We start from the raw sequence: 57,671 nt of genomic DNA, 5'->3' as shown, positions 1-57,671 counted from the left end.
GATCAGCGTTGTTGGCAAAGCGAAGGTTATTCAGGCGCCTTATATGTTTGAAGATTCAGGGATACATAAATATAATAATAGTTACTACTTTACGTATTGTTCCAATTTTATTGAGGGTGATCGGCCAGATGGCTGCCCACCACCTGGTGAGATTGCATATATGACCAGTGTTCAGCCAATGGGGCCATGGACATATCAGGGTACGTTACTCCAGAATCCTGGACACTTTTTTAATATTGGCGGCAACAATCACCATGCTATATTTCAACTATCGGATCAGTGGTACATTGCCTATCATGCCCAGACATTATGCCAAGCCATGAATATCCCAGAAGGTTACCGGTCAACACATCTTAATCGAGTCGAACATGATGAGGCCACTGGTAAGATCAAGAAGGTACATGCCGATTATCAGGGCGTAGATCAAATCAAGTGCTTCGATCCCTATGGGCGGGTAAGCGGTTCGACGATTGGATGGAGTAGCGGAGTATCAACAGAGCAATATTTTGACTCTGGTGAGATGTCTGCATCAGATTCGAATATGATCTCCGCTAAGATGCATAATGACAGCTGGATAGCTATATCCAAGGTCGACTTTGAAAGTGAAGGACCTACAAGCTTCACAGCCACGATTGCGAATCAAGGAACCGAAGGTACGTTAGAACTTCGACTTGATCGTACAGACGGACTGTTAATTGGAGAAATCATTGTTCCACCTGCAACCGAATATCTTCAATGGATGGAACTAACAACGAATGTTACGGGTGCGAAAGGTGTGCAAGACTTGTATATTAAGCTTAAAAGTTCAACAGACAGCCCAACCATCCTTTTAAGAGAATGGAAGTTTAATAGACAAAATGAGGTGTAATTAAAGCATGTATCCGAATCCGATTATTTGGGCCGATTACCCGGATCTTGATGTTATTCGTGTAGATGACACATATTATATGGTCAGTACAACCATGCATATGATGCCGGGATGTGTCATCCTGCGTTCATATGATCTGATCCATTGGGAAGTAGCCACATATGTATACGACACATTGGACGATACACCTGCCCAACGGCTGGTGGATGGTCATCACGTTTATAGTAAAGGCATGTGGGCTGCATCACTCCGCTATCATCAAGGAATGTTCTATGTGATCTTTGTTGCGAATGATACCCGTAAGACATACTTGTATACGTCGACCTCCATCTCGGGAGTGTGGAAGAAACAGATCGTGGAAGGGTTTTACCATGATTGCTCCTTATTTTTTGACGATGATGAGCGAGCATATCTCGTGTACGGTAATACCGAGATCTATCTGACCGAATTAAGCTCTGATCTGTCCGGGCCCAAACCTGGTGGAGTGCATCGCTTGATTGTAAAAGACGAGCAGCCTCATCACCTTGGTTATGAAGGAGCACATTTTTACAAGATCAATGGTAAATATATTGTGTTCCTGATTCATATAACAAAAGCTTCCGGACGGAGAACACAGGCGTTTTATATGGCAGATTCACTGGAAGATGTCTTCACTGGTGGAGAAGTATTCAATGACGATATGGATTATTTCAATTCAGGTGTTGCTCAGGGCGGTATCGTGGATACGCCGGATGGAGACTGGTATGCAATGCTGTTTCAGGATCATGGGGCTGTTGGCCGGGTTCCTGTTTTGGTTCCGCTACACTTTGATCAAGGTATACCGGTCTTTGCAAGCAAAGCGCCGAAGCAGATTGATATCCCGAGCACGAGACCAGAGCACCGTTATAACCCGTTAGTGGGTAGCGACAGTTTCAATTATGAACCCGAGGAAGATGGAAGCATCCGCCTCCGTGATTTTTGGCAATGGAATCATACACCTAATCATGAACTTTGGTCCGTTACAGAGAAATCGGGGGTGTATCGTGTTCGAACGGGACAGATCAGCCCAAATCTGACGTTTGCGGTCAACACACTAACCCAGCGTTCAATGGGGCCCGCTTGCGAAGCAATAGTTACGCTTGACGGCAGTCGGCTGAATGATGGGGATTATGCCGGTTTGTGCTTTCTGATCGGTTCGTACGGTATGATCGCTCTTACGAAGCAGGATAGCAAGTTTTACTTGGTCATGCATGCCAGAGATAGTGAGGATTCCACCATATTTGGCAATCTGATCGACCAGAAGCCAGCCACTGAACATGAACGTATCCCGGTATCAGATCCAGTAGTTAAACTAAAAGCATTCGGAAATTTTGAGAACAATCTGGATGAGTGCTCTTTTGCCTATTTCGATGGAACTGAATGGAGAGATATAGGGATTGTACACAAAATGATATATAAACTGGATCATTTTATGGGTTGTCGAACGGGGTTGTTTGTATATTCAACTGAAATAGCTGGAGGAACAGCTGACTTTTCGAATTTTGAATATCGTATGATTAATCCTGATGAGAAACAATAAAGATACGAAAAGCCGCCCAATGGCGGCTTTTCGTATTCAATGAGTACAAGTTGTTGTACAATGATATGGATTAAAGTTGACAGAGAGAAGAGAGTTGTTCAAACCGAACTGGGGGCATGTCGTCATGTATAAGAGATGTCTGGACGTAACAAGATGGACCTTCATTCTGTTCCTTGCTGTATCCATACCAGCAGGTCATACCGAAGGTAATAGCAAACAACATCATCCGCAGCAAGATGGGCAGCAGATCCAACTTCCCGCTACGTTTGAGAGGTATTCTCCTCCCATCGTGGTCTCTTTTGTCAGGGAAACGGGAGATGACCTTGAGCGCATGATTAGTCAGTTACCTGGTGAGACGATACTGGATAATCGATGGACTCGTTTGTATGAGAAAGAGCTAGGTATTCAAATTCACTATGACTGGACTGCTAATGGAGATGTATACAATCAGAAGTTGGGTGTATCCCTCGCTGCAGGACGTTTTCCAGATGTGGTGAAAGTTAATCCATATCAACTTAGACAACTGAGCAATGCTGGAATGATCGAAGATTTAACCCATGTGTACCAAGAGTATGCTTCCCCACTTACAAAGAGTATATTGGAGGCGGAGGGAAGAGGCGCATTTGATGCGGCAACCATTGATGGCAAACTCATGGCTATTCCCGAATCATCTTCCTCCATTGAGACAGCGCAGTACCTGTGGATTAGAACCGATTGGTTGGAGCAACTGGGGCTACGGCCGCCTGAAACGATGGAAGAGCTTCTCCAGGTTTCGAAAGCGTTTACAGAGGAGGACCCCGACGGGAACGGAGAGCATGATACGTATGGACTTGCGCTAACAAACCATCTATGGGATCCAGTTATGGGAGCTGCAGGGTTCATGTCTGGCTACGGTGCCTACCCTAATATATGGGTTAAAGATGCAGAAGGAAACCTCACTTATGGAGGTATACAGCCTGAAGTTCGGGAGGCTCTGAAAGTACTGCAAACGTTGTATCGTGAAGGCCAACTTGATCCGGATTTTGGTTATAAAAGTGGAAACAAGGCGTTTCGTCTAGTTCAAGATGGAAAAATAGGGATGCTTTACGGCGAACAGTGGACATCCTTTATGCTTCAGAGCACCCGTGATAAAGAAACAGATATAGATGTAGAATGGCAGGCATATCCCATTGTTGCCAAGTCGGACCGGAGCCTGTTCGTACCGCTACGTTCCAACACTGGGCAATACTTTGCTGTAAAAAAGCGGTTCTCTAATCCGGAAGTTGTTGTAAAGCTCATGAATCTGCATCTGGACATCAACTGGGGGGATCAGGCACAGTATGAAACATACTACAATGACGACTCCCGAGCTGTGTGGATGCTTTCACCGGTAACTCCTTTTCCCGGTAATAAAAATATAGATGCATACAAACAAATTCGTGATGCCAGAAGTACAGGAGACTTCTCGGCTCTGCAGAATGAAGCTCTCGCCATTCACAAACGCATTGTCGCCTATGAGTTGGAAGATGTAGAGAGCGGCTGGGGCTGGAAACAAACCTATGGGCCTTCGGGTGCTTTTAGCATTGCAGATTCTTACGAGAAGAACGGCCAACTTCTCTATGATCAATTCACGGGCGGAATTACGGACACAATGGTTGATCGACAAATTATTCTTCGGGATCTTCAGCTTGAAGCCTATATGAACATTATTCTAGGCAGGTCGATAGATGAGTTTGATCAATTCGTTGAGAACTGGCGCAAGCTGGGGGGAGATCAGATCACATCGGAGGTTAACGCGTGGTTTCGCGCCAGCAAGCCAAAGGAGCGCTAATGTTCACTTTATTCTTACAAGGAACCCACTCAGCCTTTGGCATTGGAGGTGAATGCATTGATCAAGATCCCTGCTAAATCATGGTTTAACAGTATATTTGCGCGATTAATAATCACCTATCTGGTATTTGTACTCCCCCTTATTCTTCTTGGCGTGTATCTGTATCATTGGAGTTATGACAATGCAAGTCAGGAAATATCGTTGTCAACGGAAAGACGGTTGAACCAATATGTGGTGGAATTGAACAGAGAGATAGAATGGATGGAATTACAGCAGTTTGATATCGTTGAGGATCGAAAACTCAATCGTCTAGCCATTCTCTGGGACATGATGGATCAGGTTGAGCGGCGTGATACATTAAATTACCTGACTGAACGACTCGCTTCATTCAAGAATAGCACTGCTTATATCAAAAACGTTCATGTACATATCCCTTCTGTTGGCAAAAGTATATCCGCGATCCAAGGCATCGATGATTTCGATAAAAGTTCTTACCTATATTTCAGTTCAGGCATGCAAGGAAAAGGTACACGTTTCACTGTGAAAGAGGACGCCTTGAACTTAAGTGCCGTCAGGCTGACAGGCACGAGAGGAGAACCCCCGCTTTTTGTCATTCAAGTGGAGCTGGATACATACCATTTTCAGAATGAACTCACACGGCTTAATTTGTACCCGGAGAGTTCAACTTTTCTGATTGAGGACAAAACGGGGCATGCCATCACAGATAAACATCAAGCTAGTGTTATTCTCGCGAATTACCGTGAGCACAGTGTAAAGGGTACACTTGATGGCTTTCGGATGAAGGTGGGTGACACCATGTACCATGTTAGTCAGTTGCATATGGACTCCCTGGGCTTATCCGTAGCTACATATCTACCCGAGGCAATTGTTACGAAGCCACTTAGCAAGTTCTATCATTGGGCTTGGCTGTTTGCAATTACATCATTTGTTGCCATCACGGCGTATCTCTATTCAAGTTACAAGTTGATTCATATCCCGTTGCTGTTGTTGGTGAAAAGATTCAAAAAAATGGAGGGAGGCATGCTTGATGTCCCCATTGCGCATAACCGAAAGGATGAATTCGGCTTCCTCTACACCCGTTTCAATCTAATGATTGAAAATCTTCAATCCCTTATCGATCGAGATTTTAAGAAAACATTGATGATGCAGCGGGCCGAGTTGAAACAGCTTCAATCGCAGATTAATCCTCATTTTCTGTACAATAGCTTCTTTATTCTGAATTCACTGGCAAGGACAGGAGAAACCGAACGTATTGAGCAATTCACCAACATGCTCGGAGAGTATTTCAGGTTCATTACGAGGAATGAAACAGATCATGTGAAGTTGAAAGTGGAAGTTGAGCATTCACGAATCTATACAGAGATTCAACAATTACGATTCTCCAGACGAATCAAAGTTGATTTTGGGTCACTACCTACTGAGATGGAACATATTAAAGTTCCCAGACTCATTATTCAACCTATTATTGAGAATGCCTACGAACACAGCCTTGAAAAGAATACGGACTCCGGTCTTCTAATTATTGGGTTTAATATGGAAGGTGCATATGCCGAGATCACCGTAGAGGATAATGGAAATGAGCTGGAAGAGCAACACATTCAAACTCTTCAACAACGCTTGCATAAGGACGGAGGTACAGACGAAATGACCGCGTTAATAAATATTCATCGACGTCTGGTCCTGACGTATGGAGAAGGAAGTGGGCTTTTTCTATCCAGAAGTGAACTGCAAGGGTTAAAAGTCACAATTCGAATCCAGTGGAAAGAGGGGGAAAACGAATGTATCGACTTTTGATTGTAGATGACGAGGAGATTATTACGGATAGTCTCTATGAAACGTTCGCCAGACATATACCCGAACAGCTTGATGTATGTAAGGCCTACTCTGCAACAGAAGCATTGTCCTGGATGCAACGTTCGAGAATTGACATTGTTCTAACGGACATCCGTATGCCGGGTATGAGTGGGTTGGAACTGACAGAGCGGATTCAAGCCAGTTGGCCGAATTGTCGTGTCATTTTTCTGACAGGACATAGCGATTTTGATTATGCATATCAAGCTTTTCAGATGGCTAATGTGCGTTATTTGCTCAAAACGGAAGGTTATGACAAGGTGATGTCTGTTGTAGAAGATGTGATGGAAGAGATCCGGCAAAGTCACAGCATGGTTGAGTTGTTGGAACATTCTCATAAAGTCAATTCGCAGCTTGCACTGATACAGCAAAAAGAGTATTTGCGGAAGTTACTTCAAGACTGTACGGCGGTTATAGATTCTACTATGGATATGCAGGACGAATTATCCAAACGAGATATAAGATTACAGAACAACTCACCTGTGTATCTCATACTGGGTCGGTTCAATAATTTGCCAGAAAAAGGTTCGGACCTCACACAAGTCCAAGAATCTGTGCGCATTATCGGCTCTTCTCTGATGAATGAGCGTACAGTGTGCGCAAGTGTAACGGACCATTATGGGGATACGATCTGGCTGCTTCAGCCGAAGCAGGAGGAAGAGATGACAAATGATAAACTTGTGCGATTTCTAGAAGGTACACTGGAACTGGTACAGGAAGCATGCATGGTCTCACTCGGCGTATCCATTGCTTTTTCATTAAGTAGTCGCAGTTGCAATTGGTCCGAGTTAACCAAACAATATGAACGTCTGAGATTACTCCAGTGGATGAAAATTGGGGATGGTGTATCCATGGTACTCACGGACCATCGTAATGATCTCTCATCTGATGTACCCAAAGAATCCATGCGGATCTCAAACCGGATCGAGATTATGTCAGGATATTTGGAAACAGGACGAATTCAGCCATTTTACGATATATTTGAGGAGCTTGCAGGAGAACTGATGCAACAGGATATTACGATGGAACGTGCCATGGAGACATACTACAATCTGGCCTTATTATTGCATTCAACGATCAATCGTTGGGGCCTTCAACAGAAAATCCCGGATCAACGAAGCTTGCTGCACTTAGGGGAGTATACCTGCATGAAGGATGCAGTACAATTTCTATATCGTGCTGCCGATGAATTAGTACGCTACAAAAGATCAAATGAACAGGAACGCGCTAACGTTGTCATTCATTCCTTATGCAGTTACGTCAAGGAGAACCTGGAGAAAGATCTCTCTCTGGTGAGACTGGCAGAACTTCATCATTTTAATCCATCCTATCTGTCGCGATTCTTTAAGCAGGAAATGGGAATAAACGTGTCAGAGTTCATTGACGACTGCCGAATACGGAAAGCCAAAGAATTGCTTCAGAACACAAATCTTATGGTGCGTGAGGTCGCACTTCAAGTGGGGTACGAGGCTGCCCATTCATTTACCCGACTTTTTAAGAAAATAACGGGAATGACTCCCCAAGAATACCGGGAATCCCTTTTGGTACGTTAACGGTGAATACTCTGGAATTGACCAAACCCAAACAACCACAAAAAAACGCAGGAAGTAGAATACATCCTGCGTTTTTTTGTGGTTATTATCTAATTGATAAACAAACCGATTCGGCGATCCACCTTTAGGCCGTGTGGATTTTTTGTCTTCTATAAGCATTGGGACTCGATCCGGCATACGCTTTGAACTTTTTATAGAACCAATCAATATCCTTATAACCTACCTCAATAGCAATCTCATATATTCGCAGATTCGTGGAAGACAACAACTGCTGTGCCTTTTCCATACGTTGCTGGAGCATATAATCATTGAAAGACATCTTCTCTTCCAGCTTGAACTTCTGTCCAAGGTACGCACAGTTAAAATGAAGCATGTCAGAGATCTTCTTCAGCGTGATTTCATCACTCAGATGATCCCGTACATAGGCCTTAACGATACGAATAACATGACTGGAGTGCATGGGTTTACCGTTCATTTGAACGGGTGTTTTGAAGAACGACGACGTTTTGTGTGCCGGGTCGGTTTCAAGGTGGGATCTAAGTCCATGCAGACTGTTAAGTAAAGAAGAAGGACTAACAGGATGCGGGAGATAATCATTTACCTGATACGTCAGGGCTTTGCGTACAAACCTGAAGTGATCTCTTCCACCCATCAGGAGGATAGGTATCTGACTTTTTTTTCGGATGTCATTGCATAACCAGAGCCCCGCGGTATCAAACCTCTCTGTATGTACCATAACAAGGGAAAAGTCTCGTTCTGACAATGCGGTCAAAGCCTCGGCCGATGAGAACACACAATTTGCGATAGTATATTGAGCTTTGCTCCGTAGCAACATCTGTTGCAACTCTCCGCACAAACGACGGCTGAAATCCACAAGTAAAATATCATACATGAAGCAATACCTCACCTTCTGCTGAATTGTAATGCGCTAGATTAACTGAAATTTGACTTAATTTCATTATGGTAATAAAAGAAAGCGCATACAATGTGCATATTTTTGTAGACAGTGCATTTCTTTACCAATTAAAACCTATAATGCACTTTGCTCGTGCAAAATTACGCAAATCTATATTCAGCCCGGGTAAACATCTGTATTTCGGCAGGTTGTTTGCGCTTTCATTTGAACGATACACTGTGATAGCAAACGACAATCAGGGGGGAAGACGATGAGAAAACACAAGTTCATGCTACTGAGCCTGGTATTTGCGGTCTTGTTGGTGATTGCTGCATGCAGTTCTGCACCTACCGCTCAACCCGAGCCGGAAAAGACAACACCACAGGAGGAACAAAAACCCGCGGAAACCGAGCCAAAGAATGAAAACTCCACGCCAGAAATGGACTTTGACATGGGTGGCAGAACGATCAAGGTTGTTGCTTGGTGGGACATGGAAATACAGGGGAACAACCCGGACAACATTCAACGTCTTGAGAATCTCGAAGCGCTGAAGAAAAAACACAACTTTAATATTGAATATGTTTCCATCGATTTTGGTGAATATCAGGAAAAAGTAGTTGCTTCCCTGATGGCCGGTGAACCGCTTGGCGATCTGGTGAGACTGGGCAAAAACTATGCCATTCCGGCATTGACCAAACAGGATCTGTTATGGCCGGTGGATGATTATATTAAAAACGACAAGGTATTCAACCAGAAAACAACCAAGGAATACATGCAGTATGAAGGCAAAGGTTACGGCTTTACCGAGGACCAGTCCTCGTTTATCAACGGGATTTTCTATAATCGCACACTCATGCAAGAGCTCGGCTTGAAGCCACTTCAGGAGTATGTGGATGCCGATGAATGGAACTGGGATACGTTTATCAGCGTTGCCAAGCAAGCGAACAAAGATCGAAACAATGATGGCAAGCTAGACACTTGGGGACTCGCTCAAACGGGCTTGCTGGAACCGATTCTGTATTCCAACGAGGCTTCTCTGACCAAAGAGGATAAGCAGAACCTGGAAGATCCAAAAACGAAAGAAGCGTTGAACTTCCTGTCCAAACTGGCTACCGAGAAGGTCGGCAGAGCTTCTGAGGGCGGCGATTGGACAGAGCCATCCACGTTCTTCCGTCAAGGCAACACCTTGATGTATTCAGGTGCCATGTACGAAGTTGAAGGTATTATGACGGATATGAAGGACTACGATATTGGTTTTGTACCGTTTCCAAAAGGTCCAAGTGCAACAGCGTATCACTCCGGTGAGTCACGTTACCAAGCTATAACAATTCCAAAAGCGGTAGAGAATCCGGAACAACTGATGTACATCTGGGAGAAAATTAATGAGATCGAATCGATCTATGAGTATCCGGGACAATCCACACTGGAGACACATCTGACCGATGAAGCAGATATCAACAACGCCAGAGAGGTTGCGGAAGGTATGTTGGTTCTCGACCATAACACATTCCCGTCCTTGCCCTTCTGGGATTTTGATGGGGAACTCAAAGAAGGGGTATCCGTATCTACGCTGATCGAGAAATACAAGGCTCCTTTCCAGGCTGCGATTGATGAGGTTTACAAATAAGTATCACGTTACACGGGCAGAACGCACCAATGAAGGTGCGGTCTGTCCGGGTTAGTCAATCGTTCAGTTCTCTCAACGCTTACAGGAAAGGGGATACATTCAAACATGCGGTCACGTAAGAAAAAGGGACTAATCCTGGTGCTTGTCTTGGCCTTGGTGCTCTCCATATGGACACTATATCCATCGCGGGATCGTAATCCGGGAACGGTACATGCGCTTGAGGACTTTGAGGCGGTATCGGGAACCGAGGATTCATTCAGTTATGAGCATTATCTGACTGCTCATGACAATACGGCCAAACCGGATGAAATTGTACGCATCGAAGGCGAATCTTATGTTCAGGCAGAGGATGGGGAATTTGAGGTTGTGCAAGGGTACGCCGGATTAGACGGAAATGCCGTAATTACGCCGGAAACTGGAACCATTCGCTGGGATGTTCCCGTTCAAGTGAGCGGTTTGTACAACATTCGCATTCACTATTATCCCGTAGAAGGCAAAAGCTCCGGGATCGAACGCAGGCTTGAGCTTAATGGTAAGGTCCCGTTCAGAGGGGCTGATATTCTTCTGTTTGACAGGGTATGGGGGAATCGCGAGGATAACGTCCGGCAGGACGATCGTGGCAACGAGCTTAGACCAAGACAAGTGGAACAGCCCGAATGGCAACTGACTTCCTTCAAGGACAGCGCAGGGTACTTTGAGGAACCGTTTCAGTTTTATTTTGAAAAAGGCAGTCAGAAGTTATCGCTCACTTCATTAAGAGAAAGCATGGCGATCGATTATATTGAGCTATATCAAGAAAGCGAAGTTCCTTCCTATGCAGAGCTGGAGCAAACCTATGTCTCACTCGGTTTGAAACAATCGGCTCCTGTCATGCTGAAAGTTCAGGGGGAGGAAGCTGTTAGCAAATCATCTCCTACACTGGCACCAATCTCGGACCGATCAAGTCCTTCACTCGAGCCTTATAATGTATCGAAAATTCGGATGAACGCCATCGGGGGCATTAACTGGAAACTGCCGGGCGAATGGATTGAATGGGAAATTGACGTGCCTGAAGACGGACTGTATCAACTGGCGCTTAAGGTGAAACAGGATCAATTGCGTGGCATCTATGCCACCCGCAGTCTGACGATTAACGGCGAAGTTCCGTTTAAGGAAATGAAACGCATTCGATTTAACTACAGCCCGGCCTGGCAAACTCAGGTCTTGGGTTCGGGAGAAGATCAGCCATATCAGTTTCATCTGGAAAAAGGAAAACATCGAATCCGAATGACGGTTACACTTGGCGACATCGCTCCGCTGCTGCGGACCGTGGAATCCAGCGTGCTGGAACTGAATGAAATGTATCGCAAAATATTAATGATTACCTCCAACAGTCCGGACCCACTACGGGATTACCAGCTGGAACGGCGTATTCCGGAGATGACGGAGGTTTTTGAACGACAAGCTGACACCTTGCGTTCCGTTGCAGATTACCTGGAAAAGGCCACGGGTGAGCAAAGTGACAAAGTGGCCGTACTGCACGCTATGGTATTGCAGCTTGAAGATATGGCGGCCAGACCAGAGACGGTACCCAAACGGCTGGATACGTTCAAAATTAACGTAGGTGGTCTCGGCACATGGATTCTATCGGTACGTGAACAGCCGATTACGTTGGATTACCTTGTTGTATCTCCGCCGGGTGAATCGTTGCCCAAAGCGGAAGCGAGCACCGTCCAGCAGGTGAAGCACGAACTGGGCGCATATGTTGCCTCGTATACCGAAGATTACGACAGCATTGGTAACGTGGAACAAAAGAAGGATGCCATCACCGTATGGATCACAACCGGAAGAGATCAGGCCCAAGTACTGAAAGGCATGATCGACGATTCGTTTACCCCAGATACGGATGTGTCCGTGCAGTTACGTCTCGTTCCGCCTAATATTTTGCTGCCCGCAACACTCTCGGGAGAAGGACCGGATGTTGCCATGCAGATGGGCGAAGACATTCCGGTGAACTATGCGATGAGGAATGCAACAGCGGATCTGAGCCAGTTCCCCGATTTCGAGGAAATTTCGGGCAGGTTCCGTGAAAGCGGATTGACGCCTTACCGCTACAACGACGGGGTATATGCCCTTCCGGAGCAACAGCATTTTCCAATGCTCTTTTACCGCAAAGATATTCTGAATGAACTGGGCCTCGAACCGCCGAAAACGTGGCAAGACGTATATAACGCCATCGCCGTGCTGCAGAAGCATAACATGGAGTTTTATCTGCCGATAGAGGATACGCTGAACAATGCCAACCTGGTTCCGAATTCAACCTTTGCGATGTTGTTATATCAGAATGACGGAACGTTCTACACCGAAGACCAGAAGAAAAGTGCACTGGATTCGGAGATTTCAATGGACGCGTTCAAACGTTGGACGCAATTTTATACCAATTACAAGTTTCCGCTCAAAGCCGATTTTCCGAACCGGTTCCGTACAGGGGAAATGCCGATCGGGATTGCTGATTACACCACGTATAACATGCTGACGGTTATGGCTCCGGAAATCCGCAATCTCTGGGACTTTACGATTGTTCCGGGTACACAGCTTCCGGATGGGTCCATACGGCATGAAGTGGCCAGCGCTACGAGCGCGGTGATGATGCTCGAAAATGCCGACAACAAGGAAGCGGCGTGGAAGTTCATGAAGTGGTGGACTGATGATCAGACCCAGATTGAATACGGGAGAGAAATGGAAGGTCTTATGGGAGCGGCTGCCCGTTACCCAACGGCCAATATCGAAGCCTTGAAGCAATTGCCTTGGCCTGTGAAGGATTATCAAAATCTCGAGAAACAATGGGAATGGGTACAGGGAATCCCGCAGCTTCCTGGAGGTTATTTCACGGGACGACATCTGGACAACGCCTTCCGTAAGGTGGTCAATGCAAATGAAAATCCGCGTGAAGCCTTATCAGACTATGTATTGTACATTGATGATGAAATTGAGTTGAAACGCAAGGAATTTAATCTGAAATAGAGGAAAGGGAGGGTAACGGTTGCAAGCTAAAACTACCAAGACAGCCGCCGCTCCTGCCGTCCATACCCGCCAGGTCGGCTGGTGGTCCCTATTGAAGCGGGATCTGTATCTCAGCAGGCATTATTATGTATTGATGGCACCGTTTATGCTGATTTTTTTCATGTTTACTGTCATTCCGGTCGGCATTTCACTTGGGCTCAGCTTTTTTCACTTCAATATGCTGGAGCTGCCGCGATTTGTCGGCTGGCAGAACTATTCCCGGCTTTTCCTGAACGATGACGTATTTCTGATCGCGCTCAAAAACACGCTGCTTTTTGCCGTAATTACAGGCCCTCTCAGTTATATAGCCTGCTTTTTGTTTGCGTGGATCATCAATGAGCTGTCTCCTAAAATTCGGGCGGTCATGACGCTGGTTTTCTATGCCCCATCCATATCGGGCAACGTCTTTTTCATCTGGCTGATCATCTTCTCGGGTGACAGCTACGGGTATATGAACGGCTTCCTGATGCGCCTTGGCGTCGTACTGGAACCGATCCAATGGCTCGCAGACGAGAAGTATGTACTGGCAATCGTCATTATTGTACAGCTGTGGCTGAGCCTGGGAACCAGCTTCCTGGCCTTTATTGCAGGACTGCAAACCATTGATCGTTCTCTGGTTGAAGCAGGAACCGTAGACGGGATCAAAAACCGCTGGCAGGAGCTCTGGTACATCACCTTGCCTTCGATGAGACCGCAGCTGATGTTTGGTGCGGTAATGCAGATTACCGCTTCCTTCGCCGTAGCTGAGATCTCCATCGCACTGGCAGGTTTCCCGAGCGTAAACTATGCGGCACACACAGTTGTCACACATCTGATGGACTTCGGAACCATTCGTTTCGAGATGGGCTATGCCTCGGCCATCGCAACGGTTCTGTTTGCCCTGATGCTGGGTACAAACGTTTTCACGCAAAAAATGCTTAGAAAGATAGGTGAATGACGATGACCAGCAAAGTACGTGCCGTGTTTGGCATGCCAAAAAGGCTTAATCGGTCATTTACCGTCAGCCTGATGTTATTTGCATTGCTGGGCGTGTTCGGCTCCTTTATGGTGCTTCCGCTCATCTATGCTGTCAACAATGCATTCAAGCCGCTGGATGAGCTGTTTATTTTCCCGCCGCGCTTCTGGGTGAACAATCCGACAACGGAGAATTTTGCCGATCTTATCAACCTCATGGGCAATTCGTGGGTGCCGTTATCCCGCTATATTGCCAACACATTGCTCATTACGATACTTGGCACAGCCGGGCATATCCTGCTTGCATCTGCAGCGGCTTATCCGCTGGCGAAATATCGTTTTCCGGGTTCCAAAGTGTTGTTCACCATTGTCATTCTGTCCCTGATGTTCTCGCCGCATGTTACGGCGATTCCGAACTACATGGTCATGTCCTGGCTTGGCTGGATTAACACTCATGCGTCCATTATTGTGCCATCACTTGCGTTCTCGCTGGGACTTTTCCTGATGAAACAGTTCATGGAGCAGATTCCCGATGCTTTGCTGGAGGCAGCCAAAATCGATGGAGCCAATGAATACCGGATATTCTGGAGCATCGTGATGCCCAATGTGAAGCCGGCATGGCTCACGCTCATGATCCTGCAGTTTCCAGCGTTATGGGGAACGGATGGCGGGAGTTTCATTTACAGTGAAAATCTCAAAACGCTGCATTATGCGCTCAGTCAGATTGTGCAGGGAGGGATTGCAAGAGCTGGTGTAGGTGCGGCTGTTGCTTTGCTGCTGATGATCGTACCGATCACTCTGTTTATCATCTCTCAGAGCAGTGTTATGCAGACGATGGCCACTTCGGGCATGAAAGAATAGAAAGGAGGCAGCGAGGTGCGGAGAAGCACATGGAAAAAACGTAAATCGATCATCATGGGCATGATCTGCCTCCTGTTGTTCGTTCAAGAGGCGCCCTATGTGAGTGCAGACGGTAAAACGGATGCGTATCATTATTCCTTCTGGGGTGACGCAGTTCCTTCACCCGCGGCATATGAGGCAACAACCATTATCACCGGCAAGAAGTTGAACACAACTCCTATGAAAGAGCCAAGCGACATGCATGTTACCGCCAATCAGCACGTCTTTGTGCTCGATTCGGGCAATGGTCGCATCATTGAGATGGATCGCAACTTCAAGCTGGTACGGACAATTGATTCATTTGAGCAGGAAGGCAAGAAAGATCATTTTAAAAATCCACAGGGATTGTACGTCACGGAAAAAGGCCATCTGCTGGTCGCTGATTCGGATAATCACCGGGTGGTGCATCTGGATGAACAGGGGAAGCTGGTCAAGATCGTGTCTGAACCAAAATCGGATCTGTTAAAAGCAGACTTCCAGTTTAAACCGATGCGGATTGTTATGGACAAGGGGGAGCGTATCTACGTCATGGCCGAAGGCGTATTTGATGGATTCATGGAGTTCAGCGCCGATGGTACGTTCTCTTCCTTCATTGGAGCGAACAGAGTTCAGGTGGACCCGGTGGAGTATCTGTGGAAACGGTTTGCAACACGGGAGCAGCGGAGCCAGATGGTGATGTTCACTCCAACGGAATTTACCAATCTGGATATGGATGAAGAGGGCTTCATCTACGCCACTAGCGGGGATCGCGGCAAAGATCCGGTCAAGAAGCTGAATGCCCAGGGTACAGACATTTTGCGCAGAGAAGGCTATCAGACTCCGCAGGGTGATTTGCTGTATACCCAGGAAGCAGGGCCATCCCGCCTGATTGATGTGGATGTGGGTGACAGTGACATGTATTCCGTACTGGATTCCAGCAAGGGCCGAATCTTTACCTACAATGGAGACGGATATCTGCTCCATATTTATGGGGGCATCGGGAACCGGCTGGGCCAATTTAATACACCTGTTGCCCTGGAACGTACGGGAGACCGGATGTTAGTTCTGGATAAAGCGCTGGGTGAAATCACCGTCTTTCAAACAACTGAATACGGACGTACACTCCACGAAGCGGTGCGTAGCTACTATAACGGTGATGAAGATCAATCTTCGGTGCTGTTTGCCCAAGCTGCCGAGATGAACGCTAACTTGGAATATGCGTATGCGGGAATTGGCAAAGCATTGCTTCGTCAGAAGGAATACGCCGAGTCTGCGAAATATTTCAAGCGGAGCATGGAGCCCAAAGGGTATTCCAAAGCTTTTCTTTTGTACCGCAAAGAGCTGATGCGTGAGCATTTTTCATGGATGATGTCCGGTATATTCCTGGCTGTCGCTGCGATTTTCACCGTCATCATCGTTCGCAGGCAGAAAAGGAGGACTACGAATGCAGGCATCAAGTAAGCAACTATACCAGTACCCGCTGCATCTGATTTTTCATCCGTTTGACGGATACTGGGAATTGAAGTATGAACGGAACCAGAGAAACTCACTGCTGATTGCTTTCATGATCCTGGTGCTTCTGGTCATCACCAAAATTTTGCATGCCCAGTACAGCGGTTTTCTCATTAATCTCAGTAATCCAAAGTACCTGAACAGTCTGCTCGAAATGTTATATGTCATTATACCGGTACTGTTTTGGTGTGTGGCTAACTGGTCGTTAACCACATTGATGGACGGGGAAGGCAAGTTCTCCGAAATTTTCATGTCAACGTGCTTTGCACTGGTACCGTTGTTACTCATTCATTTTCCATGGATCTGGCTGAGTCTTGTGATCTCTGCGCAGGAAACTGCCTTTTATTATTTCTCCAATGCACTTGCCATTGCGTGGACGGTATATCTGTTATTTGTAGGGAATATGACGGTTCATCAGTACACACCAGCCAAAACGGTGCTCACGATGCTGCTGACACTTGTGGCGATGGCGTTTATGGCATTTCTGTGCCTGTTATTCTTCAGTCTTGTACAGCAGATTGTATCGTTTGTCGTAACCATCTATCAGGAATTAGTGCTTCGGGGCTAAGGGAGGAGGAATTTGTTATGAATTATACCGTAGCCAAAAAAATAACAGGAATGCTGCTCGCGGGCAGTCTGCTTCTGGGCGGTTGTCAATTCTCGCCAACACCGCTCGCTCACGAGACAGTGACTGCCGCTGATCAGACGGACTTTCCCTCCCTGCCTCCCGGAGAGAAACTGAAATCATCGTTCAGCGATGTCCGCCTTCCCGGCATGGTAGGTATTGCGCAGAATGCTGCGCTGCAGTTGTTCATTAACGAAGAGACTGCCGAGATTGCAGTGATTCACACGCAGAGCGGGCAGATCTGGCGCAGCAATCCTGCAGATCGTGAGCAGGATGGGGTTGCTGCCGGGATAAACAAAGACCTTTTGTCATCACAGACGAAGCTCAGCTTCTTCAACAGCCTCGGACAGAGCAGCACCGTGAATTCCTTCACGGATAGTGTTGCACACAAGCAGATAAGCTACGAGGTGCTGCCAAGCGGCGTGCGGGTCCACTACCAGTTTGGAAGCACTGAGCGATCCATAGAAGACTTGCCGATGAAGATCAGCAAGGAGCGATTCGAACAAAGGCTGCTTGCACAGCTAGACAAGGCCGGGCAAAGGGCCTTGAAGGTCGGCTATGCGGAAGACAAGGATGAAGGCGCTTACGTCCGGATTGATAAGGCGATGCAAGGATTGCAATTGTCCCGGGCCTTAAAGGCTTTTGACACGGCCGGTTACACATCGGAGGATCTGGCTCAGGATCATGCCGAGTTTGGCATTGAAGAGGAACGGAGTGGACCACGGCTGTTTATGCTTACGATGGAATATGAGCTGGATGGAGAGGATCTGCTTGTACGTGTTCCGTCCTCAGGCATTCATTTTCCGGAGGAATATCCGATCAACAGCATATCTGTAATGGATTATTTCGGGGCCGGGGGTTCAGAAGAAGAGGGCTCCATACTGGTGCCGGACGGTTCGGGAGCGCTGATCCATTTTAACAATGGCAAGCTGCAGTATCCTGCCTACCAACAAGATATATACGGACCGGATATGACCATGAAACTACGGGAAGCAAGTTCGAATGAAGCCAGAGCCAGGTTGCCGGTATTTGGACTGATTCGGAAAGAGGGAGCTTTCCTGGGCATTATTGAAAAAGGGGATGCCGTTGCAGTTGTGAATGCCGATATCAGCGGCAAACTGAACAGTTACAACAACGTATATCCAAGCTTCTATGTGGTTAACAAGAGCGATGTGACGCTTCAGGCAAGTGATATGGTTCGTACACTTCCGAAATTCCAGAAGAAACCGACCGCGTCTGATTTCGTCGTTCGATATGCTTTTGTGGGGGCGGATAAGGCCTCGTACTCAGGGCTTGCATCTCTCTATCGGGATTATCTGGTGCAAAACGGCGGACTTCCCGAGCTGAATGCCAGCAAGGAGCAGAGTAACGTTCCCTTTTATCTGCAACTGTTCGGTGGCATGACAACAAGGCAGCATATGCTGGGCATACCGTATGATTCAACGGAGGCTTTGACCACGTTTGATGAAGCCAAAAACATTCTTTCCGCCTTGACAGAGAAGAAGGTATCCAATATTCAGGTGCGCTATGCGGGATGGCTTAACGGCGGACTTCATCATCGACTGCCGGATTCCATCCAAGTAGATGGCGCGGTAGGCGGGAAAAAGGGATTGCGGGATTTCAGCGCATACACACAAGAAGCGGGCATCGGCTTCTATCCCGATATCGCTCTGCTGAATGTGCAATCCAAAAAAGGGTTTAAACCGTCCAAGGAAGCTTCACGCACATTAACTCAGGAACCGGCGGTCTTGTATCCGATGAACCAGGCCATCCAGCGGCGGGACCGGGATCGTTCACCATCCTATGTGCTTTCGCCCAACATGCTGGAGGACGTGACGGCAGACATGTTAGATGAGCTGAGGTCCCTTCAAAAGGATGGACTCTCACTAAGCCTGAATGATCTGGCAGCTCAGTTAAACAGCGATATGAATCCGAAAAAGCTGGTGGACCGAACACAAGCGCTTGGCTCCGTAAAGAAGGCACTTGAACAGATCGGGCAGCAGGCTGGCTCGCTTGTTGCTGAAGGCGGGAACGCTTATGCCCTGCCGTATGTAACTGGTCTGACAGATGCGCCGATGACCAGCAGTCGTTTCAAGCTGGAGGATGAAGAGATTCCGTTCTATCAGCTCGTTGTACACGGCAGCATCGGTTATACGGGGACGCCATACAATCTCTCCACATATACCAATGCAAGGCAATATGTGCTGAAGCTGATTGAATATGGAGCCAGTCCTTACTTTGCATGGTTCAATGCGCCAAACCATGTTGTGAAAGAAACGGATTATGATGATCTCTACGCGGCGAATTATGAACAATGGATCGATCTGGCTGCCGAGATCTACAACGAGGTGAACCAGGTGAACCAACCGTTTGCTGGACGTTCCATGATGTCCCATGAATCCCTGGAGGAGGGCGTCTTCCGGACAACATATGAAGGTGGCGGGTTCGTAATCGTCAATTATAACGACTTCCCTGTAGAAGTTGACAACGATACAGTGGAAGCCCAAAGCTATGTGACTGGTGGTGAGCAGCTCTGAAGACGCTCCTGAAATGGAAATGGGGAAGTCGTACGTATGCTCAGCAGAAAGCCATGTGGGGCGTAATCTACGTGCTTCCCTGGCTCATTGGTTTTGTGTTGTTTTTCTTCATTCCGCTGTTAGCCTCTCTGCGATACAGCATGAGTACAATTCAGGCTAACGCGGAAGGCATAGCAATTCAGTTCAACGGTGTTGCCAATTATATTCAGGCGCTCACCGTCAATACAAGCTTTAACCGTGCGTTAATTGAGGCGATCACAGACGTGCTCATCAACGTACCGCTTATCGTTATATTCAGTCTGTTCCTTGCCGTCATCCTGAATCAGAAGTTCAGGGGCCGGGCTGTTGCGCGGTCGATCTTTTTCCTGCCCGTTATTCTGGCATCGGGAGTGATTATGACACTGGAGAGCACCAGCCTGATTGAAGCGGTTAATCAGAGTAGCACAGGTGGAAGCTCACTCGGGACATTTGAACTCGAAAATCTGATGGTTAACGCCGGAGTGAGCGATTGGATCGTTACGTATCTGAGTAGCGCCGTAGATCGGATCTATCAGATCGTCAGTCAATCCGGTGTACAGATTTTGATCTTTTTGGCAGGGATCCAGACGATTTCCCCTCAACTGTATGAGGCTTCGAAGATGGAAGGGGCAACGGGTTATGAAGCCTTTTGGAAAATTACGTTCCCAATGGTCAGCCCGCTTATTTTTGTCAATGCGATCTATACAATCATTGATTCGTTTGCCAATAACGCCATGACGGAACTGATCCGGGATACCGGCTTCGTCAAATTTGACTTTGGATTAAGTTCTGCCATGGCATGGGTCTACTTTCTGGCCATTGCCATCATTCTGCTTATCGTAAACATCATTTTCTCGAAGCGAGTCTTCTATCAAGATTAGAAAGGAGGGTGTCCCACGTGACAACATCACGATTATTATCGCTGGAGCATTGGAAAGGCTGGCTGTGGGCCATGATCCGATTCGTTCTGATTACCGGGCTTTCCTTCGTTATCCTGTTTCCCATATTTCAGAAGGTTTCCACATCCATCAAAGCTAAAGGTGATCTGTATTCGGCAGTGGTGGTGTGGATTCCACAGAACTTCTCCATCGACAATTTCAAAGAGGCGATACGCGTAATGGATTACTGGGCAACGCTGTTTAATACGTTTGCCCTGTCTGCAACGACTACACTGCTGACTACAGCATCCTGTGCACTTGCAGGATACGGATTCGCCAGACTGAAATTCAGGGGAAGCAACTGGCTGTTTGCTGGTGTAATTCTAACGATTCTTGTACCGCCAACGACCATTCTCATTCCGGTATACCTGAATCTGAAAAGCTTTGACCTGATGGGGCTTATGACGCTTATAGCCGGCAAACCTGTTAATTTGCTTAATACCTATTGGCCGTTTATTCTGACGGCAATTACGGCCAATTCACTTAAGGCCGGCTTGTACATCTTTATCTTCCGGCAATTCTTCAGAGGTATTCCGAAGGAAGTGGAGGAGGCGGCCTATGTGGACGGCGCGGGCATCGGACGAACATTTTCAAGAATCATGCTGCCCAATGCCATTCCGTCCATGGTAACAGTCATGCTGTTTTCCTTCGTATGGCAGTGGAACGACAGCTTTTATACGACGACTTATCTGACTTCAAGTAAAGTCATGTCGACTCAGTTATCGTCCCTTCCGTATAATCTGGCCCAGCAGGTTACTGACGGTGCAGCTTCCCAAGCCGATCCGTTCTATCTGAGTATGATCCAGGATACAGGAATTCTTCTTGCCATTCTGCCTTTGATCATCATCTATTTGTTTGTGCAACGATATTTCGTAGAGAGTGTAGAGCGTACGGGAATCGTCGGTTAAGTTAAGTTCTTCTGTACGTTTGGAGTGGGATCAGACTGGAAGAGGGAGGAGGAACTTCATGCAACATTCCATCTGTGAAAAGGGGGCATGTAACAATCTCATGAACGTCTGCTCACAGCAGAACCGCGATCCTTCCCTGCGCAGGATCCCCCTGCTGGTGTGGAACGGGCTGCGGGAGCGGGCGCCGACCTGAGGGATCTGTTTGATCAGAGTTACTCTGACGGAGCTTACCTCGCATTATTGCAAGGCAATATATCAGATCAGGAGGAATTAAAGTGAAGAAGTTCATGACATCTTTTAAACTTGTACTCATTCTGGCTTTATTGATCACAATTGCTCCATGGGGAGGCAGCCGTGCCGAAGCATGGGTGGGCATGCCGATGGGCAAGCTGCACGTAAACGGCAAAAACCTGGTGAACAGCAACAACCAGCCTGTGCTACTGAACGGTTGGCATCAACCCTCAGGTGCCTACTGGACATATCAGGACAGCAATTATTATCTCAATCTGCACGGCAATAACCGTCATGCAGCTACACTGGCTTATCTGAAAGACATTACCGATACTTTTGCTGACACCAGCGCGAAGTACGGAAGCAATCATGGCTGGAATATGAATCAGGTACGTCTGTTCATCGATCGTCAGGACATGGGAGATGTGGCTGCTGGTACATATAACTTTGCCGGTGTGCAGACCGTTACGCAAAATGTAATTATTCCGTACATTCAATATGCCAAAACAAAAGGTGTCTATGTTGTCCTGGGACTGGACTTCACACTGAAGGATGATCAGGCAACAACACCTGCCAACCTGCAAAAATTCAACGAAATCTGGGGTTATCTCGCTTCACGCCCGGAGATCAAAAGTGCAGACAACGTTCACTTCGAACTGATCAACGAACCGGTGAAATCCTATGCCAATGGACATTGGGGTGGATACAACGGGGAAAATGACTTTGTGGATCACTGGAATGACTTGCGTAATTTCCAAAATTCCATGATTTCAACAATTCGTAGCAAAGGTGCGGACAACGTCATCTGGGCGGCAGGTCTGGGATACAACCAATTTTACAGCTTGACGGCAAGCCATCCATTGACTGATCCGCTCAATAACTATGGATATGCGGTTCACTGGTACCCTGGTTATGGCGCATATGACAACTTCTCTATCCTGCAAGACCAGTGGAATACCAACGTGAAGGCAGCTGCTGACAAATATCCGATTAATATTACCGAGGTAACCTGGTTCAAAAACAAACCTGGCGATTCGGCCTATTGGAACTTGTTTAATGGTAGCAATGAAGGTTTTGGCACCAATACCAAAACGATTTTCAACTCATCAGGTAATGTCAGCATTGCAGCTCATATGAACGGATTCATTCTAAGTGAAGGACCACGAAGCTCCTTTGCCGACCCAACGGCTGGACTGAAATGGGATGGAGATGCTTCACGGAGTGCCATGGGACGATTCCTGTTCAACTGGTACCATGAACGTGCTCAGACTTACCCGGGCAGTGGACAAGGCGGCGGACCGACAACGGGTCTTGTATCCGGTGCAACTTATAAAATCGTAGCCCGGCATTCCAACAAAGTTGTTGATGTTCCTGGTGGTCAAAATGAAAATAATCTTCAGCTCCAGCAGTGGAGTGATCTGGGCGGTAACCCTCAGAAGTGGGTTCTGACCTCGATCGGCAGCGGCAACTATACACTGACAAGTGTGAACTCACCGGACAAAGTCATCGATATTCGCAACGGTACCCTCACCAATGGGGAAGCGGTTCAACTCATGAGCAATCTGAACACAACCGCTCAGCATTTTAAGGTCAACGATCTTGGTAACGGGTACTGGAGTATCATCAACGTGAACAGCAATAAAGCGATTGAAGTGGCAAACGCTTCCACTTCGGATGGAGCCTTGCTGCAGCAGAGCACCTACACAGGTGCTACAAACCAACAATGGAAATTTGTTGCCGTTAGCAATTAATAAGCACAACATTAAACAAAAACCTCCCCAAGTCATTCCATGTCTTGGGGAGGTTTTTTGCGTTTGTTTTTGATACTTTGGGATGGATGTCATGCGAAGGTAAAATACAACTATATTTGTGCGCTAACCCGCAGACCAACAATTATTTTCATGCAAGCATTGTACGCTACAGTATGTAAATGTACCATAAGGAAGAAGTTGTACCTTCACCAGGAAGAAATGCCCGGTGTATCATTGAACAGCTACCTTAACACAGAGAAATGTAAGCGCTCGATAAAAAAAGGGAGGGTACATATGCAGCTCCTATGGTCCAAATTTTCACCCGTGTTCCGCCGATTCCTCATTTCGTATCTTGTCATTCTGATGATTCCTCAAATTGCGGGATATGCCTCTTACCAAGCTTCTATTGAAGCGGCCCGTTCCAGTTCCATTGAAAACAGCTTGAAGTCGCTGAGTCTCGGGAAAGAGATCATTGAGCGTAACCTTCTTCAAGTTGAAGCCTTTACCAGGCAGCTTGCCGTCAATCCCGATTTGCAAAATTTAATTGCTGGCCCAAAGCCGCATGATCTCTACAATGTCTACGGTATGAACCGTATGCAGCGGAGCCTCTCCATGTACAGCAGTACCAATGATTACTTGTCCCATTTCTTCATTCACATTCCGAACTACAATGCCATCATCACACCAAGAACTGTGTATTATCGTCCAGAGCATTATTATGCTGCCAATCAGCTGGACGGTATGTCGTTTGAACAATGGCATGACCAAATTCTCAAACAACCACACTTTAATGAAATCATACCGCTTCGAAACTATAAACGTGAAATACTCGGCACTGTGCTTGCAGACGTTCCCGCCATTACGTTTCTGCAATCTCTGCCTTTGAACAGCTTCAACAAACCGCAAGCGACGATTGGTGTCATGATTGATCAGGATCAGATGGCTAGCCTTACTCAACATATTGTGGATCAATATGGCGGCTGGACTCTCGTCACCGATGCGGAAGGACAGATCATTTTCTCCCATGGCATTGAACAAGCCGAAGCCGAGCAAATGGCACAGAGTCGCCAGAGAGAAGGTAACGCTGCGGAAACGGAGCTGAACGTGCAGAATGTACAGCCTGGAAGTGATGGTCGGCTGCTGATATCGATGCAGTCCAGTCAAAATGGATGGAATTACATGGCAGGGATTCCGGAGAAAGCACTCATGACAAAAGCGGACCAAATCAAACAAGTCACGCTGGTCTTTACTTTGGCAACCATTGCCCTGGGACTGTTATTCGGGCTGGTTCTGGCCTATCGGAATAGTGCACCCGTTTACAGATTGTTGGCCTCTTTTCGGGAACAAATCACCGATTCCCCAGGCAGACGGGGCAATGAATATGATTTTTTGGCAAGCCATATTAACAATCTGATTGCTAATAATGACTCACTTAAAAACGCCATGAATGAGCAGATTCCGTTATTGAGAGACGGTTTTATCAAACGTTTGTTGACGGGAGAAGTCTATACCTCACTTGAGTTGGAGGTTATCTCATCCCAGGCGCACATTTCTCTTCATAGCAGCAAGGGCTTGGCAGGCTTAGTGAAGGTAAACGGATATGCCAATCCGGACAGTGAAGAAACTATCCATGAACTGGGTGTGGCAAGGCTGCTCATCAAACAGGTACTTACAGAGTGGAATGCGCAGCTGCTGATCACGGATTGGGGAACAGACCAGATCGCTTTTGCCTGTCCATTGGATGAGAACCAACTGAATGAAGCTATAGGGAGATGTGAAAAAGAGCTGAACACCTTGATGGAAGTGATCTACCAAGAGCATCGGATATCCACAACAATTGGCACAGGTGCAGCTTACGAGGTCTGGAATGATGCAGGGCGTTCCTTTGACGAAGCCAAACAAGCTCTGGATTATGCCATTCATATGGGAACAGATCATCTGGTGAGATTTGAAGATACGATGAAGGAAAATGAAATGTTCTATTATCCGATTGAGTCTGAACAGCGCCTGCTGAACACGATCAAAGTCGGTGAGCCTGAAGAGGCGATACGCATTCTGGAGCAATTGTTTCTTCGTAATTTAGAGGAGCGGGAACTGTCCTACGAGATGACACAGCAGTTCATCATGGAGCTGAAGGGGACTTTTCTGAAGCTGGACGAACCAAAATTCAAGTTGGAAGCCTCCCTGCTGGAGGAATATAAAACCCGGGTGACATCCATTCAGATGACAGAAACGATTACTTCGCTGCGTGCAAAGTTCAAACGGTTAACGGAAGACATCTGCGGTGATTTCCAGAGAAGAAGAGCAGGAGCACATGCGGATACTGTAAGCGAAATGATTTGTTTTATCCAACAACATTATGGGGATGCAAACTTGACGATCTATCGGATTGCCGAGCACATGAGCAAGTCCGAGAAGTTTATATCCCAACTGTTCAAAGAACATACGGGAGAGAATCTTTCCGATTATGTAGAACGGGTACGCATTGATGCTGCCTCGAACTTGTTGCACTCCACTGGTCAGACCATTGACGAGATAGCGGAGGCCACCGGGTATAACAGTGCACATTCATTCCGCCGAGCTTTCAAGCGGGTACGCGGCATTTCTCCGAGTGTATTTCGGAAAATGGACGTTCATAGCGGTTAATGTAGGCTGTTTCTCGGGAACTATATTCGCTATTTGTACTTTCTCAGCGTAACTGTACCTTTACGCATCCCCAGCGCAATCTTATGATTACTCAAAAAGTAAGCGCTACCAATTTGAGCTGAAGTTCAGCACGATTTGGAGCCAAGAATGGGGGGATGATTCTGAGAACCACAATGACCAGTGAATCAAAGTCCGTGAAGAAACCAAGTAAAGCGTTTGCCTTGAAGCAAGCATTATCCAGAAGCTGGAGGCGACATTGGCAGCTATATCTGCTGATCCTGCCACCGATTGCTTACTTTATTATTTTCAAGTATGTACCCATGGTGAATGCGGTCCTGGCATTTAAAGATTACAACGTCATCAAGGGGATCTGGGGCAGTCCGTGGGCCGGAACCAAGTATTTCGAATTACTTTTTAAAAATCCGGCGTTTGTTATGCTGATCAAGAACACGCTCTACATTTCGTTTTACAGTCTGATCGTTGGTTTCCCGATTCCTATATTACTGGCGCTGGCGCTGAACGAAATCAAAAACATACGATTCAAAAAAATAGTACAAATGGTGACGTATGCTCCATATTTCATCTCTACCGTTGTTATGGTCTCCATCATTATGCTCTTTCTGTCTCCTAGGCTGGGTATTGTCAACACGATTGCAGGTGCCCTTGGTTTCGAAGCGGTGAATTTTCTCGGTGAGCCTGGACTGTTTCGATCCATCTACGTATTTTCCGATGTGTGGCAGGGAATGGGGTACTCCGCTGTGATATATCTGGCTGCTCTGGCAGGTGTTGATCCATCCCTGTATGAAGCCGCCAAAGTGGACGGAGCCAACCGAATACAGAAAATCATTAATGTTGATCTGCCTGGACTACTTCCGGCAGCCGTCATCATTTTGATCCTGAGTGTAGGGAATATCATGGCTGTTGGGTTCGAAAAAATATATTTGCTGCAAAATCCGCTCAACCTGTCTGCTTCGGAGATCATCTCCACGTATGTCTATAAAATAGGATTGCTGAATGCCAATTACAGCTTCGCTACTGCGGTTGGTCTGTTCAATTCGGTGATTAACCTGATTCTGCTATTAATTGTAAACGCGGTTGCCAAGCGACTGTCCAATACAAGCTTATGGTAACGGGAGCGAAAGGAGGAGAACCAACCCATGCCTAACACACAGACAAATGCAGGTCGTTCGCGGATCAAGAGCAGCAGTACGATTCGTGAATCCTGGGGAGACCGCGTATTTATAACGGTTGTTTACTTCATGTTGACAGTGGTGCTGATTGCCGTGCTGTATCCCTTGATATATATTGTGAGTTCTTCGCTCAGCAGCCCTGCTGCCGTCTCCTCGGGAAAAGTCTGGTTGTGGCCCATTGACCTGACGTTTGACGGTTACAAGTCTGTATTGCGGAATGATCAAGTCCTTACCGGGTATGCCAATTCCCTTTTTTATACAGCCTGCGGCACCTTCATCAGCGTGGCACTGACCATTATGATTGCTTATCCATTATCCAAAAAAACGTTTGTTGGCCGCAGCTCGTTAATGATGTTTATTACCTTCACCATGTTGTTCTCAGGCGGCTTGATCCCTACCTATCTGGTGGTCAAAACCATGGGACTGATTGATACCCGCTGGGCGTTGCTGATTCCTAATGCCGTCTGGGTATGGCAAGTCATCATTGCCCGTACCTTTTTTCAGAATTCGATACCGGAAGAATTGTCCGAAGCAGCAGACATCGATGGCTGCAGTGACATCCGGTTTATCTTCAGTATTATCCTGCCACTCGCCAAACCGATTATCGCCGTGTTGTCACTTATGTACGCTGTCGGTCAGTGGAATGCATACTTTGACGCCCTCATCTATCTGAAATCACAGTCGCTCTATCCGCTACAGCTGATATTACGCAGCATTCTTATTCTGAACAGCAGTACGGGGAGCATGGATGCATCGGAAATGATCAAACAGCAGCAAATGGCTGAACTCATGAAGTACTCGTTAATTGTGATGGCCAGCTTGCCGGTGCTAATCATCTATCCTTTTGTTCAACGGTATTTCGTGCAAGGCATGCTGATTGGCTCAGTCAAAGGATAAGTTCATTTTTTCTATTATTCATGAAGGAGAGGATTATATTGAAAAAAGCGGGATTCATCATTCTTGCCTGTATGCTGTTTACCTCGTTGGTACTTGCCGGATGTTCAAGTTCTGATAAGGGCAACGGGGAAGGCAGCGATCCGTCAGGCAAGACGGCCATTAATGTGTTTGCCCACCAGGGTTCGGATACCAACCTGTCCACTAATAAATTCACGAAGAAAATGGAAGAGAAGTTTGATATTCAGTTCAACTGGACTACGGTTCCATTCGACGGTGCAGCGGAGAAAAGACAGATTTCACTGGCTTCCGGTGATTATCCGGACTTGTATCTGCTCATCCCTTGGGTAGATCGTTTCTCCCAGACAGACTTGTTGAAGTTTGGTCAGCAGGGGGTTATTTTACCGCTGAATGATCTGATTGAGGAGCATGCTCCCAATATTAAAAAAGTGCTTGAAAGCAATGACTATTATCGGGCCATGAACACTGCTCCTGACGGAAATATCTATGGTCTGACGGGTCTGAATGAATGTTTTCACTGTTCATACCCAAACAAGATGTGGGTCAACACCAAATGGATGGAACAACTGGGCCTGACCGAACCCACGACGACAGAAGAATTTAAGGAAATGCTTCGGGCATTTAAAACGAAAGACCCGAACGGGAACGGCAAAGCCGACGAAGTACCGCTAAGCGGTTCGACTGAAAATTTCGGAGTGCACATTATTCCGTACTTGATGAACGGTTTTATCTATGACGACGATCGGAATTATCTCATTGTCAATCAGGGGAAAGTAGAGACCGTAGTGAACAAACCGGAGTGGAAAGAAGGGCTTGCCTATATTAAATCCCTGTACGATGAAGGGCTGATTGATCCAGGGGCATTTACCCAAAACGTCGGGGCCTTCAAAAAAATTGGAGATAACGCTGATGCACAGCTTCTCGGTGCGGGAGCAGCGATGCATCCATCATTATTCGTAACCACTGCCGAAGGTTCTCCTTACGGGAATGATTACAATCCCATCCCTCCATTGAAGGGACCCCATGCTGCTTATGCTACGTACAACTATCCGATTGATCCCGGAGCGTCTTTTGTACTGACAAACAAAGCCAGTGAGGAAACGCAGATCGCGGCCATAAAACTGCTGGATTATCTCTATACCCAGGAAGGAACCATGGCATCATATCTGGGAGAAGAGGGCGTAAGTTGGCGCAAACCACAAGAAGGAGAAGTGGCGCTCAATGATCAGATTGAGCCGTTATATAAAGCCATTCCGCTTCCTTCTGGAGAAGAACCTCGTAATGACAGTTGGGCTGCATTGAGTCAGTACAATCATTATCAGGCATATCGGGACTCCGAAGTACAGGGGACAGACATCTATGCCAATGATGGTGGTGAGCGACGTCTCTATGAGGCGACATTGTTAATGGAGGGCAAGGAACCAAAAGAGATTTTCCCTCATTGGGCATTGTGGGTAGATCCGTCCCAAGCTGATGAAGCCAGCATGATGCAGACCAATCTCAAGGATTACATCGATCAGAACGCCCTGCAATTTATTACTGGCGCCAAAAGTCTGGATAAGGATTGGGATGAATATGTGAAAGGCCTGGAGGGATTGAACATTAATCGATATCTGGAGATCATGCAGTCTTCCTATGATACTTCTTCTGTTTCCAAATAATTAAAGTATCTGAATCATACAGAGCGGGAAAAGTTACTGCCTGTATTTGCACACCCAAACGCGTTCCCGGTTCGCAGTCAACATATGCGAGCCGGGAACGTTTTTTATTGATATAGATTAAATCGTAATATCATTGCATCCTTCTTAAAATTCAGTGATTGGACCTGTGCTGCAAGCCAAACGTTCACAGGGCAGGTTCAACAGCTCGTGCACATTCCCTTAGTTTAGTACATGCGATATCTTCCGCTTAGAGCGAGCATGCTGAAAAAATACAGGCAATTGTCGTAATAACGTCGCTCTCCCTGACGCAAAGGTGTGTTCCAGAACTTGCGAACGAATGTGTCAGCATGTGGACCGTCCGCAGCCAGTGAAGCCATGGCATTGGTAGCCAGCAAACCTACAGGATGCAGTGAAGGTTCGTCGAAAGGTTCACCTTCTATTGTATACCGACGATAATCGGACATTTCAATATCACTGAAGAAGGATTGAATCCGATTGGATTGTTCGATCTGCCAGTGATCCTTGCGGAACCATTCCCAGTCCAGCGCTATATTTGCAGCAACACGGTAGGCATCACTGTAAAAATGTCTGAAATCACCATGCGGCTGTATTGGAGCCGGAGAGCCGTCATAGTTCGCATATTCAGGTGATAGTCCGGTTACGGGATGACAGGCTGTATGAAGGTAAGCCCGACTAGCGGCCGCCGCTTCTTTCCAGAAGCTCTGATCTTCTTCATCCGCATATTTCGCGAATAGTTCATAAAAATGAGGCAGGTGGTAGGATGGGTCGCTAAACGGTGTTTCTGGTATGAATTTGATCAGTTTTGTTTCCGGGTCCCACATGGGATCGCCTTCGCCGTCTTCGCCCTGATGTATACATGCACGAAGGATCTTGCGGGCTTGTGCCTTGTAATCATAAGGTTCAGCGCCATCGCCCCAGCGGTTGGAGGCAAAAAAAAGCGCCATGGCAAAAAACTCCTCACCATCAGGAGCAGGACCTTGCGAGAGTTGGGTTCCGTCAGGCTTGCAATGCCAGGCAAAATAATCTTTATAACGACCCGCTTTATGTTGCATAAACGAGTGTGAGAAATTCCAGAGTCGATCAAATTCCTCTTTTTTGTCCATCTGAACAGCCATCATCATGCCATAGGACATGCCCTCGGAGCGAACATCGAGATTACCAGTGTCCAGCAAATAACCCTTATCCTCACCCATGGGGTAATATATTCGAGTATTGTCATCACCGTAAAACAGCTCGTTCCATGTTTCTTCCAATCTGTTCGTGATCTCATTCTCATCGTAGCCTAGCTTCAAGAACAGATTTGTATATGTACCCGTATCCCACGCGACTTGACCCGTGATATTCATGAGTATCCTCCTTCATCAATGCGGTTTTTCAAAATTATAACATGGAAATAGTATACAAATTAAAGCGTTTACATGAAAAATTATAGGTGTTCATATCTGCATGTCATTGTACTCAAATTAAAATGATATATTGGTTAAAATCCTATACTTTGTCAGGTTGTTGTAAAATTATGTAAGGGATACACTTTGGGAGAAGGATCACATCTGATCTAATAATACAAGCTGTGATTCTTTAAAAGTTGTTTGAGGATGGTCAGAATCTAAACCGGAAGGATGTGATGATGATTTATGCTCCAGGATTCAGGAGATGCAGGTGAAAACACGGAATTCACTGCACCGCGCGATCCAGTTGGAGTGACAGCGTCGGCAGTCAAGCCCGCAATTGATTTTGGGTCACCTAGATATCGCGACATGATTGGCCGATCTCTTCTGAACAAAGGAAATAATGTCAGATTAAAACGAGCCATTGAGAAGGCAAAAAACGGCGAACCTGTCGTTATCGCTTATATTGGAGGCTCCATTACCCATGGTGCTGGTGCAGTACCTATTCATCTCCAAAGTTACGCTTATCGGTCGTATGAGTCGTTCAAGTTTATGTTTGCGCTTTCAAAAGATAGTCCGATTCATCTGATTAAAGCAGGTGTGGGTGGAACTCCTTCAGAACTGGGGATTGTACGTTATGATCGTGATGTGCTGAGGGGAGGTGCCGTTCAGCCGGATATTGTCATAATCGAATTCGCAGTCAATGACGCAGATGATGAAACCCAAGGTAAATGTTACGAGAGTCTGGTACTCAAAGCACTTACTGCCGATAACAAGCCAGCGGTCATCTTGTTATTCAGTGTATTCGAAAATGACTGGAATCTACAGGATCGTCTCGCTCCGGTAGGCTGGCATTATGATCTGCCAATGGTAAGTGTGAAAGATGCTGTCGTAGATCAGTTCAATAAGACAAAAGGTGAAGGCAACGTTATTTCCAAAAAGCAATTTTTCCATGATATATATCATCCAACTAATATAGGGCATCGAATTATGGCCGATTGTTTGGAATATTTGTTCGACGTGACGAATCGTTCTGAGTGGGATGAGAAAGATCATCATATTGAAAAAGCTCCGCTAATTGGGAATGAATTTGTTAATGTGAAGCTGTTGGATCGGAAAAATGGCAATCATATTGCCCGAATCGATGCAGGCTCTTTTTGTAAAACGGACACGGATCTGCAGATGGCTGAGATGGATGCTCATGACTATGGTACACCTCAGTTCCCCAACAACTGGATGCGTACAGGAGAGGGAAAAGAGGACCAGAGGAGCTTTCGGATAAGTTTGCAGTGCAAACGCCTCATTCTGATCTTCAAGGATTCTGGTAACGATGAATTCGGAACTGCACATATCAAGGTAGATGGGGTATTTGTCCAAAAAGTCGATCCGCGTCAAGTGAACTGGACCCATTGCCATGCCACACTTCTGCTTAACGAAGAGCATGTGGGGGAGCACTCCATCGAGATCGAAATGGCGGAAGGCCATGAACATAAATGCTTCACTATTCTGGGTTTTGGCTATGTGGATTAACTGAAGACTGATAGTCACTCATATGTTCGGAGGAAAAGAGAATGGAATTGATCTCACCAGCAGTAACGGGATATGACCAGTATCGGGAGAATATACCACGTGGAGTCATGGAGACGGTAGAGTATCCTTCCACCACGGTTGGCAATTCCCGTAAAGTGATGGTGTACACCCCACCAGAATTTTCTTCGACAACGATGTATCCTGTACTTTTTCTTTTGCATGGTATTGGCGGAGACGAAACCGAATGGCATACTCATGGTTCTCCGCAAATTATTCTCGACAATCTGTACAACGATAATATGCTTGAACCGATGGTTATTGTTTTCCCCAACGGTCGCGCAATGTCGAATGATCGAGCCGTAGGAGACCTGTTTGAACTTGAGAAAATCAAAGCATTTAAACGGTTCGAATCCGATCTGCTCAACGATTTGATACCTTACATGGAGTCGAACTACCCTTTGCATAAAAGCCGGGATAAAAGGGCGATTGCTGGTTTATCCATGGGTGGAGGTCAATCCTTAAATATCGGATTAAGTAATCTAGACCATTTTGCATGGATCGGTGCTTTCTCCGCAGCCCCAAATACCAGAAGTCCCGAGCTGCTTGTCCCTGATCTTTCGAAAGCGCCTTCATTACTCTCGCTGTTATGGATCTCTTGCGGTGAACAGGACAATCTTATAGAGATTAGTCTTGGGGTTCACCAATATCTGGCGCAACACGGAGTACCTCACATTTGGCATGAGGAAAGTGGAGGACATGATTGGCCCGTGTGGAAAAACGATCTGTATCTGTTTTCGCAACGTCTTTTCAAGTGAATTTGCTGAAGAACATTTATATCGGATTGTAGCATCAACCAAATCTATTAAAATATCAGGAGGTATAATCTATGTTTAAATTTAGCAAAAAATTGTTAACCGTTGTTCTTGCAGCTTCCATGAGTTTTGGTGTCTTCGCAGCCACATCGAGCGCAGCAACAGATTATTGGCAAAATTGGACAGATGGTGGAGGAACGGTCAACGCCGTGAATGGATCGGGCGGGAATTACAGCGTGAATTGGCAAAATACCGGGAACTTTGTTGTCGGGAAAGGGTGGACATATGGTACGCCTAATCGAGTGGTCAATTATAATGCCGGCGTATTCTCTCCTTCAGGTAACGGCTATCTCACCTTCTATGGTTGGACTAGAAACGCTCTAATTGAATATTACGTGGTGGATAGCTGGGGAACGTATCGTCCTACCGGAACGTATAAGGGCTCGATGACTAGTGATGGCGGCACATATGACATCTATACAACGATGAGATACAATGCACCTTCCATTGATGGTACTCAGACTTTCCCTCAGTATTGGAGTGTTAGACAGACCAAGAAACCAATCGGAGTCAATTCTACCATCACGTTCAGTAATCATGTGAATGCATGGGCGAGCAAAGGGATGTATTTAGGCAACAGCTGGTCCTATCAGGTGATGGCAACGGAAGGTTATCAAAGTAGCGGAAGCGCAAACGTGACGGTTTGGTAAAAATGATGTGATGCAGTTCAACTTCTGCACCTGCATTTGAAATTCAATTTTCCGGTAGCGTTGAGTAACGTTATTCTCCAGACTAACGGACCTCGACGTTGCCGGATTTAAGCTAGTAAAGGAGAATAATTGAATGAAGAAGCTGGTATGGTTAACTTTAATCGCTATAGTTGTTAGTCTAAGTGCTTGTTCAGCAAGTAATACGAAATTAAGCGATGACTTGGTATTCGTCGAAGGAGGAGCCTTCAAGAGCAGTAAGCCGAGTCAGATCGATAGGAATGAAACGCTGGATTCCTTCTATATTGGCAAATACGAAGTAACTCAAAAAGAATGGATGGAGGTTATGGGGGAAAACCCTTCTGGCTTCAAGGGAGATGACCTGCCTGTTGAAATGGTCAGTTGGTATGACGCAGTGGAATACTGTAATCAAAAAAGTATAAAAGAAAACCTGAAACCTTATTACAATATAGATAAAGACAACCAGGACACGAATAATCACAATGAAAATGACACTATAAAATGGAATGTAACGATCAACGAGGACGCCAACGGATACCGTTTACCCACAGAGGCAGAATGGGAATACGCTGCAAGCGGAGGTCAAAAGAGCTTAAATTACACATACAGCGGAAGTAACAATCCTGATGAAGTTGCTTGGTACTGGGTAAATGCCGGCGAGAACATTCTGACGGGTGACTGGAGCTGGCCCGCTATTGAGAGCAATCGTAATCAAACCAAAAAATTCGGAACTCAGAAGGCGAATGAGTTAGGAATCTATGATATGTCTGGGAATGTGAGAGAATGGTGCTGGGACTGGTACAGCGATTCGGAGAGTCCAAATCAAACTTGGCGAGTTGTGAAAGGCGGAGGCTGGATCGGCGGTGTCAATAACAATGAAATATCATTTCGAGGCAAATTTGATGCAAATGGTTTTGGTCCCGATCAAGGATTCCGTATTGTACGTGGAGAATGAAAAATCTTTCTACTGACAATAGATTACTTCTGAGCTAAACCTATACTTTGTCGGGTGAAAACCTATAGTTTAACAGGTTGTTGTACAAAAATGTAAGCGTTACACTTGAATTGTTAACCCGGCGCTTCGCTACAATCGGAGCGTTCTTATAGTACGGTCTAATGGAACCATTTCTATGTTATTGATTAATGACGATGAGACTGGTAGAAATTTTGTTCTCCAAAGTTGTGCGAGCAGACAACAATCCTGCTGTTGTTCTGCTGTTTAGCGTTTTCAGAACAACTGGAATCTACCTATTGATATAGATAAAATACATGCAGCTGATCAAGGATAAAAGTGAGGTGAGCTAATGTACAAGGTCATTGTCGCGGATGATGAGCCGTTTATGCTAGAAGGATGGAGAACAATGATTGACTGGCGAGCTTGTGGATATGAACTCTGCGGAACGGCAACAGATGGGGAGGAAGCACTTGCTTTATTCAACTCGGTTGAACCGGATCTTGTCGTCACGGATATTCAAATGCCTGTTATGGATGGTCTTGGTTTGATTCACACCTTGCGAGAAGATCTCGCCTATACCTCTAAAATTGTTATCGTTACAGGATACTCCGATTTTAATTACGCGAAGCAAGCCATACGTTATCAGGTCGATCAGTACGTGCTTAAACCTCTTGTTCCCGAGGAAATTCATCAAATCCTTATGGAAATGATTGAACCTCTGGACAAACGCAGAAATGAGCAAAAACAGCAAAATGGAGTCACGGTTACAGATGAAGCCTATGAAAATCATCTTAATGAATATCGAATAAACGAAGAATATGATTTAGAGCAAATGATGAATATCTCCAAAGAGATCTTGGCGTTGATTGAAGCAGAAAACACGTATTCCATCGATATTGCAGTGAGTGCACTGTTAGAGAAAAGTGAGAAAGCAGAGGTTTCGTTGGAATGGATACATCATGTCATCCGGTATATCCATGGGGAGTTGTTACGAAAATATGGAAAAAGAGAGGGTTGCAAAGAAATACTATGTGAAAAAGAATGGCATGAAGCTGCGAGTTGGTCTTCCGGCACATTGCAAGACCTGTGTGTTCGACTGTCCAAGCAACTTTCCCAGTCTGAATTGAAGCAAAAGACGGGTACGGGAGGGCTGGTTGCAGAAGCAGTGAATGAATTGAAGCAACACTATCGAAGTAAAATTAAATTACAAGATGTAGCTAATCGTATTCACGTGAATTCTGCCTACCTGGGTCAACAGTTCAAGCGGGAGATGGGGGTCAGTTTCAGTGACTATGTGCACCAGCTTCGTGTTGAGGAGGCCCGTAAACTCCTGCGACGTACCAATATGAAGATCACTGACATTGCATTCAGGCTAGGATATCATGATGCTGAATATTTCACCCAAAAGTTCAGAGCGCATACTGGGGAGCTTCCGTCAGTCTATAAAAACAAAAACCAAGGGTGATTATATGCGTCATAAATTCTGGATGTTCAGTAAGGTTAATGATATTCCTCTCCGATCCAAATTTCTGCTTATTTATGTACTTAGTATTCTCCTTCCTGTAATAACGATTAATATCTTCTTTTATGAACGAACCTCTGCGGATATCAAAATTAGAGAACAGGAAAATCTGCGTAAATCCATCGACAGGGCTGCGGGGGAACTGCTAGGCATGATTGATGAGAGCGTTGCCCTGAGCCGAATTATTGCAGCAGACGATTCGCTCTATGAGGCACTGGATCGGACCTATCACTCCCCCGTGGATTATTACAACGTCTACCATGCATTCCTGCGAGATAAATTAACACGGTACATGTCAGCGAATATTCTGGAGGTGCGTATCTATACAGATAACGATACCATTCAAACGGGCAGTCATTATATCGTGATGAAAGACAAGAATGTACTCCCTGGATTGAAACAGCTGAAATCCACCAGTGGAGGCATTCTTGTCGTTGATTATATTGAGCCATCCGGATTCAACGCGGGAAGAAGAATCAGTGTGATTGGCAAAATGGATACCTATACTTCCTATGCCAATTACAACAAGTATTCCAAGATTGATCTGGAACTTAGCCGGGTGTATAGCATTTTAAATCGTGAATCAGACAGTCTTCAGTTGCGTCTGGTGGACAGCAACAATCGAACTGTCGTTTCAAGTGGGGAATTCAGCGAAACCGACTTATCCCCCCTTGATAATGAATCGATGCTCAAGGAATCTGGAGATTCTGCTTACACGCTCGAAAAATCGTTGGGGAATCTAGCCTACCTAAAGGGTTGGAAATTGATTGGAGTTGCCGATACGCGTCACCTTGACCACCTGCTGCAAGAAGCCTTTAAATCAATTCTGGGGTTGCTCGCATTAAGTATCGTGGTCCCCTCCGTATTGATCTACATTATTTTACGTTCCTACCACTATCGGATTCGCAAGTTGTCCAGACATATGGAGAAGGTTCGTAACGAACGATTCGATCTGATTGAAATTCACGAAGGCCGCGACGAAATTGGCGGGCTTATTCGTACATTTAATATTATGATTGGTAAAATTCATACGCTGATTAATGACGTATATAAACTGGAAATTCGCCAAAAAGATCTGGAGCTGGATCAAGTGAGGACTGAATTGTCCATGCTCCAGAGTCAGATGAATCCTCATTTTTTATTTAACACATTGAATGCTTTGCTGGTCGTTAGTACGAAGAATGGATATACAGAAGTAATTGAGATTATCAAAAGTCTGTCCAAACTGATGAGACAGTTGCTCAGTCATTCTGACAATTTGATTCCTTTGCAAGAAGAGCTGCAATTTACGAATCTTTATCTCCAGATTGAGAAGTTTCGCTTTGGAGAGCTGTTTGATTACACCTTCGAGGTTGATCTTGATGCAGCTTCGTTGCTCATTCCCCGCATGAGTATTCAACCGCTCGTCGAAAATGCCTGCAAACACGGCTTGCAGGCGCGAAAAAATGGAAGAGAGATTAAGATAACGGCGAGTCGAAACGCTTCTGAACTGGTTATTCAGGTGATCGATAATGGAATCGGTATGGATGCAGGGAGACTAACCGAGCTCCTGCGAGATATTCGTTCTGAAAGACCCAGGAACGGCGAGCATGTAGGACTCCGCAATGTCTACCGCAGGCTGGAACTCTTTTATGAAGGAAATGCGATATTTGATCTAAGCAGTGTACCTGGAAAGGAAACCATTGCAGGGTACCGTATACCGATCTCCAAGCTGGAACAGAGGAAATAGGAGGTAAACTCTCATGTATAAAGTATTGTTAGTCGATGATGAACCTTATGCCATTGAAGGGTTACAGCTTCTGATCAATTGGGAAAAGTATGGTTTTGAAATCAGAGGCGTGTGCGCCAACGGTGAGGAAGCCATTCGGATGATGGAACAAGATCGACCTGATCTCGTGGTGACAGATATTCGTATGCCTGTGATGAATGGGCTGGAACTTGTAGAAGAAGCACGACGATTGGAACATGAGTCTGTGCTGTTTGTCATCACGAGTGGATACAGTGACTTTAATTATGCCAGACAAGCTATTCGATTAGGTGTCTCCAACTATCTAACCAAACCGGTTGACAGTACAGAAGCAGAGGATATGTTGGTCCGTCTCCGTATGCAATTGCAGGAGCGTGAAACCCAGGAGCGTATAAGGGAACATGCAAACGAGCAAAGGATCAAAGCGTTTTTGTCCGCACTGATTAAGGATAAGCAAAATATATCGGAGGAGGAGATGTCAGAGATACGTCCTCGTTTAAACAAGTCCCATTGGGCATACCTGCGGATAGCCTTTCAGGGAGATATTCAGGAAGTCTGTTCAGTAGTCGAACAAACGGCTGAAGAAACAACTTGCTGTTATGTGATAGACAGAACAAGAGACTCATTGGGGCTTGTATGGGGGGAGGAAACGAATAATAGAAATGAGACGTTTGAAGCAATTAAAGCTTTTACCCAGCGTTTGATGAATAATATGCAACATAACGGCTGCGGAGATATTCATATCGCGGTTGGATTAACGGTCAACAAACTGGAGCATTTATCTGAATCCTTCCGCTCCGCTCAGGAAGTTGGGCGTTATTTGTTTTTTAATCAAGAGCGTCTTTTGTTTGCCGAAGATATTCAGCTGGAAAATTGGCAGTTTGATCCAGAAACGCTGTCAGAGGTGGACCATATTTGCGATTTGCTTGAAAACGGTTCTGTAGAGGAACTCTCGTCTGCGATTCGGAGTGCTTTTGAACTGTTTGTACAGATGAAGGCTGCGCCAGAGATTGTACATATTTTCTCTACCCATATTATATTCCGCGGACTGTCCCTGTGTAGAGAATTAGGAGGAGAACCTAATGCTCTAATGAATGAATTGGCGAGCGGAATTCTGGAGAAGGGCCATCGAAATATAGAAGAGGTTGCTAACAATCTGGAACATTTCTGTTTGCAATGCAAGTCAGCACTGGCCATTTTCCGGGAGAGGCAAATGGGTGGCATCCAGGCGACGGTTGCTGAATATGTGCAGATGCATTACAGGGAGACATTTACGATCCAGGAGCTCGCAGAACGATTCTACGTGAATCCTGTCCATTTAGGGCAATCCTTTTTGCGAAAGTATGGTAAGGGTGTAATCGAGGTAGTACATGATTTAAGAATGGAAGAAGCGAAGCGTCTGCTCCAGCAGACGAATCAAACATCCAGTGCGATTGCGGAGCAAGTAGGGTACCGCAGTTACCAGCATTTTCTCAGACACTTCGAAAAACGAACAGCCATGAAACCAGTAGAATACAGGCAAAAGTATGCGAATTGATCCATGAAAAAGAAGAACCCCTCCTGAATAAGACCTACAATTACAGGGGGGTAGACCTTAAATGTATATATTTTGTAACCGCATACATTTCTTCATACTAAAAACAGTAAGACATACCACTTCCAAGGAGGGCAAGTACATGGGGGGACTTAAGAAAAAGAAGCTTTGGGGTTCCGTATCACTCGTTCTGGCTTTGAGTTTGGCACTGGCAGGATGCAGCGGTGACAATGAGAAAGCGACTACAAAGGATGGGAAAGAGGTACTGAACATCTCGGCCTTTATCGGAACGCCAAATCAGGCGCCAGCTAAAGATAACCGAATCTACAAGAAGATTCAGGATGAACTCGGCGTTAATCTTGAGATGGAGTTTCTAGTAGGTGATCTTCAACAGAAGTTGGGCGTTATGATTGCCGGGGGCGATTTCCCGGATCTGATCACAGCAGACACCAAGTTGGTCTCAGCGGGTGCGGTTATTGCGCTCGAAGATCTCATTGAAGAGCATGCACCTAATCTGAAGAAACATTTCGGTAAAGACTGGAACCGGATGAAAGATTCCAGTGACGGACATATTTACTGGTTGCCTAACTATGGAGTGTATACAGGAGAGTTCATTAGTAACTATTATTCTGGTCCTGCATTCTGGATCCAAAAGTCCATACTGAAGGATGCCGGGTACCCAACTCCAAAAACGTTGGATGATTTCACAAAGTTGGTCCGTGATTATGCAGCCAAGAATCCAACTATTGATGGTCAACCAACGATTGGTTTCACTACATTGGCTTCAGACTGGCGGACGTTCCCTTTGCTTAACCCACCTGAACATCTTACGGGTCACCCCAACGACGGGGGCGTAGTCGTAGATGATAGTGGAGTCGCAACCGTTTTTGCCGACAAAGATATCTCCAAACGGTATTATAAGGAACTAAACAATCTGTACAACGAGGGATTGCTGGATAAAGAAGCCTTTGTTCAGAACTACGATCAATATCTGGCCAAAATTTCTTCGGGACGTGTGCTTAGTATGTTCGATCAGCACTGGAATTTCCAAGCCGGCGAAGACCCACTCGTAGCACAGGGGAAAATTGGCCAGACATACGTAGGCTTCCCGCTTGTCTATGATACAAGTATCACAGATCATTATCTGGATCGTCCGGTCATTAACTTGAACAATGGTTTTGGTATCAGTAAAGATGCCGAAGACCCTGTCGCACTCATCAAATTCCTCGATAAGCTTATGGACGAGAAGTACCAGAAGCTCTTGTCATGGGGTGAAGAGGGTGTAGACTATCAAGTGAATGAAGAGGGAAGATTCTATCGTACACCAGAGCAACGGACAGAGCAGGATGATCCAGCATGGAGATTGGTTAACAAAGCTGAAGGTTTCTACGCTGCTGCACCGAAGCTTGAAGGAACATTTGAAGATGGCAATGCAATTGGAGCGATCAACCAACCTGAGGAATTCTATGACAACCTCAAACCGGAAGATAAAGAACTTCTGGATGCATACGGCTTCAAAACGTGGAGTGACTTCTTCTCTCCTGCACCAGAAAATCCAGTGTACTATCCAGCATGGCAGGTCGATCTGAAAGAAGGCTCTGATGCTGCGGTAGCGAACAAACAAATGACAGACACTTCATTGAAATTCTTGCCTAAAGCAATCATGTCAAAACCGAATGAGTTCGATAACATTTGGACTGAATATGTAGACGCTTACAAGAAGATCGATGTTAAATCCTATGAAGATCGAATTAATGATCAACTGAAATGGAGAATCGAGAACTGGTCTGTTAAATAAAAAAATGCGGCAATGATTCTCTCGGAAGGTATCAACCAAAGGATTACTCAGGCGAGTGCCTTCCGGGGACATCATCCTTAAAGTCGCTGCAAGCCAATAGGAGGAGTGAAAGATGGCGAACACGCCTGGAGCCATACCAGAGCAAACCACCAGTACAGTCGTTCCCAAAGCACCACTGTTAAAACGATTGCGCGGACAAAGACAACTCATGTTCATGTCATTGCCCATCGTTGCGTACATTCTCGTATTCTCGTATTATCCCATTTGGGGCTGGGTTATGGCCTTTCAGAATTACAGTCCTGCGAAGAGTTTCACGCAGCAGGAATGGGTCGGGCTCAAACACTTTAAGTTTTTGTTAACAGACGATGCATTTCTTAACGTGCTTCGTAATACCATTGCGATGAGCGTCATCAATATGGTGCTCGGATTTGCGACAGCAATTATATTTGCCATTTTACTTAATGAGATCAAACATAAGTTATATAAACGAACCATTCAAACAATATCGTATTTACCTCACTTTCTCTCATGGATTATTGTGACAGGTATCGTAGCAAGTTCACTATCTGTAGATGGTGGGATTGTGAATGTGGTACTCATGAAGCTGCATATCATTCAAGAACCTATAATGTGGCTTAGCGTTCCGGAATACTTCTGGGGCATTGTAGGCGCATCCCATGTATGGAAAGAAGTTGGCTGGAATGCCATTATTTATTTGGCGGCCATCACGTCTATCGATCCTTCCCTCTATGAAGCGGCAGAGATTGATGGTGCGAACCGATATAAGAAAATGCTGTATGTGACCTTACCCGGAATCAAATCCATTGTTATCATTTTGCTGATCATGAATATGGGCTGGATTTTGGAAGCTGGATTCGAGGTTCAGTATCTGTTAGGTAATGGTGTGGTTGTCGACTGGTCACAGACGATAGATATATTTGTCCTGAAATACGGACTACAGATCGGGAATTATTCTTTGGCTACTGCGGCAGGTATCTTCAAAACAGTAGTTAGTATCACGCTGATCTTTGCGGCGAATTCAATTTCCAAACGGCTCGGGGAAGACCGATTAATATAAGGGGGACTAGAGATGGGAATCAATAAATCTCGGCTTGAACCGATTGTCTTCCATACGTTAAATGGTATACTGATGATCGCAATCGCGATTGTTACCCTGTATCCGTTTGTGAATACACTCGCCGTATCTTTCAATGCCGGTAATGACACCATCCGGGGTGGGATTTATCTGTGGCCTCGGGTATGGACAGATCAAAACTACAGAGCAGTATTTGCAGGAGGGACCATCTTCAGCGCCTTTGGTATATCTGTGGCGAGAACGGTTTTGGGAACAGTTTTAAGTCTATTCTTAACCTCCATGCTGGCTTACACACTAAGCCGAAAAGATTATATATTACGAAAGCCCATTACCATTACAGTTGTTCTTACGATGTATTTTAGTGCAGGTCTTATTCCAACTTACTTCCTAATGAAAGATTTACATTTGTTAAACAACTTCCTGGTGTACATTATTCCTGGGCTGATCAGTGCATTTAATATGATTGTTATTCGAACCTATATCCAGACACTACCCGAGGGATTGATCGAATCCGCCAAAATTGATGGTGCTGGAGATTTCAGAACATTCATTTCCATTATTCTACCGCTGTGCCAACCGGTTCTCGCTACTGTTGCACTGTTCATTGCAGTCGGTCAATGGAATTCTTGGTTTGATACGTTTCTGTATGCATCTTCCAAACAAAACCTGAGCACGCTGCAATATGAGTTGATGAAACTATTATCATCTTCTATGAATTCCAACAGCAGTGCAGCCGTTGCCAATGGTGCAGATCTTGGTGCTGCGCGTAACATGGTCACACCTGTATCTATTCGGGCAGCGATTACGATTGTTGCCGCATTACCCATCTTAGTTGTATATCCATTTTTGCAGAAGTATTTCGTTCATGGCTTGCAGCTTGGAGGGGTAAAAGAGTAAACTTAATGCAGTTCCAGATAACCGATCAAAAACGGTCACTAGGTGACCGTTTTTTTATGTTTTTTAAACGGCGGACCTTAGTATGTCAATTGCACACGAATCGAACTTATTCAATAATGTTGTTGACAATTAAATTAAAGTTACTATAATTTATATTTACTTGATTCACCAGTCAGTCTCTTTTCAGGGTGCCACTGCGCGCGAAAGCCCTATATCAAGAACTGTCCACAGCGCCTGACCATCCCGAGCTCTTACCATTTTATCAAGGAGACTGAAGAGAAAATGAAAGTACTAATCGTGGAAGACTCCATTTTCGTACAGAAATTGCTTACAAAGCTGATTGTTGATCATATTCCAGAATGCGAGATTCAGATTGCTAACAATGGAGAGCAAGGATACAACCTATTTAAGGAATTTCAACCTGATTTTATAACCACTGACCTGCTGATGCCTGGTTTGAACGGACAAGAAATGCTTCGAATGATTCGAGAAACGGATAGCAATGTCAAAATTATTATCTTATCTGCAGATATTCAGAAGACAACTAGGGATGAAGTTGAAATGTTAGGCATTTCTGGTTTTTTGAATAAACCGTTAACCGCAGAGAAGGCAACTACCATGATTCAACTGATTCAGGCGGCCTATCATGCTGAATGATTTACAGAAGGATTTGCTTACTGAACTAGTGAACGTTTACGTGGGACAAGCGGCTAACATGTTGTCAGAGATTGTAGACAAGCGTATCGTTTTGAATATTCCGGAAGTGGAACTAATCTCCATATCCGATGTTGATCCTGGAGATCGAAGATACAATATTTTCTTTAGTGAAGGTCACCTGTTTAGGTCATCTTTACAGTTTGGATACGAATTTCAGGGAAAAGCATTTCTGATGTTTCCTGTTGAGCAGGCTAAAGTATTGGCAAACATCTGTCTTGGAGAACTGGGTGAGAGCGTTATATCGAACGATCCGAACCTGATGGACACGGATTTGGACGTTTTGAAGGAAGTTAGCAATGTCCTGCTTAACGCCATTATTGGAGAATTCGGTAATTTCCTCGAGATCAAACTGGAATACGTCCTGCCTGATATTGAACTGATCTATGTCACCAATTCCGATCAACAAATATTGCTTCAGAATGAAGTTTATGTCCTGGTTTTACATACCTCGTTTTTACTTGCCGATACGGATGTGACAGGTATCATTGTCATAGCACTGAGTATGAACTCCATATCGAGCCTGCTGGCCAAAATGGACGCTTTGTTGGAGGCGGGCAATGGATAATCTTATTTCACAAGCTTTGAACAAAGCCCATATGGGAATAATGATCGTGGACAGGCATTTAAAAATTGTTGTGTGGAATGCCTGGTTGGAGCGCTTTACTGGCAAGAATGTAGAAGAGGTAGTAGGCTTGAATCTGCTTGAGATCTGCCCACGGTTTAAGTCGAACATGTATTTAAATATTTTGCAAAATGCGCTGTATCATGGACAGAGCAGATTTTGCTCAAGCGCTTTACATAAGGCGTTCATTCTTCCTAATGAAGGAGAGGATGAACAATTATTCAGACAAAATATGCATGTTGAACCGCTCTATCATGAAGATCGGAGTTACGCCCTTATTCAGATTACTGACATGACTAACACCAATACCAGGGTATATAAACTTAAAAATCTGATCAAAGAACTGGAGACGGAGTACGCCAAAATCAAAATCTCCGAGAAAATCAGCAAGCATTTGTCTTTGCATGATCCACTTACCGGTCTGCCTAATCGTCTTGCTTATAATGACCGTCTTGCCTGGGCCATCAGTAATGCCAAAAGAAACCATAACAAACTAGCCGTCATGTTTGTGGATGCTGATGGGTTTAAACAAGTGAATGATACATATGGACACCATGTTGGCGATCAAGTGTTGCTGGAAATGGCAAAGCGATTAAGTGAAACAATTCCAAGTGCGGACACTGTAGCTCGGCTTGGCGGGGACGAATTCATCATTTTAAGCCATCTGAAAGATGATCACGATGCTGAAGTCATCGCCAAAAGATTGGAAGCTGCATTCAGTACCCATTTCAAAATTGCCGGAAACTATATCAACCTTTCGATGAGTATTGGTATCAGCCTATTTCCCAAGCATGGACAGGAGCCTTCCGAACTTCTGAGACATGCGGATGGAGCCATGTACAAGATTAAAAAGAATGGCAAGAATGGTTATGGAATCTATGAACCTGAAAATGCTTAAGAAATCTAAGAATGTCATTTAATAAAGTTGCTATAATAGCAACTTTATTTGTCTATACAATTAACATAAGAAAAAATATGTTTTTTCTATGAATAATATTTTTTTACATATGAAGATGAGAGAGTAGTTATTGAGTAATGTAGTAATCATTCAGCCAGTAATACTTATAAAGGAGTGTGCATATTGAATGTAATAGATGGGTCGATAATCGTACTTTTGCTGTTCAGTTTCTATATTCTATTACTGTACGGAATGCCGATTATCTTAATCATAGTGGGGTATTTCATATTTAAAGGGTACAAGAAGCGCAGGGGTGTGAAGACGAACGATAAGTCGGTGGCTCCTGATGGTCAGCAAGCTAATATTAAACCATAGATTAATGTTGATACCACGATATTGAGCGGGACCAGAGTATGGCCCGATTGAGAGCCGCTATATTAGCGGCTTTTTTGGATTTTATTAAATAAGAAGAAGTCGAAGAGAGGCGATAGTCAACACAACAATAGGGATCAAAAACCCAATATCACATTCAACAACATAGAATTAACCACTCTCTTGTGGATGGTTTCACTATTGTTGACTGAAATACATCTTATAAATATGTCTTTGATGTTAAGGCAAGAAAACTAGCGAATCTATTTCAAAAAAACTGGAACAGTGCTATGATATAAAAGGAAAATAAATCTAATTATTACAATAAATTTAATATATTTACAGAGAGGGATTAAAGATTGAAACTATAATCCAAATATTTTTTATTATGAGGAGGATAAACTATGAATAAGAGAAAAACGAAGAAAGTTAGTACGGTAATGATTTGTATTCTATCGTTATTTTTGGCATCTTCAACAGTCCTGGCTAATACTGCATCTTCACCGTATAGTACACCCAAAATTAAGGGACACACGTACACTTTCACATCTGAAGTATGGACTCGAAATTTCACTACAGGTACGACTGCTGAAGCCGTTGCATCAGTGAAGGCTTCAGCAAGTGTTCCAAATGGATATATGGGAGCTATGGCTAGATTGTACACATCTGGCGGAAGCTTAACAGCTTCAAGTTCCATGACATATAATACGTCGAAAACCTCTAGTTTTTTTGTCTACTCTCCAAGAATAACGACTAAAACGACGTATTATGCTCAGAACGTTGGTGAATTCTATAATGGGAATGGATACACTCGGTATACTGGATACAAATCGCCAAACTTAAAGTTATCGAACGTAAATTCATCAAATGTTTTATTTGAAAACAACACTGAAACATCGGAAACGATTCACGAATTATTGCTTCAAACTAAATATGATGTCAATTCACAGGGCGATACCTATGGCTCAGCATTATCTGAACCAATCATTGGGGTTGAACCCGATTTGATTGCTGCAATTGGCACCAATGGAATCGAGGGTTATCTAAAAGCTGAAGATCTTACACCTAAAATCACTACCATCGAAGAAGCCTTGGCACAAACACAAGTGAATGGTACTGTTCGAACGATTCATTTGTATGATGTAGAAGGAGACAATATTATTGGAGAATTTGATGTAGTTACTGATTATAAAGTAGAATAGAAATTTTTCAGAGTAAAAAAAGCCGCTAAATTTGCGGCTTTTTTGGGTTAAGCTATCCATTTCAATTAAGTTGCTTAGCCGTATTCTTTTCCAAAGTCCTCCATCTTTTCAAGGATCGGTAGTAACTTCATTCCCTTGTCTGTTAACGAATACTCAACTCGCGGAGGAACTTCCGGATATACATCACGTTGAATAACACCATCATTCTCCAACTCTTTAAGCTGCTTTGTGAGGGAGCCTTGAGACAAATCTCCAAGGAATTTTTTGATATCCGAATATCGCCGGGTTTCGTCTTTTAGGTACCATAAGATAAAATATTTCCAACGTCCAGAGAGGACATTCTGAGTAAAAGCTATGGCGTACATGTCACTTTTTCCATCTATAAACTCTTGTTCAAATCCTTCATTGCAAACTCTCATTCATATCACTCCTGATCCAAAGGTACATAAAGATGTACTATGTTCATTTAAATTGCCCTCTTTGCTAATAAAACAAATACACCTATGATGGTGTCAACACCAAAACAATTTAGTTTACCTAAAGTATGAAAGAATAATTAATGTTATCTCGATTGAATAGTTAGCAAGCTAAATAAATATATCATAGAAATGAGTGCCTGATAAGGGCTGGAGACAAACCGATCTTCGATCATACTGTAAATTTTAACAAGGGAGCTGTTTAACAATGAGTAAAAAAATTCGTACAGGTATCATAGGGGCATCCATTAATAACGGGTGGGCGAGTGGTACACATATTCCAGCTATTCAGCATTTGGATGAGTTCGAGCTTACGGCAGTTGGGACAAGTAATATGGTGAGTGCAAAGAAAAGCGCAGAAGCTTTCTATGCAGATCACGGCTTTGACAATATGGAGGAGTTGGCTCAGCATCCTGATGTGGATATGGTCGTTGTCAGTATTAACGTCAAGGAACATTATAACGCCGTTAAAGCCGTCGTGCCTGCGGGCAAACCAATCTATTGTGAATGGCCACTGGGGTCGAATACAGAGGAAGCCTTGGAAATGCAGGAATGGATAGCGTCCGCACAACTGCCAAATGCGATTGGATTACAGGCTAGACAAGCCCCGGCCGTTCAATATGTAAAAGATTTATTGGCAGAAGGTTATGTGGGTAAAGTATTATCTGCTAATTTGAAGATATCCATTGATGGCATGGGTGGCGTTGGTGACAGGTCGAGTGCATACTTGTATGACCGGAAAGTTGGAGGGAACTTGCTGACCATTGTAGGGGGCCATAATCTGGATGCCTTCACTTACATGCTTGGGGACTTTACAGAATTGTCTGCCACCACAGCTCAACAGTTTCCAGAAGTTGAATTGGTAGATATTCAGAAAGTCATCAAGAAAACAACGGATGATCAGATCATGATTACAGGGAAATTGACTAATGGGGCAGCAGCCAGCGTTCATATTCAAGGTGGAGTCAAACATCAGACAGGACTCACACTTGAAATTTTCGGAGACAATGGCACGATTGTTCTTAGCGCCCCTGCATCCATTCAATTCGGATCACATCAATTACGCGGTGCAGGATCTACGGACAACGTGCTTTGTGAACTACCCATTCCCGATGCCTATTACTCGGCTCCACATTCTCTATATAACGACTCCGGAATTGTTCTGAACATGGCTCAGGCTTATCGTAAGTTTGCCAAAGATATTCAAGAAGGTACTACCTTAGCACCTAATTTCGCGGATGCGGTGAAACTTCATCAGTTACTGGATGCCGTCGAGAAATCAGCCCAGACCGGTGAACGTCAATATCTATAACCCTCACTAAACGGAACAAAATCTGATCCATCCATATACTTAGCATGCTAAATATATTCACGCTATAGTAAGGGCACAAATATCTGTGCCTGTCCAGAACGAAGGAGAAAATCGTTATGAAAAAAAGAAGTGAAATGCAACTGGCTTTACAGATGGTTTCGGGTTATGGAGCCGAATTTAGCGCATGGAGAATGCCTGGCACGGATCCTGCAGCTTACACCAATATGGATAGTTATGTAGAACGGGCTAAATTAGCTGAACAAGGAAAGTTTCAAATGATTTTCATCGCTGACACTCCAGCATTATCCAATAATTTAGGCCCACAGACGCCTATGTTCCCTATGGACCCCATGTTGGCACTGATGGCAGTAGCAAGAGAGACACAACACATTGGGCTTGTGGCTACACTCTCTACAACATTTAACTATCCCTATAACATTGCACGTCAGTTCAAAGCACTGGATGTTATCAGTCATGGACGTGTGGGATGGAATGCGGTTACCACATCCGACCCCCTAGCGGCGGCTAATTTCGGTGCCCGGGTTGAAAATCGCCAAGAACGATATGACAAGGCACATGAAAGCATACAAATTGTTCAGGCCTTGTGGGGGAGCTGGGAACCAGACGCTTGGACGTTAGATGTAGAAGGAGGGGAATTTGCGGATATGGACAAAATCCAGTCTATTAACCTTCAGGGTCAATATTATGCATCTCGTGGTCCTTTGCCCATTCCGCCCTCTGAGCAAGGGCAGCCAGTGATTTTCCAGGCAGGGGGAGGAGGTGAAGGATTAGAATTAGCTGGGAAATATGCTTCGGGAGTGTACGCCAATCCTTATGATATTACGTCTGCCCGTGAACACAGACAAGCCATAAGGCAAAGTGCTGCCCGTTTTGGTCGAAACCCCGATGATATCAAAATGTTTGCAGGTTTTATGTTTTCTCTGGCTTCAACGGAGGAAGAAGCTCTGGATCGTCGGAAACAGCTTATGAGCTTTAATCCTCAGGAAATTCCCAGCAGGGTAAGTTACCTCGGCTCCATGGTTGGTTTACCCTTATCGGTAAACTCCGTAGATATAGATCAACCTTTAGCGGCAGACTTGTTGAGAAATGCATATGCCAACCCCATGGACCCACGTTCTCCGAGAGCCTTAAAGTTATTAAAAGAGGGACTCGCTGTAAGGGATGTTCTCGCTCACGGGGTCATCAACTATCATCCGGTTGTTGCAGGCACCCCGACACAGGTTGCTGACTTCTTGGAAGAATGGTTTTTGGCTGAAGCATGTGACGGATTCTCAGTCGTGCCCGATGTATCTTTTGATGGCGTTGCAGATTTTGTGAATCAGGTAGTACCTATCTTGCAGGAACGCGGTTTGTTCCATAAGGAATATGAAGGAAAAACACTACGCGAGAATATGGGCGTTCCTTACGAATACGGATTGCAGGAACATGGAATCAACGAATAAAGGAGAGGTTTTTAATGAATAACACAATTGAATTGCTTCATAACCATACATCGTTTCGTTCTTACACATCTCAACCCCTAACTGAGGAACAAATAGATGCAATATTTCAGGCAGCAAATCAAACTTCATCGTTCAGTCTTCTGCAGGCGGTATCCATTATACGCATCACAGATCCAGTACTTCGAAAAAAACTCAGACATCTGTGTGTCGATCAACCCTATATTGAAGAAGCGGCAGAATTCTGGATCTTCTGTGCAGATTTCAACCGGAATCATGAAATCGCTCCGGATGTGGATATTGAATATATTGAATTTCTGTTGATTGGTTCATTCGATGCCGGCCTGATGGCACAAAATGCGTTAACCGCGGCTGAATCGATGGGACTTGGCGGAGTGTTCATTGGTGGGGTCAGAGCTAATATTAGCGAACTATCTGACGCATTGGATTTACCTAAATATGTTATCCCTCTGGTGGGATTATGTATCGGTAATCCAGCTGGAGATAAGCCGGAACTGAAACCTCGGCTCCCTCAATCCATGGTATTGCTTGATAATCAATACCAACCAATGGATCAAGAGAAATTAGCAATCTATGATGAGACCATGCTGAAGTATTATGAAAATCGTCCGACGAGAGCCCCTTTCACCGTAAAAAAAGTAAAAGGATGGAGTGCCCATATCCAGGATCACCTCGAGAGAAGTATTCAACCGCAAATGATGACCTATTTGAACAAGCAAGGTTTTGCCAAAAAATAAGGACTAAACCAATCTTTCCGGTGAAACTTGGATAGGAAAAGGCCCTTAAAGACGACACAAAGGTGAATTGACACCTGTATATCTCCATGATACATTTAGTCTGCTAAATATAATTCGGATGTAGGGAGGGATCGTTCATGACAGATACAGTAGATTGTGAAATTCGACAGTCTTTAGACCGAATTTCCTCCCAAATGCGACGAAATTATAGTGAATCTCTTCGGGAACTTAATCTCTATGTAGGGCAAGATAATTTGTTGTATCGGCTGTGGTTGGGTGATGGGGTAACACAGATGCAACTAAGTGAACATATGAAATGCGAACCACCAACGGTTACAAACATGGTCAAATCACTGGAACAGAACGGATTTATATATCGTAAGCGTGATGTACAGGATGCAAGGATCATGCGTATCTTTCTAACCGATAAGGGCAAAGAATTAGAAAAACCGGTTGAGTATAAATGGAGAGAGCAACAAGAGAAACTACTTCAATCCATTTCTTCGGAAGATCGGCTGATATTGAGGCAATTCATGCAACAAATGGAGCGAAATATTTTATAACTTATGCCAAGATTCACGTAAGCTAAATAAATGAACGAAACAGAGCCGCTATTATAGCGGCTTTTTTTATTGCCAATAGCTATACTTTCTTGCCCGGAACAAGAATTTGTACTGTCCGTTTCCGAATTTACGATTATACCTCTAATGCTGGGATAAGATTGTGATAATTCAAGTTAATTTTGTTCATTTAGATGTTTAAGAGATTACAGTACACTGAAAGAACATACAAACGGAACACACTAAATATAAAAAATGTGAGGAATTATAATTCGTTGGAGGTTTTAACGTGAAGACCAAAAATATCTGGTTTAATCAACCTGCTGGAACATGGGAAGAGGCATTACCTATCGGAAATGGAACTCTTGGAGGCATGATTTTTGGGAAAACACAGATCGAGAGAATTCAGCTTAATGAAGATAGTCTGTGGTATGGTGGTCCGATGCAGCGGAATAATTCTCAAGCACTTGAATCTTTATCTCAGATCAGAAGCCTGATTTTTGACGGTAAGATTAGGGAAGCAGAAGAACTCGCAGCAGATACTCTGGTAGGTGTTCCTGACGGGCAAAGACATTATGAGCCATTAGGGGACTTCTATATCGCTATGGATCACAGTGAACATGAACCAAATGGATATCAAAGACATCTCGATCTGGAACAAGGCAAGGTAAACGTGCATTATACCGCAGATCAATCCATTTACAGCCGTGATTATTTTGCTAGCTACCCGGATCAAGTGCTCGTTGTTCATCTCAAATCAAGCGTGCCTGGAAAGTTATCTTTCTCCACTGTTTTTGGCAGGGGAGCTGTTCTGGAATCAACATCCTATTCCGATATTCTTAAGCATCCTGTTGGTTTCCAATCCTATCTGGACCGGATCGAGAAGCGTGGAACGAATAACTTGATCATTCGGGGAAGAAGTGGGGGAGAAGAAGGAATCCGATTTTGTTGTGCGATTCGCCTTATATCTGAAGGGGGGCAGGTTCATTATTCAAGCGGTCAGCTTTCTCTGAAGAATGGTGATTCAGCGACTATTCTAATCACGGCTTGCACGGATTTCCGAGTACCTAAGGAACAACTCGAAGTGGAGTGCCTCCGCAGGATTGATACTGCTTCCGCAAAACCATATAGCGAACTGCTCGCCGATCATGTCTCGGACTATCAATCCTTATTCGAAAAGATGGATATACATCTCGAAGATGAAAATAAAGATGTGATATGTTCCGAACTTCCAATCGATCAGCGCCTTGAGCGGCTTAGAGCTGGTCAGCACGATCCGGAACTGCTGAGTCTATATTTTCAATTCGGTCGCTATCTGCTTATCTCAAGCAGTCGTCCAGGTTCTTTACCGGCAAACCTTCAAGGGATATGGAATAAAGACATGCTTCCTGTATGGGACAGCAAATATACGATTAATATTAATACACAGATGAACTACTGGCCTGCAGAAAGCTGCAATCTGTCTGAATGTCACGTTCCATTGTTTGATTTTATAGATCGACTGCAAGTCCGGGGAAAGGAAACCGCTAGAACCATGTATGGTTGCAAGGGATTCGTTGCTCATCACAACTCGGATATCTGGGCAGACGCTGCTCCGCAGGATGTATGCATGACATCGACGTTTTGGACTATGGGAGGAGCATGGCTTTCATTACATCTATGGGACCACTATGAATACAATAAGGATGTTCAATTTCTCAAAAAAGTTTACTCCACGATGAAAGATGCGGCTATCTTTATTCTGGATTATCTAATAGAGGATCCTTCCGGCAATTGGGTGATATGTCCTTCGTCCTCACCGGAAAATCGCTATATATTAGATAATGGAGAGTCGGGGGCTTTATGTTTTGGTGCTTCAATGGACAATCAGATTATTAGAGAACTCTTCTCGCGTTGCATTGAAAGCACCCAAATTTTGCGAGAAGATCAGGAATTCGGAGAATTACTCCGTAGTGCTTTAACCAAAATACCGGAGACCTCCATTGGCAAACATGGCCAGATCCAAGAGTGGAGTAACGATTATGATGAATTGGAACCGGGCCACAGGCATATTTCCCATTTATTCGCTTTGCATCCTGGAACGCAAATTACGTTGCAATCAACGCCTGATCTCGCCAAGGCGGCTCGTGTAACACTCGACAGAAGACTGGAACACGGTGGTGGACACACAGGATGGAGCAGGGCGTGGATTCTCAACATGTGGGCACGATTAGAGGAGTCGGAACTTGCACACGATAACATCGTTGAACTTCTACGTTCCTCCACGTTACCCAATCTGTTTTGTGACCATCCTCCATTTCAAATTGATGGGAACTTTGGAGGTACTGCAGGTATAGCAGAGATGCTTCTTCAGAGTCATAACGAAGTAATCAGATTGTTACCTGCTTTGCCATCAGCTTGGCCAAAAGGATATATTCGTGGTATTCGGGCTCGTGGCGGATTTGAAATAGATCTGGAATGGAATAATGGTCGTCTATTCAATACCAGAATTCGCTCTATTGCAGAATCAAGAGTAACCGTATCCTATCTGGACCAAAAGATAGAATTAACCTTTCCTGGCCCCAATTCAATAATTGAACTAAGAGGATACGACTGGAATAACAAATAAGAACTTACTGATTACCTGAGCGAATGCCGGCTGACAAAACTGCCGGTATTCGCTCTTTTTTTTGGCTGAGATAAGATATAGGCAAGTGTTGGCGTGTTTTTGCTCAATGCAAATAAGATTTCGACAGCTCTATACGGCGACTAGCGACGAAGATAACAACAGCTCATTCTGGATTGGATCAAACAGGTATTCTGAGGTCTCATTCATATCAGATATATGACTTCCTTATCGTTTCGCGCAATAAATATAGCCGTTTGTGCAATGAAATTGCAGACATGAACCTATAAAATGTAACCATCCTAGCATGATGAATACCATCGGGTGGGGTTGTCAGACCTATAATCGTTATGATCAAGAATATGGCTATGGCAAAAAAGGATGGATGTCTGAACGCTTCTGTCATTCGGAAGGACTGGTCACTGAAAAATATGCGGATGGTACGCCAGCCAGCACCTGGTTTTGCCTGATGCCATGGGCCAGTGGATCGATCATTGAAGGCCTCGTTGGCGACTATTGGGATTATGCACGACATGAATGAATGTATTATGCAATAACTACAACAGTCACCATATTAGATTCATTCCGCCGAAAGGGAGAGACGCTACCGGCGGTTTATTTTCGTTGGAGGAAAGGGGACACACGGATGTTAAAAGTATTACTGGTAGATGACGAGATGTATGTACGAAAAGGGCTGTATGAACTCATAAATTGGATGGATCTTAACATGGAGATTATCGGAGAGGCAGAGAACGGTGCAGAGGCATTAAATCTGATTGAAAGCCTGCAACCAGACGTGATTATAACAGATATCCGCATGCCAATCCTGGATGGACTGGAACTGATACGTGCCGTAGAGAAAATGCCACATCTGGAACCTGTGTTCATTATCATCAGTGGTTATCATGACTTCAAATATGCACAGCAAGCAATCAGGTACGGTGTTCATGACTATATCCTGAAGCCTATTGATGATGAAGAACTGACGGCGACGTTGCAGAAGTCAGCTAATCTGATTTGCAATAAAAGAAAACATATTCTTTTAGCTGAGGGACAGGCCAGTAACATCATGCTGGAGGATGTGATCAAAGGCCATGTACAGAAGGAGGATGAACATCGATATGCCGAGATGCTTGGGATCAATCGTAACTCCAGTCTGCTCATGACTTTGATTGAACTTCAGACCGGATTAGATGCAATTAAAATTACGATTGAACAGCTACGTGAAGCAGTACATTCTCTGGAGAGTAATTTATGTAAAATGTTCATCAGTGAGCAACAACGCGGCACGTTTGCTTTATTACTGTTGTGGCCTGATCATCATCAAGGGGGTCCGGCGTTGCAGGATAAACTGCATAATATTCATATAACACTGAGCAAAAGGTTTAACCTGGATATCGGTCTTTACGCAGGAACACTTGTCAAAGAAATTGGTGATGTCCCACAATCCCTTATGGCGGCTGAAGAAGCAGCCAAGCATAAATATGCTGAAACTGGTGGTGTCGTACGTTATACGGAGATCAAGGACAAACGGCTGTTTGTTTTTAATGTATACCAAGACGAGGTGGATCAATTAATTCTGAGCCTGGAAGAGGGGAATAGGTCAGCTTATCACGAGATTGTAGAAGAGAAATTCAAATTGTTTCATATGAATCGATTTTCTTCTCAGGCTGTATCGGGTTCTCTTTTGCGTTATATAACGGGTATTCTCGCTGTGGTCCACGAAATGGGCGGTAATGATGAAGGGTTGCAACAACTGAAGGAGCTGGCACAACAAAGTCATGAAGGTTGGAATTTACGACTATTGAAAGATGCTTTTCTCATCGCGTTGGAGGAAGCCGAGGATTATGTCTCTCATCTGCGGATGGAGCGATCCAAAGGTGATATCAGCAAGATCAAACGATATATTGATGCAAATTATACCGAGAACATCAATCTCAAAAGCATTGCTGCGCTCTTCTACATGAACCCCGTTTATCTTGGGCGATTATTCCGCAAAAGTTACAATCAATACTTTAATGACTATCTGCTCAACCTGCGGATTCATGAAGCGAAGAAGTTATTGCGCCAGACGGATCTGAGAATGTACGAGGTTGCTGCACGTGTAGGATTTCAGAATGCGGATTATTTTGTAACTCAGTTTGAGAAATTGGTTAAGTTATCACCTACAGAGTATCGCAATCTCCTTATGGGAAATGAGCAGCGAGGTGCACAATGCCAAGATGGAACCTGAATTACATGAAGCTTCGAGATAAGCTACTGCTTATGTATGTCTTATCTGTGTTTATTCCCATCGTTGTTACCAATGTGGTGTTCTACAATGTCACATCTGCCAATATTCGCAGTCAGAAAACTCGTGATGCCGGCATGGCACTGAACAATCTGAAGAATGACCTGCGGGTAACCATTGATCAGGGCGTCGGCCTCTCTTATTCGTTATATACTGACCCTGTATTCAATGACACCATCTCCCGTTCATTTCAAAGTCATTTTGAGTACATTGACGCTTATAATTCCTATCTAAAAGGGCAATTCTCCGGTCAAATGAATCAGGGAATTCGCTGGTATCAAGTGTATACCGATAATTCTACCATTTTATCTTCCGGTTATATTGATCGTTTAACTGACGATGTCCGCAACTCGGACTGGTACGTTCAATTTCAGGCATACT

General features: G+C 44.8%; 44 protein-coding genes (2 of these 44 cut by a window edge). 41 read left to right on the top strand and 3 right to left on the bottom strand.

Features of this window, described 5'->3' with window-relative positions; translation table 11 throughout:
- From C170_RS26385 to C170_RS26365, 5 genes are all read left to right on the top strand, one after another.
- Positions 1–868, top strand: the 3' portion of a protein-coding gene (locus tag C170_RS26385; RefSeq protein WP_036615929.1) for a glycoside hydrolase family 43 protein. Its footprint begins 650 nt before the window's first position; only the last 868 of its 1,518 coding nucleotides appear in the window; its start codon lies beyond the left edge, outside the window; its stop codon occupies positions 866–868.
- Positions 869–875: 7 nt separating this feature from the next.
- Positions 876–2,426: a glycoside hydrolase family 43 protein gene (locus C170_RS26380; protein WP_036615927.1), complete on the top strand. Its 1,551-nt coding sequence runs from the start codon at positions 876–878 to the stop codon at positions 2,424–2,426.
- Between the two features lie 124 nt (positions 2,427–2,550).
- Positions 2,551–4,236, top strand: a complete 1,686-nt coding sequence (locus C170_RS26375) for an extracellular solute-binding protein (protein ID WP_036615925.1) — start codon at positions 2,551–2,553, stop codon at positions 4,234–4,236.
- Between the two features lie 57 nt (positions 4,237–4,293).
- Entirely contained in the window at positions 4,294–6,051 is a 1,758-nt protein-coding gene (locus tag C170_RS26370; protein WP_036615921.1) for a sensor histidine kinase, read from the top strand.
- Positions 6,036–7,661 carry a response regulator gene (locus tag C170_RS26365; RefSeq protein ID WP_036615918.1) on the top strand — a complete coding sequence of 542 codons (1,626 nt, stop codon included), beginning with the start codon at positions 6,036–6,038 and terminating at the stop codon, positions 7,659–7,661. Before C170_RS26370 ends, C170_RS26365 begins: the two co-directional genes overlap by 16 nt.
- 124 nt (positions 7,662–7,785) lie before the next feature.
- Here the strand turns inward: C170_RS26365 and C170_RS26360 are convergent, their stop codons facing one another.
- Positions 7,786–8,553, bottom strand: coding sequence for a helix-turn-helix domain-containing protein (locus tag C170_RS26360; protein ID WP_036615915.1), 768 nt, complete (start codon positions 8,551–8,553; stop codon positions 7,786–7,788).
- A 274-nt stretch (positions 8,554–8,827) separates the two neighbouring features.
- On the opposite strand from C170_RS26360, the gene C170_RS26355 reads away from it, so the two are divergent.
- The 14 genes from C170_RS26355 to C170_RS26290 all read left to right on the top strand — a co-directional run bounded on the left by C170_RS26355 (position 8,828) and on the right by C170_RS26290 (position 29,990).
- Positions 8,828–10,183 (top strand): extracellular solute-binding protein, encoded by a 1,356-nt coding sequence (locus C170_RS26355; protein ID WP_036615912.1) that lies wholly within the window; start codon positions 8,828–8,830, stop codon positions 10,181–10,183.
- 105 nt (positions 10,184–10,288) lie between these two features.
- Positions 10,289–13,186, top strand: a complete 2,898-nt coding sequence (locus C170_RS26350; protein WP_036615910.1) for an extracellular solute-binding protein — start codon at positions 10,289–10,291, stop codon at positions 13,184–13,186.
- Between the two features lie 19 nt (positions 13,187–13,205).
- Positions 13,206–14,162 (top strand): carbohydrate ABC transporter permease, encoded by a 957-nt coding sequence (locus tag C170_RS26345; RefSeq protein ID WP_036615906.1) that lies wholly within the window; start codon positions 13,206–13,208, stop codon positions 14,160–14,162.
- A gap of 2 nt (positions 14,163–14,164) precedes the next feature.
- On the top strand, positions 14,165–15,040 hold the full coding sequence (locus tag C170_RS26340; protein WP_026081082.1) for a carbohydrate ABC transporter permease: 876 nt from the start codon (positions 14,165–14,167) through the stop codon (positions 15,038–15,040).
- Between the two features lie 15 nt (positions 15,041–15,055).
- On the top strand, positions 15,056–16,519 hold the full coding sequence (locus C170_RS26335; protein WP_036615903.1) for an NHL repeat-containing protein: 1,464 nt from the start codon (positions 15,056–15,058) through the stop codon (positions 16,517–16,519).
- A complete protein-coding gene (locus C170_RS26330) occupies positions 16,503–17,138 on the top strand; it encodes a YIP1 family protein (protein WP_036615901.1) in 636 nt (211 codons plus the stop codon). Before C170_RS26335 ends, C170_RS26330 begins: the two co-directional genes overlap by 17 nt.
- A gap of 17 nt (positions 17,139–17,155) precedes the next feature.
- Positions 17,156–19,732: a DUF5696 domain-containing protein gene (locus C170_RS26325; protein ID WP_081746058.1), complete on the top strand. Its 2,577-nt coding sequence runs from the start codon at positions 17,156–17,158 to the stop codon at positions 19,730–19,732.
- Between the two features lie 53 nt (positions 19,733–19,785).
- Complete coding sequence (locus C170_RS26320; RefSeq protein ID WP_081746057.1) at positions 19,786–20,631, top strand: carbohydrate ABC transporter permease; 846 nt, start codon at positions 19,786–19,788, stop codon at positions 20,629–20,631.
- Between the two features lie 17 nt (positions 20,632–20,648).
- On the top strand, positions 20,649–21,596 hold the full coding sequence (locus C170_RS26315; protein WP_036615897.1) for a carbohydrate ABC transporter permease: 948 nt from the start codon (positions 20,649–20,651) through the stop codon (positions 21,594–21,596).
- A 275-nt stretch (positions 21,597–21,871) separates the two neighbouring features.
- Complete coding sequence (locus tag C170_RS26310; RefSeq protein ID WP_051447406.1) at positions 21,872–23,578, top strand: RICIN domain-containing protein; 1,707 nt, start codon at positions 21,872–21,874, stop codon at positions 23,576–23,578.
- Between the two features lie 294 nt (positions 23,579–23,872).
- Complete coding sequence (locus C170_RS26305) at positions 23,873–26,224, top strand: helix-turn-helix domain-containing protein (protein WP_036615895.1); 2,352 nt, start codon at positions 23,873–23,875, stop codon at positions 26,222–26,224.
- 275 nt (positions 26,225–26,499) lie between these two features.
- Positions 26,500–27,354 (top strand): ABC transporter permease, encoded by an 855-nt coding sequence (locus tag C170_RS26300; protein ID WP_036616125.1) that lies wholly within the window; start codon positions 26,500–26,502, stop codon positions 27,352–27,354.
- A 27-nt stretch (positions 27,355–27,381) separates the two neighbouring features.
- Positions 27,382–28,311: a carbohydrate ABC transporter permease gene (locus tag C170_RS26295; RefSeq protein ID WP_036615892.1), complete on the top strand. Its 930-nt coding sequence runs from the start codon at positions 27,382–27,384 to the stop codon at positions 28,309–28,311.
- A 20-nt stretch (positions 28,312–28,331) separates the two neighbouring features.
- Positions 28,332–29,990 (top strand): ABC transporter substrate-binding protein, encoded by a 1,659-nt coding sequence (locus C170_RS26290; RefSeq protein WP_100526248.1) that lies wholly within the window; start codon positions 28,332–28,334, stop codon positions 29,988–29,990.
- A gap of 224 nt (positions 29,991–30,214) precedes the next feature.
- On the opposite strand, the gene C170_RS26285 is transcribed toward C170_RS26290, so the two are convergent.
- A complete protein-coding gene (locus C170_RS26285) occupies positions 30,215–31,357 on the bottom strand; it encodes a glycosyl hydrolase family 8 (protein ID WP_036615886.1) in 1,143 nt (380 codons plus the stop codon).
- A gap of 288 nt (positions 31,358–31,645) precedes the next feature.
- Here C170_RS26285 and C170_RS26280 point away from each other — a divergent pair, with 288 nt between their 5' ends.
- From C170_RS26280 to C170_RS26210, 14 genes are all read left to right on the top strand, one after another.
- Positions 31,646–32,929, top strand: coding sequence for an SGNH/GDSL hydrolase family protein (locus tag C170_RS26280; protein WP_036615883.1), 1,284 nt, complete (start codon positions 31,646–31,648; stop codon positions 32,927–32,929).
- A 41-nt stretch (positions 32,930–32,970) separates the two neighbouring features.
- Positions 32,971–33,744, top strand: coding sequence for an alpha/beta hydrolase (locus C170_RS26275; RefSeq protein ID WP_036615880.1), 774 nt, complete (start codon positions 32,971–32,973; stop codon positions 33,742–33,744).
- 71 nt (positions 33,745–33,815) lie between these two features.
- Positions 33,816–34,451, top strand: coding sequence for a glycoside hydrolase family 11 protein (locus C170_RS26270; RefSeq protein WP_036615877.1), 636 nt, complete (start codon positions 33,816–33,818; stop codon positions 34,449–34,451).
- 133 nt (positions 34,452–34,584) lie between these two features.
- Positions 34,585–35,424, top strand: a complete 840-nt coding sequence (locus C170_RS26265; protein ID WP_036615874.1) for a formylglycine-generating enzyme family protein — start codon at positions 34,585–34,587, stop codon at positions 35,422–35,424.
- A gap of 349 nt (positions 35,425–35,773) precedes the next feature.
- On the top strand, positions 35,774–36,889 hold the full coding sequence (locus tag C170_RS26260; RefSeq protein WP_036615870.1) for a response regulator transcription factor: 1,116 nt from the start codon (positions 35,774–35,776) through the stop codon (positions 36,887–36,889).
- Between the two features lie 4 nt (positions 36,890–36,893).
- Positions 36,894–38,675 carry a sensor histidine kinase gene (locus C170_RS26255; protein WP_036615867.1) on the top strand — a complete coding sequence of 594 codons (1,782 nt, stop codon included), beginning with the start codon at positions 36,894–36,896 and terminating at the stop codon, positions 38,673–38,675.
- Between the two features lie 13 nt (positions 38,676–38,688).
- Positions 38,689–40,230, top strand: a complete 1,542-nt coding sequence (locus tag C170_RS26250; RefSeq protein ID WP_051447405.1) for a response regulator — start codon at positions 38,689–38,691, stop codon at positions 40,228–40,230.
- Between the two features lie 139 nt (positions 40,231–40,369).
- Positions 40,370–42,025, top strand: coding sequence for an extracellular solute-binding protein (locus tag C170_RS26245; protein ID WP_036615864.1), 1,656 nt, complete (start codon positions 40,370–40,372; stop codon positions 42,023–42,025).
- A gap of 112 nt (positions 42,026–42,137) precedes the next feature.
- A complete protein-coding gene (locus C170_RS26240; RefSeq protein WP_036615861.1) occupies positions 42,138–43,103 on the top strand; it encodes an ABC transporter permease in 966 nt (321 codons plus the stop codon).
- A 12-nt stretch (positions 43,104–43,115) separates the two neighbouring features.
- On the top strand, positions 43,116–44,018 hold the full coding sequence (locus tag C170_RS26235; protein ID WP_017688457.1) for a carbohydrate ABC transporter permease: 903 nt from the start codon (positions 43,116–43,118) through the stop codon (positions 44,016–44,018).
- A 282-nt stretch (positions 44,019–44,300) separates the two neighbouring features.
- A complete protein-coding gene (locus C170_RS26230) occupies positions 44,301–44,675 on the top strand; it encodes a response regulator transcription factor (protein ID WP_036615858.1) in 375 nt (124 codons plus the stop codon).
- Positions 44,665–45,300 (top strand): chemotaxis protein CheC, encoded by a 636-nt coding sequence (locus tag C170_RS26225; protein ID WP_036615855.1) that lies wholly within the window; start codon positions 44,665–44,667, stop codon positions 45,298–45,300. The genes C170_RS26230 and C170_RS26225 overlap by 11 nt, the downstream gene beginning before the upstream one ends.
- Positions 45,293–46,255 (top strand): sensor domain-containing diguanylate cyclase, encoded by a 963-nt coding sequence (locus C170_RS26220; protein ID WP_036615852.1) that lies wholly within the window; start codon positions 45,293–45,295, stop codon positions 46,253–46,255. Before C170_RS26225 ends, C170_RS26220 begins: the two co-directional genes overlap by 8 nt.
- Before the next feature lie 776 nt (positions 46,256–47,031).
- Complete coding sequence (locus C170_RS26210) at positions 47,032–47,829, top strand: hypothetical protein (protein WP_036615847.1); 798 nt, start codon at positions 47,032–47,034, stop codon at positions 47,827–47,829.
- A 74-nt stretch (positions 47,830–47,903) separates the two neighbouring features.
- Here C170_RS26210 and C170_RS26205 read toward each other — a convergent pair whose 3' ends face one another.
- Positions 47,904–48,248 (bottom strand): winged helix-turn-helix transcriptional regulator, encoded by a 345-nt coding sequence (locus C170_RS26205; protein ID WP_036615844.1) that lies wholly within the window; start codon positions 48,246–48,248, stop codon positions 47,904–47,906.
- Between the two features lie 265 nt (positions 48,249–48,513).
- On the opposite strand from C170_RS26205, the gene C170_RS26200 reads away from it, so the two are divergent.
- The 8 genes from C170_RS26200 to C170_RS26165 all read left to right on the top strand — a co-directional run.
- Positions 48,514–49,617 carry a Gfo/Idh/MocA family protein gene (locus C170_RS26200; protein WP_036615841.1) on the top strand — a complete coding sequence of 368 codons (1,104 nt, stop codon included), beginning with the start codon at positions 48,514–48,516 and terminating at the stop codon, positions 49,615–49,617.
- Positions 49,618–49,733: 116 nt separating this feature from the next.
- Positions 49,734–51,080, top strand: a complete 1,347-nt coding sequence (locus C170_RS26195; protein ID WP_036615838.1) for an NtaA/DmoA family FMN-dependent monooxygenase — start codon at positions 49,734–49,736, stop codon at positions 51,078–51,080.
- A gap of 14 nt (positions 51,081–51,094) precedes the next feature.
- A complete protein-coding gene (gene nfsA / locus C170_RS26190) occupies positions 51,095–51,835 on the top strand; it encodes an oxygen-insensitive NADPH nitroreductase (protein ID WP_036615837.1) in 741 nt (246 codons plus the stop codon).
- Positions 51,836–51,972: 137 nt separating this feature from the next.
- Positions 51,973–52,398: a MarR family winged helix-turn-helix transcriptional regulator gene (locus C170_RS26185; RefSeq protein WP_036615834.1), complete on the top strand. Its 426-nt coding sequence runs from the start codon at positions 51,973–51,975 to the stop codon at positions 52,396–52,398.
- 286 nt (positions 52,399–52,684) lie between these two features.
- On the top strand, positions 52,685–55,003 hold the full coding sequence (locus C170_RS26180) for a glycoside hydrolase family 95 protein (RefSeq protein WP_036615832.1): 2,319 nt from the start codon (positions 52,685–52,687) through the stop codon (positions 55,001–55,003).
- A gap of 304 nt (positions 55,004–55,307) precedes the next feature.
- Entirely contained in the window at positions 55,308–55,541 is a 234-nt protein-coding gene (locus C170_RS26175; protein ID WP_036615830.1) for a hypothetical protein, read from the top strand.
- Between the two features lie 105 nt (positions 55,542–55,646).
- Positions 55,647–57,233 carry a response regulator transcription factor gene (locus tag C170_RS26170; RefSeq protein WP_036615827.1) on the top strand — a complete coding sequence of 529 codons (1,587 nt, stop codon included), beginning with the start codon at positions 55,647–55,649 and terminating at the stop codon, positions 57,231–57,233.
- On the top strand, positions 57,215–57,671 hold the start of the coding sequence (locus C170_RS26165) for a sensor histidine kinase (protein WP_036615824.1). The gene runs 1,283 nt beyond the window's last position; only the first 457 of its 1,740 coding nucleotides appear in the window; it begins with the start codon at positions 57,215–57,217; its stop codon lies off the right edge, out of view. The genes C170_RS26170 and C170_RS26165 overlap by 19 nt, the downstream gene beginning before the upstream one ends.

The organism is Paenibacillus sp. FSL H7-689 (genome assembly GCF_000517905.1).
GTDB lineage: Bacteria > Bacillota > Bacilli > Paenibacillales > Paenibacillaceae > Paenibacillus > Paenibacillus amylolyticus.
This window is presented reverse-complemented; position numbering and strand designations above follow the sequence as displayed.

Coding starts and splice junctions, on each gene's coding strand:
- C170_RS26185 (WP_036615834.1), top strand. CDS start 51,973: ATGACAGATACAGTAGATTGTGAAATTCGACAGTCTTTAGACCGAATT.
- C170_RS26355 (WP_036615912.1), top strand. CDS start 8,828: ATGAGAAAACACAAGTTCATGCTACTGAGCCTGGTATTTGCGGTCTTG.
- C170_RS26220 (WP_036615852.1), top strand. CDS start 45,293: ATGGATAATCTTATTTCACAAGCTTTGAACAAAGCCCATATGGGAATA.
- C170_RS26285 (WP_036615886.1), bottom strand. CDS start 31,357: ATGAATATCACGGGTCAAGTCGCGTGGGATACGGGTACATATACAAAT.
- C170_RS26290 (WP_100526248.1), top strand. CDS start 28,332: ATGAAGGAGAGGATTATATTGAAAAAAGCGGGATTCATCATTCTTGCC.
- C170_RS26305 (WP_036615895.1), top strand. CDS start 23,873: ATGCAGCTCCTATGGTCCAAATTTTCACCCGTGTTCCGCCGATTCCTC.
- C170_RS26240 (WP_036615861.1), top strand. CDS start 42,138: ATGGCGAACACGCCTGGAGCCATACCAGAGCAAACCACCAGTACAGTC.
- C170_RS26210 (WP_036615847.1), top strand. CDS start 47,032: ATGAATAAGAGAAAAACGAAGAAAGTTAGTACGGTAATGATTTGTATT.
- C170_RS26200 (WP_036615841.1), top strand. CDS start 48,514: ATGAGTAAAAAAATTCGTACAGGTATCATAGGGGCATCCATTAATAAC.
- C170_RS26255 (WP_036615867.1), top strand. CDS start 36,894: ATGCGTCATAAATTCTGGATGTTCAGTAAGGTTAATGATATTCCTCTC.
- C170_RS26340 (WP_026081082.1), top strand. CDS start 14,165: ATGACCAGCAAAGTACGTGCCGTGTTTGGCATGCCAAAAAGGCTTAAT.
- C170_RS26270 (WP_036615877.1), top strand. CDS start 33,816: ATGTTTAAATTTAGCAAAAAATTGTTAACCGTTGTTCTTGCAGCTTCC.
- C170_RS26230 (WP_036615858.1), top strand. CDS start 44,301: ATGAAAGTACTAATCGTGGAAGACTCCATTTTCGTACAGAAATTGCTT.
- C170_RS26250 (WP_051447405.1), top strand. CDS start 38,689: ATGTATAAAGTATTGTTAGTCGATGATGAACCTTATGCCATTGAAGGG.
- C170_RS26320 (WP_081746057.1), top strand. CDS start 19,786: ATGTGGGGCGTAATCTACGTGCTTCCCTGGCTCATTGGTTTTGTGTTG.
- C170_RS26275 (WP_036615880.1), top strand. CDS start 32,971: ATGGAATTGATCTCACCAGCAGTAACGGGATATGACCAGTATCGGGAG.
- C170_RS26365 (WP_036615918.1), top strand. CDS start 6,036: ATGTATCGACTTTTGATTGTAGATGACGAGGAGATTATTACGGATAGT.
- C170_RS26375 (WP_036615925.1), top strand. CDS start 2,551: ATGTATAAGAGATGTCTGGACGTAACAAGATGGACCTTCATTCTGTTC.
- C170_RS26280 (WP_036615883.1), top strand. CDS start 31,646: ATGCTCCAGGATTCAGGAGATGCAGGTGAAAACACGGAATTCACTGCA.
- C170_RS26260 (WP_036615870.1), top strand. CDS start 35,774: ATGTACAAGGTCATTGTCGCGGATGATGAGCCGTTTATGCTAGAAGGA.
- C170_RS26170 (WP_036615827.1), top strand. CDS start 55,647: ATGTTAAAAGTATTACTGGTAGATGACGAGATGTATGTACGAAAAGGG.
- C170_RS26175 (WP_036615830.1), top strand. CDS start 55,308: ATGATGAATACCATCGGGTGGGGTTGTCAGACCTATAATCGTTATGAT.
- C170_RS26360 (WP_036615915.1), bottom strand. CDS start 8,553: ATGTATGATATTTTACTTGTGGATTTCAGCCGTCGTTTGTGCGGAGAG.
- C170_RS26195 (WP_036615838.1), top strand. CDS start 49,734: ATGAAAAAAAGAAGTGAAATGCAACTGGCTTTACAGATGGTTTCGGGT.
- C170_RS26265 (WP_036615874.1), top strand. CDS start 34,585: ATGAAGAAGCTGGTATGGTTAACTTTAATCGCTATAGTTGTTAGTCTA.
- C170_RS26295 (WP_036615892.1), top strand. CDS start 27,382: ATGCCTAACACACAGACAAATGCAGGTCGTTCGCGGATCAAGAGCAGC.
- C170_RS26325 (WP_081746058.1), top strand. CDS start 17,156: ATGAATTATACCGTAGCCAAAAAAATAACAGGAATGCTGCTCGCGGGC.
- C170_RS26235 (WP_017688457.1), top strand. CDS start 43,116: ATGGGAATCAATAAATCTCGGCTTGAACCGATTGTCTTCCATACGTTA.
- C170_RS26330 (WP_036615901.1), top strand. CDS start 16,503: ATGCAGGCATCAAGTAAGCAACTATACCAGTACCCGCTGCATCTGATT.
- C170_RS26245 (WP_036615864.1), top strand. CDS start 40,370: ATGGGGGGACTTAAGAAAAAGAAGCTTTGGGGTTCCGTATCACTCGTT.
- C170_RS26225 (WP_036615855.1), top strand. CDS start 44,665: ATGCTGAATGATTTACAGAAGGATTTGCTTACTGAACTAGTGAACGTT.
- C170_RS26350 (WP_036615910.1), top strand. CDS start 10,289: ATGCGGTCACGTAAGAAAAAGGGACTAATCCTGGTGCTTGTCTTGGCC.
- nfsA (WP_036615837.1), top strand. CDS start 51,095: ATGAATAACACAATTGAATTGCTTCATAACCATACATCGTTTCGTTCT.
- C170_RS26380 (WP_036615927.1), top strand. CDS start 876: ATGTATCCGAATCCGATTATTTGGGCCGATTACCCGGATCTTGATGTT.
- C170_RS26205 (WP_036615844.1), bottom strand. CDS start 48,248: ATGAGAGTTTGCAATGAAGGATTTGAACAAGAGTTTATAGATGGAAAA.